The following is a 57,671-nucleotide window of genomic DNA, read 5'->3' as shown; positions in this document are numbered from 1 at the left end:
CAGTTCATGAAAAAGCATTTTATCACACCCGATTTCAAAATAGTATTTCAGCATACTCATATTCAGGTTTTTTCCAAAACGCCTGGGACGTGTGAAGAGATTTACATACGCCATATGCTCCAACAGGTCTTTTATCATTTTTGTTTTATCAATATAGTAAAATCCCTCTCTGCGGATTACAAACAGTCTAGTTTATTACATGGATAGAGCAACACGGCCGAATAAGGACTTTACACCTTAATCTTATTACACTCCCCCCACTTCCGTACTCTCCCCCTGCAAAAGCACCGGAAGGGTAGTATAGCTTTGCACCTGCAGGGAAGGATTTTCCAATTTGTGCAGCATTACCTGCCCTGCCTGAACCCCCATATCGTACATATTGATGTCAATAATTGTGGGTTTAGGCTCAATTACACCGGAGTAAGGATAGGTGTCAAATGTAAGGAAAGCAATATCTTTGGGGACAGATTTCCCCGTTTTTTCAATGCCTTTTGAAACCCCCAGGGCGATTTGGCTGTTTTCACAGACAATGGCCCTGGGGGGATTTTTTTTGGACAGCAGTGTTAAGGCAGCGGCGGCAGCCTCCCTCACAGAGGAATCCGTGTGTATCACGTGGGATTGGGGCACGCCGTAGCCGTATTTGCCCATAAGCCCTAAAAAACCCCGTTCTCTCTGGACTGAGATAAAGTCAGACTTTCTCCCTCCCACAAAGGCAGCATTTGTGTAATTGCAGGAAATCATGTGCTCTGCGGCAAATTCCCCGGCCAAGGCATGGTTTGTGTCAATCCAGCACAGCTGGCTGGAAAAATTGGGGTGTCCGATAATGATGTGGGGAAATTGGCGTTTTACAAGAAGATTGCCCACGGTTTCATTGACGGCGGAACCGTGTACCACAATACCATCAGCAGATTTCTGGGAAATAATTTTTTCCGCCGTCTCTCCGGGATAACTTTCCCTGGAAGAGTCGATTAATGTCAGGGAATAATTTTCTTTCCCAAGTTCGTTGTGTACACCGCACATGATATCAAACATGTGGGGATTTTTGTACGCCTCATTCCGGGTGATTGCAGTTAAAAAGGCAATATTTTTGGTGGACTGTCTGGCAAAGCTCACCGCCCTGGCATTTGGGGTGTAGTCCAGCTTCCGAATTGCCTCATGAACCCTCTCTGCCGTTGCCGGGGAAATGGTTGACCAGTTGTTTAAAACTTTAGATACAGTGGAGGGGGAAACCCCTGCAAGTCTTGCCACATCATTTATGGTAACTGCCATAAGAACCTCCTTGAAAAGTGACTGAATATAGAATTATAGTATAGCGCTTTCCTGACAAAGTCAAGTATATTTATGGGGATTTCATTGACTTTATAAGAAAAAAAGTGGAAAATAAGATTAGAAGTTGACGTTAAACTTGAAAAATATGGAAAGCGTTTTCCTATATTTGGAATGGAGGAAAAGGATGAAGAGAGAGATTTGTAAAATTTTATGCGGATGTATGATTGCAGGATTAATGGCGGGCTGCGGGGAAGAGCCAAAGGAGAAGCAGACAGATTCTTCCGTGAAAAAAGAGGCCTCTGAGGTAAAGACAGCGGACAAAAAGGAAAGTGCAGGGGAAACCAATATTAAAATCTGGCACGACGGGGATGAGTCCATTATGGATACCATGGAAAAAGACGTGAATGAGATGTTGGAAGAAGAGGGCATTAGGGTTTCTTTTGAAAAGAAAGCCGCCCTGACAGACCAGCTGAAACTTTACGGAACGGATGAGGTAAATGGCCCGGATATGTATTTTTATGCCCACGATTCCCTGGGGATGCTGGCTGAGATGGGAATTTTGGCACCCCTGTCGGATATTTTAGATACGGCTTCCCTGAACGGGGACTTAAATGAGATGACGCTGGAGGCCGTCACATACAAGGATACCCAGTATATGGTTCCGGTTTATTTTGAGACACTGTTGTTTTTGTATAACAAAGGTTTATGGGAGGGGGATGTGCCGGATTCCACCGATGAACTCTACGCCTATATGGAAACCCATACAGATACGGAGGCAGGAACCTATGGGGTGCTCAACCAGCATTCCACAGCCTATAATGTGGCGCCTTTTATTAACGGGTTTGGGGGATGTATTATTGACAAAGAGGGAAATCCCGGACTTAATCTGCCGGAAACCATAGAGGCTGTGGCCTACAATCAGAAATTTGCAGCCCTTCAGGCGGACGGGGATTACAATACAGTGACTACATTGTTTAATGAGGGAAAAGCTTCGGCCATTATCGGAGGGCCCTGGCTCTTATCTGGAATTAAGGATGCAGGCATTGATTTGGGAATGAAGTCGCTCTCCGAATTTACCCTGCCAAACGGTAAGGCTTTGGCCCCTTATTCCGGCGTCCAGGGAGTGGGTGTTTTAAAACACAGTGCAGGGGCAAAAAAAGATGCGGTGGAAAAGGTGTTATCTGCCCTGGCTTCCGAAAAAGTGGGAGTGGATTTGGTGGTAAATAATAACTGTGCTTCAGCTAATGAAAAAGTTTACCATAACAGTGACGTTGCTGCCAATGAAATGGTCCTGACTATGAAAAAGACGGCGGATACGGCAGAGCCTATGCCAAATATTCCCCAGATGAGCGTTATGTGGGGGCCGGCGGAAGGATTTTTGGCGGCGGTGAATAAGTCAAATGAGGATGTATCACAGGCGGCAGAGGATTTCCAAAAAGAGGCAGTTACCGCAATTTCTGATATTCAGTAAAAGAGCGAAGGAGCAAACCATGAAAAACAGGAAAAAGGCCACTCCATGGCTGTACTCATTGCCGGCATTTCTACTAATAGGGATTGTCATTGTGTTTCCAATTCTCTATACGGCATATATTTCTTTGACAAACATGAATCTGTACCATTGGAATGATTTTCATCTTATCGGCCTGGAAAATTATAAGCGGGCGCTTTTAAAGGCGGATTCGGGATTTCTCTCCGCCATTGGCACAACCCTTTTGTGGACAGCTGTAAATATGGGCGTGCAGCTTTTTTTAGCCTATTTTATTGCCCTTGGATTAAATGCGGAGGGGCTAAAGTTAAAGCGTGTGTATAAAACACTTCTTATGTTTCCCTGGGCTATGCCCGCATATGTTTCCATTCTTTTGTGGAAGGTTTGTATGTTTAACTCAGAATTTGGTCTTTTAAACAAAGTGGTAACAGCCCTTGGAGGCACAAAACTGAATTATCTGTCTGAGAACGTACCTGCATTTCTGGCATGTACGGTTTTAAATCTCTGGATGGCCCTGCCTTTTATGATTATGATGATTGACGGCGCATTGCAGAGCATAGATGCCAGTCTGTATGAAAGCGCTATGATGGAGGGAGCCGGTTTCTGGCAGAAAAGTATTTTTATCACCCTGCCCTGCATCCGCCCCATCATTGCTCCTTCCGCAATTATGACTGCCTTTACCACTTTTAAGCAGTTTGATATTATCTATCTTTTGACAAAACAGAAAGGCTCCTTAACCGGGGCCTCCATACAGACAATTATCACATATGCCCACGAAAATGCATTTGTTTCCAATAATTACGGACTGTCCTCGGCGGTTTCTATTCTAATATTTGGAATTATTATCCTGTTTTCTGTGTTTACAAACCGAGGGCTAAAGGAGGAAAATTCATGAGAAAACGAAAAATCAGGCAGGCACTTTCGCTTATTAGCTTAAATACAGTTTTTTTAGCTCTCTGTTTTATCACCCTGGTTCCGGTGCTGTATGCTTTTTTGCTCTCTGTCAGTGATGGCAGCAGTGCATTTGCAGGAGGGGGCGGCCCCAGGAGTTTTACTTTGGAAAATTACAGGAGAATTATAACGGAAGAGCCCTTTTTGCTGTGGCTTAAAAATTCAGTGGTATTAAGCCTGGGTACTATGGTACTTGCCATGGGGTTTGCCACCACGGCTTCCTACGCTTTTTCCAGATACCGTTTTAAGGGAAGGATGAAGATTTTGTTTCTCCTGGTGCTGTTAAATGCCTTCCCCCAGATTTTGTCCATGTTTGCAATTTTCCGTCTCTTTAAGACTTTTGGGCTTTTAGATTCCAATGCAGGGCTGATGATTGTGTATGCGGGGTCTATGTGCATTTTCAGTATCTGGAATTTAAAGGGGTACTTTGACACAATTCCGATGGAAATAGAAGAGGCTTCTAAAATTGACGGGGCCTCGGATTTTACAATGCTGGTGAAAATTGTCCTGCCTCTTGCCCGGCCTGCGATTATCGTGACGGGGGTGATGGTGCTGATTTTTGTGTGGAACGAATATCTTTTTGCCACTACTTTCCTTTTAAACGGAGACAAATATACGCTTGCCGGGGGGCTTTACCAGCTTCAGGCCAATGATTACAGCAGAAGCTGGTCATTGTTTACGGCGGCGGCAGTGCTTGTAAGCATTCCTATTTTGATTATTTTCTTTTGTATTCAAAAGTATATGGTTTCCGGCTTGACGGCCGGTGGCGTGAAAGGCTGATTTTTTGAGAGAATGGAGATGAAACAATGCAGTTAGAAGGAGTTTTGCATATACCCTTGTCCTGTTATGCCTATGCCCTGGGGGAGCATACCCTGGTGATACGCTTAAGGGCCGGGAAAAATCAGATAAAGGAGAGCCGTTTGTTTTACGGTGACAGAGTCTGCGTAAATGACCCGGTGGATGTGACAGAAGTGGAGATGGAGCGCATTGCGGAGGATGGCTTGTTTGAATATTATGAGGCTAAAATCAGGGACAGCTATACCAGAGTGTGCTATTATTTTTCCCTGGATGACGGAAACAACAGAATTTATTATGGGGAATACGGATTTTCTGGGGAGATTCCGACAAACAGGACACATTTTTTTCAATTCCCCTATATCCGCAGGGAGGATATCCCGGCCATTCCCCCCTGGGCCAAGGAAATGGTGATGTACCACATTTTTCCGGACAGTTTTGCAAGCGGAAAGCGTTTTTTAAGGGATGAAAAAAAATGTATTACAGAAAATGGAAAGGTATATAAAAGCACCCATGGGGGGACCCTTCGGGGAATTATTGAAAATGTGGACTATCTAAAGGATCTGGGTGTCAACTGTGTGTATTTAAACCCTGTGTTTGCCGCAGAGTCCTGCCACAAGTATGATACCATAAATTATTTTGAGGTTGACCCCTGTTTTGGGACGAAAGAGGAGCTTCGAGAGCTTTCCGGTGAACTTCACAAAAATGGGATACGTCTGATATTAGATGGGGTTTTTAACCACTGCGGCGCCCAGTTTGACGGTTTTGTGGACGTGCGGGAAAAGGAAGAAAAATCAGGGTATAAAAACTGGTTTTATGAGATGCCTTTTCCTGTTTCCTATGAGACGCCTCCCAATTATGAGGCATTTGCCTATGTAAAAGAGATGCCCAAGTTAAATACAGGGGCTTTGGAGGTGGCAGACTATTTTGCAAAGGTGGGTGTATTTTGGATTCAGTATGCGGATATTGACGGCTGGCGTCTGGATGTGGCAAATGAGATTAACCACGAATTTTGGCGGAAGTTCCGCAGAGAGGTAAGGAAGGTAAAAGAAGATGCGCTCCTGATTGGGGAAATCTGGGAGAATGCGCAAATTTGGCTTTTAGGCGACCAGTTCGATTCCACCATGAATTACACTTTTATGTCCCTCTGCCAGGAATTTTTCGGAGAGAAGAGGATTTCCGTGGAGGAGTTTGACAGAAAAGTAAATGCCATGCTTCTCCGCTATCCCTACCCTGTGTCCCTGGCTCAGATGAATTTTTTGGACACCCATGATGTGCCAAGGTTTTTCTCCTGCTGTAACAAAGATAAGGCTTCCTTTCAGGCTGCGGTGTTTTTCTTAATGACCTGTCCCGGGGCGCCTTCGGTTTTTTATGGAGATGAGGCCCTGATTCCGGGAAAAGAGGAGGAGGAATACCGGGCTCCCATGCCCTGGGGAGAAAGGGTGCCTTCCATGGAAGAATATTTTAAGAAGTGTATTAAAATGCGGAGAAGCCTTCCGGCCCTTACCCGGGGAAATTTTCGAAGCGTCATTGTGGACAATGAAAAAATGGTTTACGGTTTTACCAGGAAATGCCCAGAGCAGGAAGTGCTGGTTCTGCTTCAATTATCCCAAGAAAAGCAAAAGGTTGTTTTGCCAGAACGTTTTAAGGACAGGCTTTGTGACTGGGAGAAAGGGGAGAAGGTGACAGGGAGGGAAGTGGAACTTTCGGCTATGGAAGGGAAGGTTTTTGTATTGGTAAATCCATAGAAGATAAAAAAGGTGTAAAATCCGATATAGGGTTTTACACCTTTTAAGAGCCCTTTATTCACTAATTAAAGGCGGTTTCTGATATAATTTTCGATTAATCTGTTTTCGTTCAAGTTCAATTTGTTTTAATGCTTTTTCATCATCTGTTACGGCCTCAATTCGTTCCAGGATAGAGAGTTGGTCAAATAAATAGTTATTAATTTCTTTTTCAGTTGGCATATGATCACCTGCTTTCCTATAGGCACATGAATGGTTCTATTCATATTGTACCATAAAATTGGAATTAAATCCAGGTAGCCCCGTCCACAGACAGGATTTCCCCTGAAACATAACTTGATAAATCACTGGCCAGATACAAAAATGCGTCGGCCACTTCCTCAGGCTCCCCCGGCCTTCCCATAGGAATCTGCATGGAAATTCTCTTTACCACTTCATCGGGAAGAGCGGCAACCATATCTGTTTTAGTCACTCCCGGTGCAACGGCATTTACTCTGATGTGGTCTTTTCCTAATTCTCTTGCAAGGGAGATGGTTAATCCGTTTACTGCAAATTTGCTGGTGGGATAGCCCACGCCGCTGGACTGGCCGGTTAAGCTCACCATGGAACTGGTGTTTATAATACAGCCGCCCCCCTGCTCTTTCATGATTTTTACTGTGGGAAGAATGGTGTAAAACAGAGCATTTACATTTAAATTTATAATATTGTTAAATTCTTCCGGGGTATAGTCACATAAAGGCGTGCTCTGGGAAATTCCTGCATTGTTTACAAGAATGTCGATTTTACCGTATTTATCTTTTATCTGTTTAATAGCAGCCTCAACTTCTTTTGGGTTTGTCAGGGCAGGATACATCCCTTCCACTTCCCAGCCTGCATTTTCTGCTTTTAAGCTGTCAAGGGCTTTGTCTACGGTTTCTTTTCTGGAGCCAAAGAGAATCACTTTTGCGCCGTTTTCCAGATATTTTTTTACGATACAGTATCCGATTCCTCTTGTGCCTCCTGTTACCACTGCTACTTTTCCTTTTAACATAAGCGAAAACCTCCTTTTCTATTTCTATATTGTACCAATAATGTGAAAAATTAGCCAGTTATTTTTCATTGACAGAGCCCTTTAGATTTTTATTTCACCACCACAGTCCCGCTGTCGCTTATGACAGACAGGGAAGTTTCCCCACTGCCAACGATTCCCTGCTTTTTTTGTTCCGTATCGGAAGCCGGGTTGAGATTTTCCAGTTTTAAGGTGATGTCTCCCGAACCGCTGGAAACGTCATAGGTCAGGCTTTCCGGGGTGTTTTTATGGGACAGGGAGATATCTCCCGATCCTGTTTTTATGGACAGGCTGTTATAGCCGCTGATATTGTTGATTCCCACTTCCCCGGACTCTGTTGAAAATGCAGCTTCCCTTGTTTCACTGTTTTTTAAAGTGACATAGGCGGATTTCGTGGACATGTGGGTTTTTGTGCAGGAACTGTCCGTTAATTTTATGTCTCCGGAATCGGAGAACATTTCTGCGCTAAGAGCTGTCAGGTTTGAAATCGTCAGGGCGCCGGAATCATTTTCTACATTAAAATCGGAGAGCTGAATATTCTGTACTGTCATATTTCCGGAGCCGTTATGAATATTCAGGGAAATATCCGTATTTTCCGGAAGGGAAAGGGTAAACTTTCCGGATTTCCCAAAAGAGAATTGGTCAGAAAGCCCTTTGGAGGAGCTGTCGTTTTGGCAAATGGTAAGCTCTGTTCCATCTAATGAAAGCTGAATGTCCTTTTCCTCTTTTATTTTGTCGCTGCTTATATGAACTTCGCCGTCATCTGAGGCGGAAATGTCAAAATCCCAGGAATCACTGTCCACGGTGATTTTGGAGATGTTTTTATAGGCAAAGTCTTCGCTGGGGGTAGTTTTTTGTTCTGATGTACAACCTGCCAGGAAGAGAGCTGCGGCAAAAATTCCTGCAGATAATAAATTTTTATTTATTTTGTTAAATTTCATACGATACCTCCTTATAATAAGTCCTTGCGTTCCGCATTATAAATGGACAAAAAGGCAAACAGGAAGGATAATGCGGTTAAAACGACGGGGAAAAGGGCATTGCCTGCCATAGAGAAATCCCCCACATTTGCCTGGGTGAGGAAGATGAGCAAAAATGAAGTGACAATAGTGGTTTTTGAAGATTTTTTTATCATCCCTATAAATAATGCAATGAAGCTCATGCTTACGATTACCCCTGACTTTAATATTAACTGGAGATAAAAGGACAGGTCTCCAATATTAAAATCAATGAAAAAAGAAGAGGGCATACACTTTGAACCTGCAAATATGCAAAGATAGACTGCCAGTTTGGTGAGTACTAACGCTGCAAAATTAAAAAGCCACACGGCAAGCATCTGGGAAGCCAATATTTTCTGCCGTTTGATAGGGTAGGAAAACATCAGGTTCATGGTCTTATTTTTGTATGCGCTGACAATAAATGAGGATAACATTACGCTGGTAAAAATAAGAAATGACATGCTGGTAAATAGTTCTATGGGGGCGGAAATTGCATTCATTCCCTCTGCGGCGTCTAAAGTGCCGTCGGGGTCGTTTGCGATTCCAAGAAATGCCAGGGCAAAGATGAACAGGCACAGGCAGCCAGCCAGAATCAGGGCATTTCGTATGTATTTTCCAATGTTATTTTTCTTCCATTCTAATTTTATCAGTTTTAACATGATTCTCCCTCCTGTGTCAGTTTTAAGAAGTAATCCTCCAGGCTTTCCTGTTTTTTCCCGATGGACTGGATAGTTATCTTATATGAAGTAAATGCTTTTGAGATATCATTGGGGTTTACGTTCTTGTCATAAATGCGGATATGGTGTTCATCAAATATTTTAAAATTTGTCAGTTCCAGTTTGTCGGAGAGGACATAGGCCGCTCTCTTTGCGTTTTCCACTGCGGCTTCTACGTAAGCTGTATTCATTTCCGAAATTTTCTCCATGGAAATTTCTTTCATCATTTGTCCTTTGTGGATAATCCCTATGGTGTCTGCAATGCTTTCCACTTCTGAGAGAATATGGCTGGATATGAAAATGGTAATGCCGTATTCCTGGCAGAGCATCCGAAACAAATCCCGGAGTTGTTTCATTCCGGCGGGGTCAAGGCCGTTGGTGGGCTCGTCTAAAATTAAAAGCTCCGGCATACAGAGGATGGCCCGGGCAATTCCCAGGCGCTGCCGCATCCCCAGGGAGTAGCTTTTTGCCGGTTTTTCGGCGTCATTCCACAAACCCAGCAGCTCTAAGGATTTTTTCGGGCTGTCCGGGGTGTGGTATCCCATGTATTCGCAGTGGAGTTTTAAATTGTCCAATCCGCTGAGATGGTCGTAAAAACAGGGAAATTCGATAATGCTTCCCATTCGCTTTAACACCTCATAGGAGGTGGGGGTAAGGGTTTCCCCGAAGAGTTCCACCCTGCCCTGGGTTGGTTTCCAGAGATTTGTAATCATTTTCATAACAGTGGTCTTTCCGGCTCCGTTTGGCCCTAAAAATCCGTAGATTTCTCCTTTTTTTACATGGAGATTTACGTTTTTCACCAAATCTTTGCCGTCAATGGTTTTTGTCAATTGGTTTGTCTGTAATATATTTGGCATATGGTTACCTCCTTTTCTTAAAAACCATTGTAGAGACTTTGTTTTTCAAAACTCTTGCCCAATTCTTACAAATTTCTTTCGCAGGTTTACAGGGAATACTTTTTATGAAAACACTCTCTTCAGAATTTCTTTAATCTAAGGGTAAAAATTGTTTTCACCCAGGGTTCGCTGGTTAAAAGCAAATCGCCTCCCAGCTTTAGCGCCAGGTTTTTTGCAATGGTGAGTCCCAGACCATTTCCCTGTATGTCCCGGTTTCTGGAGTCTTCCATCGTATAGAGACGGTCAAAAACATTTGAGGCAAATTCGTTGGGGATGCCTTTTCCTTTGTCCATTACGTCAATAGATACACTGTTTTCATCCTGGCGCAGGGCAATTCCCAGATATTTTCCGTCTATTCCATAGCGTATCACATTGGACAGGAGATTTTGAAGGATGCGGGAAATGGAATCCTTTTCTCCCTGTACAAAAATAGCCGTTTCCGGTATGGAAATGTCAACGGTAAAGTCCTTTTGGAGGAGAATATCGTAAAACCCCAGTACAGTTTCTTTGCATGTTTCCGTAATATTAATTTTCGTAAGGATAATATTTGTATCGCCGGATTCCAGTTTTGCCAGAGTAAAAAACTGGTTGATCAGATTCATTACCTCTTTTGCCTTGGATTGCGCCTTTTTTAGCATTTCATCTTCCGGGCGGTTCAGTCCCATAATTTCCAGGTATCCAAGGATTACAGTTAAAGGCGTTTTGATATCGTGGGATATATTTGACAACATTTTTTTGGAGGAAATTTCTTCTCTTTTAAAGTCAGCCTTAACTTTCTGGTGCTTTAAAAGCAGAAGATTTATCTGCCCGTCTAAATCCTTTAGCACTTTATTTTCCGTAAATACCATTATTTTCTCATCGCTGTCTTTTTCCATGATTTCCCGGAGTTTTTCGGTGATTTTTATTAATTCTGACTGTATTCCCCTGGTAAAGACAAAACGCTGGTATATGAGGATAAGAGTGAGGAATATGACAGTAAGTGCCAAAAAGAATATGAGGATTGTATTGTCCATTTTAGAAATCTCCCAATTTATAGCCGATTCCCCACACAGTAATCACGTATTTAGGGTTTCTGGGAGAATCTTCGATTTTATTTCTCAATCTGCTGATATGCACATTTACGGCGTTTTCATCCCCGAAATAGGCGTCCTTCCAGACAAGGGAATAGAGCTGCTCTTTTGTATACACTTTTTTGGGATTTTCCATAAGAAGCCTTAAGATTTCAAATTCCTTTGCCGTAAGTTCCAGGGATTTGCCGTCTTTTGTGACGGTGTAATTTTCTAAGTTCATAACAAGACTGCCTTTTTTCAGAGTTGTCCGGGGATTTTGGGGGGAGGGGGCATATTGGGTGTTTCTTCTGATATTTGCCTTAATCCGGGCAAGCACTTCTGTGACGGAAAAAGGTTTTGTGATATAGTCGTCGGCTCCTAAGCCAAGGCCAAAGGTTTTATCGGAATCCGTGTCTTTGGCGGAGAGAATAATGATGGGCACAGTATGGCTTTCCCTGATTTTGCCCATAACTTCTATGCCGTTCATTTTCGGTATCATTAAATCCAGAAGCACCAGGCTGAAATTGTCGGCAAAAAACTTTTCGCATGCGTTTTCCCCGTCGTATGCCGTGACAACTTCAAAGTTTTCTGTGGTGAGGAAGTTTTTTAGCATGGTGCTGATTTCTATGTCGTCTTCTATCAGTAAGATTTTGTCCATTTGAGTGTCCTTTCTGTGTAAATTTTTTACAAATGTCATTATAGTGTGTTGGAAAAGTTATTACAAGAAGATTTTTACTCAGAATTTTATTTCATGAACAAAAAAACTTCCGAGATTTATACTGACAAAATAGGGTTGTCTGTGCTAGAATTAAAGAAACTTAAGTATGCGGATAAAAAGAAACAGGAGATGAAAGAGAGTGTGTGGAAGTAGATGGATATAGATAAATTCTGGAAAGATGTTTTAGAACAAAAAGCGGATGCTATCAGGGAGTATTTTGACAGGAATGCATATATAAACTGGCATTGCACAAATGAGCATTTTACTGTGGATGAGTTTATTATTGCAAATTGTGAATATCCAGGCAGTTGGAATGGTGAAGTAGAAAGAGTTGAGAAAACAGGCGATTTATTTGTGACAGTTACTCATGTGTATTCTCTAAATAGGGAATTGTCATTTCATGTGACATCTTTCATAAAAGTTGTTGATGGTAAAATCACAGCAATAGACGAATACTGGGCGGATGATGGATCTGCACCTGAATGGAGATTGGATAAACATATTGGAAAGGAAATTAGTTAATGAGTTATATTCTTTTTTCACTGATTTATTTTGTTGTATCCAATTTTCTTGTTTTCCAAAAATGTTCGGGCCTGTTTTTGATATTTCTCCCATTCTATATTGCGGGGAATTTCTGCCCGGTATTTTCCCTGCCCTGCACAAAGCGTCTGAAAAATTGTGCCAAAGGCAATGCCCTGCTTATAGAATTTCTCGGTTCCGCCGCATTGTCCATTGCACTGTTTATCCTGAGTTTTACAACCCTTTTGCCCCTGGACAACATATTTAAGGATCCGAAACTTTGGATTATCAATACACTGATTGCCATTGTCCTTGAAGCTGTTGTTTTCTGGAATGGCATGCTCCGCATATTTTTTTCGTCGGAGCAGCTTGGAATCAAGATGCGGGTAATTGCGGTTATCTGTGGTATGATACCCATTGTGCATCTGGTTGTCCTTGGCCGGATGATTCAAATTGTATCAGATGAGATTGTAATGGAAAACCGGAAAATAGTGTTGGGCAAGCAGCGCTGGGAACAGCAGATTTGCGCCACAAAATATCCTGTTCTCATGGTTCATGGCGTATTTTTCCGGGATTTCAGGTATTTTAATTACTGGGGACGTATTCCAAAGGCGCTTGAAGCAAACGGCGCCCGTATATTCTATGGGAACCATCAGTCGGCGGCATCCGTTGAAGACAGTGTCCTTGAGCTTGCGGCAAGAATCAGGGAAATCATAGAGGAGACAGGCTGTGAAAAGGTTAATATCATTGCACATTCCAAGGGAGGTCTTGACTGCCGTCATGCACTGAGTCTGCCGGGTATGAAAGAGCATGTGGCAACCCTCACTACCATAAACACACCCCACAGGGGATGCGAATTTGCCGATTACCTGCTCACGAAAATCCCCCGGGCAGAGCAGGAAGCTGTGGCAAAAACATATAATGCCGTACTAAAAAAATTGGGTGATCCTAATCCGGATTTTCTCGCAGCAGTAAATAATTTAACTGCGTCTTTTTGCAGTGAATTTAATAATAAGTTTCCGGATGTGCCTGGTATCATGTATCAGAGCATCGGGTCAAAACTCAACAAATCTGTCGGCGGGCGATTTCCCTTAAACTTTACCTATCATCTCGCCAAATACTTCGATGGGGTAAATGACGGGCTTGTGGGGGAAGCCTCCTTCCCATGGGGCAGTTCCTACAAAATGCTCACCGTAAAGGGGAAGCGGGGTATTTCCCATGGGGATATGATTGACTTAAACCGTGAAAATATTTCTGAATTTGATGTGCGGGAATTTTATGTACAGCTGGTGGCGGACTTAAAACAGTGGGGATATTAATATTTATACTAATTTTTCAGAAGCAAACCGAAAAAATTTATTTGCAGATTATATTTAAGGTTTCCTGACATGATATAATGGAACAGAATAGAAATGAAGGGAAGTATAATTGCAGATATGAAAAAAGCAGTAAAGCTATTTTTTGCAGAAATGAGTTTGATTGCAGTAATTTTTTGCACTGCAGGATGCGGCTGGGGAAAAAACAGGACTTATACTTTTGTCTGGATGACAGATACGCAGTACTACTGTGAGAGCGCTCCGGATATATATATGACTATGACAAGATGGATTTCGGAGCACATTGAGGACAGGAATATAAACTTTGTATTCCATACCGGGGATGTGGTGAACCAGACGGGGGATGCCTTACAATGGCAGCGGGCAGATGAGGCGATGACGTATCTGGACAGGACGGTTCCCTATAGTATTCTTGCGGGCAATCATGACCTGACGAATTCAGGGAATCCATATGAGAATTTTTTAACGTATTTTGGAAAGAACCGCATGGATGCAAAGGGTATAAAAGGTAATACTGTCTGGTATTACCATGACGGGGAGGCAAGTGCGCAGATTATAGATGCCGGCAGGCAGGATTACCTTGTCCTGGCTTTAGGGGTTTGGCCGGATACGGATATGATAACCTGGGCGGATACGATATTGAAGGAACATACGGAAATACCAGCCATCCTGACAACCCACGACTATATGAGTGTGGATGGAATGCGCAGCGATACGGGAGATAAACTGTTTGAAGAAATTGTCAGGAAAAATCCTAATGTCCATCTTGTTTTATGCGGACATAATCATGATGCACAGTGTCGTCAGGATGATTTAGATGATAATAATGACGGAATAAAAGACCGAACAGTATATCAGCTCATGGCGGATTATCAGGCAACGGCCAGCGGCGGCAATGGTTTTATGCGACTGCTGACTATTGACGAACGTAATAAGAAGCTTACGGTAACCACCTATTCTCCTTTTCTGAACCAGTATAATTGTTATAGCGCAAAATATCCGGGAAAAGACCATTTTGATATTGATATCAGCGATTGGTTTTAGGGAATGAGGCATCAGGGAGGTTGAGAGAATGACCCATATAAGGAGAATTTGATGAAAAAGGTATTAGTTACTGGTGGAACAACCTTTGTCAGCAAATATGCATCAAAATATTTTGTTGAGCATGAATATGAAGTTTATGTACTTAACAGAAATACAAAGCCTCAAATTGAAGGAGTTATATTAATTGAGGGTGATCGACATCATTTAGGTGATAAACTCAAAAAGATGTATTTTGATATTGTGCTTGACATAACTGCTTATGATGCTGAGGATGTTATTGATTTATATAATGCACTTGGATCGTTTGAACAATACATTTTGATTAGCTCAAGTGCCGTGTATCCAGAATATGGAGTGCAGCCTTTTCTTGAAGAGGCAGAACTTGCTGCCAATAAATTTTGGGGGAAATACGGTACAGACAAGATTAATGCAGAAAAAAATTATTAGAAAGAGTTCCGGATGCATATATTTTAAGGCCACCTTATTTGTATGGCCCTATGAATAATATATATAGAGAGAAGCATTTGTATTTGATTGTGCAAAAGCAGATAGGAAGTTCTATTTGCCAAAAGACGGCGGGATGAAAATGCAATTTTTTTATGTGGGAGATTTATGCAAATTAATCGAAGAGATTATTAAGACCAGTCCATCCGCTCATATTATGAATGTAGGAAATGTTTATACAATATCGATAAAGGACTGGGTTACTAAATGCTATTCATGCCTGGGTAAGATTCCGGTATTTGAATATGTTTATGAGGATATAGAGCAGAGAAATTATTTTAGTTTTTATAATTATGAATACTATTTAGATGTCCAGCGTCAACAAAATGTATATTCAGAGACAATTTCCTTAGAGGAAGGATTAAAGGAATCTTCAAAATGGTATTTTGCAAATGAAAATGATGTGAAAAAGAAGCCATATATTGATTATATTAATAAATATATAATGTGATATGAATTAGAGAGGAAAACCAGTAAACATGGGAACGGGGATAAATATAGCTATATGCGACGATGAGGAATCCTTTCGGGAGAGCATGAAAGTAATGTGCAGGAGTTGTTTTGCTTGTATTTAACGTATATGGAAAGGATTACTATCTGAATCAAAGCCAGGTAAGGGGAGAACAAATGAGGCCCTTAAGCACCTTAAGGTGATTTTGCACTGAAATGCAGAAACTTTTCATTTTCAAAATTTTTTGCATTTTACAGCAATCACAATGCATCTTTTCATTATCTTCAAAACATGATATAATAATTCACATGATAACGAAAGTTTATAAAATAAACAGAGATAATATAGATACAGACAAACTGAAAGAGGCCGCAGCTATCCTTCAAACAGGCGGCCTTGTGGCATTTCCCACTGAGACGGTGTACGGCCTTGGGGCGGACGCCATGAACCCGGATGCCTCCAGGAAAATATACGCTGCCAAAGGAAGGCCAAGCGATAATCCCCTTATTGTGCATATCAGCAAATGGGAAGATTTAGAAAAAATTGCCAGAGATATTTCCGGCAAGGCAAAAAAATTAGCCGATGCATTTTGGCCGGGGCCCTTGACTATGATATTAAATAAGAAAGATCAGGTTCCAAAAGAGACTACAGGGGGGCTTAATACAGTGGCAGTGCGCATGCCAAAGGATGAGATTGCCCTTAGGCTGATTGAAGAGAGCGGCTGCCTTATCGCAGCTCCAAGCGCCAATACATCAGGCAGGCCAAGCCCTACTTTGGCGGAGCATGTACTTAAGGACTTAAATGGCAGGATTCCCCTGATATTGGATGGGGGAGAAGTGGGAATTGGCATTGAGTCCACTATCATTGACCTTACGGAAGAGATTCCTGTGATTTTGCGGCCGGGAAGAATTACAAATGAAATGTTAAATAAGGTTATCGGGGAGGTAACGATTGATCCGGGGCTTATTTCGGAAGATTCCGGGGTGAAACCGAAAGCTCCGGGGATGAAATACCGCCATTATGCGCCGAAAGCAGGTCTGGTGCTGGTGGAGGGGGAAGAGGAAAATGTCATTGCAAAAATAAATGCTCTGACGGAAGAATTGCAAAAACATGAGAAAAAGGTAGGTATAATTGGAACGGATGAGACAGTTTCCCGGTATCTTGGAGATTATGTGATAAGTATCGGGGCGAGGAAAGACGAAGAAGGGATTGCCAGACATTTGTACCGAATTTTAAGGGATTTTGATGAACTGGGCGTTGAGATGATTTATTCGGAGAGCTTTTCTTCTCAAGGCATAGGGCAGGCAATTATGAACCGGCTCTTAAAGGCAGCAGGTCATCAGATACTTGAGGTATAGAATATGAAACTTTATGATAAGGTAATTTTTGTAGATGAAAACGGGACCTGCAGGGCTCCCATGGCAGCAGAGATTTTTAAGGATATGGCAGCAGGCAGCGGGATAGAGGCGTGCCCCAGGGGGCTGGTGGTGCTGTTCCCCGAACCTTTAAATCAGAAAGCGGAAGCAGTGATGGCCAGCAACGGGTTTAGTGCACAGGAATATATGTCTGCACCTTTTGTTTTGGGGGATGTGGGAAAAAACACCCTCGTAGTTACCATGGAGTCGGCCCAGCGCCTGAAAATACTGGAAATGTTTGAGAGCATTGAGGAAAGGCAGGTGCGGGTCTTAACGGAGCTTGTGGGAGAGGAGCTGGAAATTGTAAATCCCTACGGGGGAGCGCTTCAGGTATATGGATTGTGTTATGAAACTTTGTATACTTCTGTAAAAAAGCTGGTGGATTTAATTACTTAGAGGATACCCTGGATTTTTTCGAGGTCTTTAAAGCAAAAGGGATAAAAAGCAGGAGGTTTTGGTATGAGCGATAAGAGACAAGATTATATTAGCTGGGATGAATATTTTATGGGGGTGGCAATGCTTTCTGCCATGCGTTCTAAAGACCCAAATACCCAGGTAGGGGCGTGTATTGTCAGCAGTGACAATAAAATTCTCTCCATGGGTTATAACGGATTTCCCTCCGGATGTTCCGATGACGCTTTTCCCTGGGCCAGGGAGGGGGAACCTTTGGACAACAAATATCTTTACACTACCCACAGTGAATTAAATGCCATCTTAAATTACAGGGGCGGCAGTTTGGAGGGGGCAAAGTTATATGTGTCTCTTTTCCCCTGCAATGAGTGTGCAAAGGCAATTATACAGGCGGGAATTAAAACGGTGGTATATGACTGTGACAAATATGAGCATACGCCTCCTGTGATTGCTTCAAAGAGGATGTTAGATGCGGCGGGAGTGCGCTACTACAAATATGAGCATACCAATAGAGATATTCAATTAAATGTATAACAAAATAAAAAGGGCAGACTTGCATAGCTAAGTCTGCTTTCTTTGTGCTTTTTTATTTAATAATTACCAAAATCTCTGGAAAATTGAGATTAATTAATAGACAATATAACAAAAAATGGTATAATAATAAAATAGAGTTTTCATTATAAAAGAGCCGGCATGTATTTTGACCGTCTTTTGGGAGGTATATATGAAATTTCAAAAAAATGTATACCAGTCTTTTGCCTTAGTCATGCAGTTTGGAATCAGCATGTTGGTCCCTATCGGATTATGCATGGGAATCGGATTGTACATTGGAGACAAGTTTGATATGGACTGGATTTTTATTCCTCTCTTTATCATGGGAGCTTTAGCAGGTTTTCGGAATATCTATATTATGGCAAAAAAGGTATTTGAACAGGAAAGTGACAGGGATACAAAACATGTTAAGAAGACTAAATAAAGTATTGCCGGAGCTTATATTGGGCATCATTTTATATGGAATAGTTTTACAACTCGCCGGTGTGTGGTTTGTGTCAGATAAGCTTCGCTATTCCAGTGGATTGTGGATTGGCATTGCCCTTGCATGTTTTATGGCTATTCATATGGCAGTGGTGATTCAGGATGCCGTAAGCATAGATTCCGGACAGGGAAAACTGATTGCCCAGAACATGATTCGCTATATTGCGGTGGTGGCAGTATTTTTCTGTATGATGTATTTTAAACTGGGAAACCTGTTTTCTGCGTTTTTAGGTGTTATGGGTTTGAAAGCGGCTGCATACGCACAGCCTTTCATTCATAAAATGATTTTCAAATTAAGAGGGAGGGAAGAGGATATATAAAAATGAGTTAGGATTGGAAACAAACAACTTAATAAGGAGGTGAAAATGTGAACAATGCAATTTTGATGTCCAGTTCATCGGATATTGACTTTATGATCCATGGGATATTTTCTTACGAAGTGTTTGGGCAGACCTGCTGGATTACTACAACCCATGTCTGTGCCCTTATTGTTATGGCTGTGTTGGTAATTTTTGCAGTGATAGCCAACCGTAAGATGAAAAATGCTACAGAGGTGCCGGACGGTTTCCAAAACGTGTTAGAGCTTATTGTGGAATCCTTAGATGGAGTGGTAGGGGGCGTTATGGGAAAAAATTCCCACAGATTCGTCAACTATATCAGTACAATCTTTATCTTTATTTTAATGAGCAATATTTCCGGTGTGTTTGGACTAAGGCCGCCCACCGCCGACTATGGCGTAACACTGGCAATGGGATTGATTACATTTGGCTTGATTCATGTAAACCAGTTCAGATACCACAGTTTAAAAACTATCTGGACGGATATGTGTTCTCCACTGCCGCCATGGCTGCCGATTTGGTTCCCCATTAACCTGATTAGTGAGATTGCAGTGCCGATTTCGCTGTCCCTGCGTTTGTTTGCAAACGTATTGTCAGGAACGGTTATGATGGCCCTTGTGTATGGGCTTCTCGGCTGGATTGCTACATTTTGGCCGGCGGTATTGCATGTGTATTTTGACTTGTTCTCCGGGGCAATTCAGACGTATGTATTCTGTATGTTGACTATGACATACATCAACCAGCAGCTTGAGACAGAGTAAGCTTAAGCGGGAAAAATCATGTATTTTTATGAAGGAGGAAATTCAATATGAATATTTCAGGAAATGATTTAATTTTAGCATGTTCAGCAATCGGTGCAGGTCTTGCGGTTATCGCAGGTATCGGACCTGGTATTGGACAGGGTATTGCAGCAGGTTATGCGGCAAATGCAGTAGGAAGAAACCCAGGAGCAAAATCTGACATTATGTCTACCATGTTATTGGGACAGGCGGTAGCAGAGACAACTGGTCTTTATGGTCTGTTGGTAGCTATGCTCTTACTTTTCGTAAAACCATTAGTAGGCTAATCGTAAACAATGGATTCATTACGGAAAGGAGGGGGAACTTCTAAGCTATGACAAGACTGTTTGATCTTGATATGCAGTTGCTTATGGATGTGCTGCAGGCAGCTATTTCTGTATTTGTGCTGTTTTTGCTGTTATCTTATCTGCTGTTTAACCCTGTGCGTAAGATGCTTAAGGACAGGCAGGCAACGATTAAGAGCAATATTGACATTGCTATTGCCGATAAGGCAAGTGCGGCAGAACTGAAGGAACTGTATGAAGGAAAACTGAAAGAAGTAGATAAAGAAGCAGAGCAGATCTTAAGCGAAGCGCGCCAGAAGGCAATGAAAAATGAGGCGAAAATGATTGACGAGGCCAAGGAAGAGGCGGCCCGGATTATCAAGAGAGCCAAGGAAGAAGCTGAGCTTGAGAAGAAACGTGCAATGGATGAGGTGAAACAGGAGATGATTACTGTTGCATCCATGATGGCAGCCAAAGTGGTTGCGGCTTCTATTGATACAACAATTCAGGATACGCTGGTAGAAGAAACATTAAAAGAAATGGGTGATTCGACATGGCAAAGTTAGTATCAAAAACATATGGTGATGCATTGTTTGAGATTGCAGAGGAAAGCGGAAGGATGGATACCTTTTTTGAGGAAGTAAAAGATGTCCTTGACGTTCTTTCTAAAAATGCAGATTTGGCCAAACTGATGAATCATCCAAAGGTAGTAAAAGAAGAGAAAATTCAGGTTATAGAAAACATTTTCAAAGGACGTATATCAGACGAAATCGTAGGCTTAATGCGTATGATTGTGGATAAGGGACATTTTGGTGAAATAGAGAATGTGCTGAATTATTTTATCGGGGAAGTGAAAGAGTCCAAAAATATTGGAACTGCCTATGTGACTACGGCGTCGGAGTTATCCGAGGCACAGCGGCAGCAGGTAGAAAAGAGATTGATTCAGACCACCAAGTATGTGGAATTTGAGATGCACTATGATGTGGATACCGCTTTAATCGGCGGAATGGTAATTCGGATTAAAGACAGAGTCGTTGACAGCAGCATAAAGACGAAGCTTTATGACCTGTCCAGAGAATTATCCAAAATACAGTTGAAAGTAGGTGAATGCGCTCCATGAATTTAAGACCAGAAGAAATCAGTTCTGTTATTAAAGAGCAGATTAAAAGATATGCGGCGCAGCTTGAGGTGGCAGATGTGGGAACCGTTATCCAGGTGGCAGACGGTATTGCCCGTATCCACGGCCTTGAGAATGCAATGCAGGGAGAGCTTCTTGAATTCCCTGGTGAAGTATACGGAATGGTGTTGAACTTAGAGGAAGATAATGTGGGTGCTGTTTTGTTAGGTGACAGCAGAAACATCAATGAGGGAGATACTGTAAAAACCACCGGGCGAGTTGTGGAAGTTCCAGTGGGCGATGCAATGTTAGGACGTGTAGTCAATGCATTGGGTCAGCCTATTGACGGAAAAGGACCGATTGAAACCAGTAAATTCCGTCAGATTGAGAGAGTAGCAAGCGGCGTTATCTCCAGAAAATCTGTAGATACACCCTTACAGACCGGTATTAAGGCTATCGACGCCATGATTCCTATCGGAAGAGGCCAGCGTGAGCTGATTATCGGTGACAAGCAGACAGGTAAGACAGCCATTGCCATTGACACTATCATTAACCAGAAGGGTAAAGGTGTGAAGTGTATTTATGTGGCAATCGGCCAGAAAGCTTCTACCGTTGCTTCCATTGTAAAAACTTTGGAAGAGTTCGGGGCAATGGCTTATACTACAGTAGTAGCTTCTACTGCCAGTGAGCTGGCTCCTTTGCAGTATATCGCTCCTTATTCCGGATGTGCCATCGGGGAAGAGTGGATGGAAAATGGGCAGGACGTTCTTGTTGTGTATGACGATTTGAGTAAACACGCAACGGCTTACCGTACACTTTCCCTGCTTCTTAAGAGGCCCCCAGGACGTGAGGCATATCCAGGTGATGTATTCTATCTGCACTCAAGGCTTTTAGAGCGTGCAGCCAGATTATCAGATAAATTGGGCGGAGGTTCTCTAACGGCTCTTCCAATCATCGAAACCCAGGCCGGAGATGTTTCCGCATATATTCCTACCAACGTAATTTCTATTACGGACGGTCAGATTTATCTGGAGACAGATATGTTTAACGCAGGTTTCCGCCCCGCGATCAATGCAGGTCTTTCCGTATCCCGTGTAGGTGGTGCGGCACAGATTAAGGCAATCAAAAAGATTGCGGCTCCCATCCGTGTGGAACTGGCACAGTACCGTGAGCTTGCAGCGTTCTCTCAGTTTGGATCCGAATTGGATGCAGACACAAAAGAGAAGCTGGCACAGGGTGAGAGAATCCGTGAGATTTTGAAACAGCCTCAGTATCAGCCTATGGCTGTGGAAAAACAGGTTTTGATTATTTATGCAGCGATTAAGAAATATCTCCTTGACATTCCGGTAGATGCGATTCTCCGTTTTGAGAAAGATCTCTTTGACTATGTGGAGACAAAGTATCCGGAAATTTTAAATTCTATCCGTGAGACGAAAGAGCTTAAGGAAGATATGGAGCAGAAACTGGTAAAAGCCATTGAAGAATGTAAGGCATCCTTTAAGTAGAAATTATTTTTGTGAAGGCGGTGAGAAGATATGGCCTCAATGAGGGACATAAAGCGAAGAAAAGGCAGCATACAGAGTACGCAGCAAATCACAAAAGCCATGAAACTGGTTTCTACTGTTAAACTGCAGAAAGCAAAAAACCGTGCAGAGGAAACAAATCCATATTTTAATTATATGTATCAGACGGTGTCTTCTATGTTAAGGCGTTCCGGAACCATACTGCATCCATATCTGAAGGCAAATGATTCTCAGAAAAAAGCAGTGGTCGTCATCACCTCCAATCGTGGTTTGGCGGGAGGCTATAACTCAAATGTTGTAAAATTGGTGACTGGAAGCGGATTCTCCAAAGAAGATGTGCAGGTTTATGCCATTGGACATAAAGGAAGAGAGGCATTGGAGCGCTACGGATACGAGATTAAATCGGATGATTCTGAGGTGGTTGAGGCGCCTACCTATGCAGATGCGGCTGAAATTTGCAGCCGTGTGTTAAAGGCTTATCAGAATGGAGAAATCGGCGAAATTTATCTGGCCTACACCCATTTTAAAAATACGGTGAGCCATGAGCCGAAGATGATGAAGCTCCTTCCTGTGGAGTTTGCAGAAGGGGAAGGCGAGGCAGAGGATACCAATGTTCTGATGAACTATGAGCCGGATGAGGAAGAGGCTTTGGATATGATTATTCCTAAATACATTACCAGCCTTTTCTACGGCGCACTGGTGGAGGCAGTTGCCAGTGAGAACGGAGCCAGAATGCAGGCAATGGATTCTGCAACCAGCAATGCAGAAGAGATGATTAGTGATTTGTCACTGAAGTATAATAGGGCACGTCAGAGTTCTATTACACAGGAATTAACAGAAATTATCGCAGGCGCTTCTGCGATATCATAAAAAAATAAGGAGTGATAGAGAAAGATGGCAGATAAGAATATTGGTAAAATCACTCAGATTATCGGTGCCGTCCTGGATATTAAGTTTTCCGAGGGACGTCTGCCGGAGATAAATGACGCTATTAATATTACTATGAATGATGGTAAGAAATTGGTAGTGGAAGTTTCTCAGCATCTGGGGGATGATACGGTGAGATGTATCGCCATGGGTCCCACTGACGGATTGGTTCGGGGAATGGATGCAGAAGCAACCGGAACATCCATTTCCGTTCCTGTTGGTGAGAATACCCTGGGACGTATCTTTAACGTATTAGGTGAGCCAATCGATGAGGTGGAAGCCCCGTCAAATGTAGAATACTGGCCAATCCACAGAAAAGCGCCTACTTTTGAGGAGCAGGCAACTTCCCAGGAGATGTTGGAGACAGGTATCAAAGTCGTTGACCTGCTCTGTCCATATCAGAAGGGCGGTAAAATCGGTCTGTTCGGCGGTGCCGGTGTAGGTAAAACCGTATTAATTCAGGAATTGATTCACAATATTGCAACAGAACACGGCGGATATTCCGTGTTTACCGGTGTAGGGGAGCGTACCCGTGAGGGTAACGACCTTTACTATGAAATGAAAGAGTCCGGGGTTATCGACAAGACCACCATGGTGTTCGGCCAGATGAATGAGCCCCCCGGAGCAAGAATGAGGGTAGGTCTTACAGGACTTACTATGGCAGAGTACTTCCGTGACAGAGGCGGAAAGGATGTGTTGTTGTTCATCGATAACATCTTCCGTTTTACCCAGGCAGGATCTGAGGTTTCCGCTTTGCTTGGACGTATGCCCTCCGCAGTAGGTTACCAGCCAACCCTGCAGACAGAGATGGGTGCATTGCAGGAGCGTATCACATCCACGAAGAGCGGATCCATTACCTCCGTTCAGGCTGTGTACGTGCCGGCGGACGACTTAACTGACCCGGCTCCCGCCACAACCTTTGCCCATTTGGATGCCACAACCGTATTGGAGCGTTCCATTGCAGAGCTTGGTATCTACCCGGCAGTGGATCCCCTTGGTTCCACATCACGTATTCTTGATCCACGTATTGTGGGACAGGAGCACTTTGAAGTTGCCCGAGGTGTGCAGGAGATTTTGCAGAAATATAAAGAACTTCAGGATATTATCGCAATCCTTGGTATGGATGAGCTTTCCGAGGATGACAAGCTTACTGTAAACCGTGCCAGAAAAGTACAGAGATTCCTGTCCCAGCCATTTAACGTGGCAACACAGTTTACCGGATTGGAAGGAAAATATGTTCCCATTACCGAGACGGTACGTGGATTCCGGGAAATTCTGGAAGGCAAGTTAGATGATGTTCCGGAGAGTTATTTCTTAAATGCAGGAACAATTGACGAAGTACGCGCCCGTATGAAGTAAGGGGTGATGGTATGGCGGATAATGAAAAAATGTTTCAGGTAAAGATTATCACACCGGACCGTATTTTCTATACGGGGGAAGCCGAGATGGTGGAGTTTAACACCACAGACGGCGCCATCGGTGTGTATAAGAACCACATTCCTGTAACCACCGTATTAGCTCCCGGAGCCCTGATTATCCATGAGGCGGAAGGTGAGAAGGTGGCGGCAATCCATGCGGGATTTGCGGAGATTTTAGGCAGCCAGGTAACTTTTTTGGCGGAGATTGCCGAGTGGCCAGAGGAAATTGACGTGGCCCGGGCAGAGAAAGCCAAAGAACGGGCAGAGGGACGCCTGGCGGGAAAAGCGGCAGATGTTGACCTTGCCAGAGCGGAGTTTGCACTGCGGAAAGCCCTGACCCGTATTAATGTAAAGAGTATGTAATGTTTTATATTAGGATAAGTGAAAGCGGCATCGTTTTTCGGTGCCGCTTTTTTCTCTGTTTTACAGCTAACAAGACAATAATCTATACAACTGTCTTGTCAGTCAGACAATAGTGTGTTATAATGCCTAAGACATGAAGTTTCACAGGAAAAAATATCCATGGAGGAGAGCATGAACAAAATCGAAGAAATAAAGGCGTGGAAGAAAGAAAAAGACATCGTTATCCTGGCACACTATTATGTGGAAGGGGATGTACAGGAGATTGCGGATTTTGTGGGAGATTCCTATGCTTTAGCTAAGAAGGCCACGGAAGTGAGCCAGCAGAATATATTATTCTGCGGCGTGCGTTTTATGGGAGAGAGCGCCAAGCTGTTAAACCCAGACAAGCATGTGTATATGGCTGACTTGGAAGCGGACTGTTTTATGGCCCGCATGGTGACTGCGGAGCAGGTAAAAAAGGTAAAAGCAGAGCATCCTTTAGCGGCAGTTGTCTGTTATGTTAATTCTACAGCGGAGGTGAAGGCGCTGTCGGATGTGTGCGTAACCTCTTCCAATGCCATACGGGTGGTGAAGAAAATGAAGGAGAAAGAGATTTTCTTTATTCCCGACAATCATCTGGCCCATTTTGTGGCGGATGCAGTGCCGGAAAAGACTTTTATTTTCCACAACGGATTCTGCCCGGTGCATCAGGATATTACAGTAAATGACATAAAAAGCACAAAAGCGCAGCATATCGGTGCCCCGGTGCTGGCTCACCCGGAATGCCCGGCGGAAATTTTAAAAGAGGCGGATTTTATCGGAAGCACTTCGGAAATCATTGATTTTGCAGGAAAAAGCGGGGAAAAAGAATTTATTATAGCGACGGAGACAGGGGTCTTCCACCAGCTTTTGAAAGAAAATCCGGACAAAAAGTTTTATCCTGCCATGGAAAAGCAGGTCTGCACAAATATGAAAAAAGTTACCCTGGATAAAGTCCATGAGGTATTAAGTGATTTGGACAGCCAGGAAGAAATTATTTTAAGGGATGATATGATGGAGGCGGCAAAAGAGCCTTTGGAAAAGATGTTAGCTCTGGCAAAATAGAATTTTACGGAGAATGTGATGAAAACAGATATATTGATTATCGGAAGCGGATGCGCCGGGCTTTACTGCGCGCTGAACCTTCCAGCGGAAAAAAAGGTTAAGATTATAACCAAAGATACGGTGGAGCACAGTGATTCTTTTCTGGCCCAGGGAGGCATGTGCATGTTAAAAGACGAGTCGGATTACGACAGCTATTTTGAGGACACCATGCATGCCGGTCATTATGAAAATAACCCGGAGTCTGTGGATATTATGATACGGAATTCCCAGGATACGGTGAAAGACCTGCTGTTTTACGGAGTGGAATTTCAGCGGGAGGAGGATGGCAGCTTAAGTTTTACAAAGGAGGGAGGCCATTCGGACAAGCGGATTCTGTTCCATGCGGATATTACAGGGAAAGAAATTACCGGCAAACTTTGGAATCAGGCCAGAAAACGGGAAAATATAGAGATTGTGGAACACTGCACCATGCTGGATTTACTGTGTCTTGACAATACCTGTTACGGCACCGTTGTGCGGGATTTAGAGGGTGAGATTCAGACAATTACAGCAAGCGAGACCATACTGGCCTGCGGCGGAATCGGAGGGCTTTACAGCCATACCACTAATTTTCCCCAGCTTACCGGGGACGGTATTGCGGTGGCCCTTGCCCACGGCATTGAGCTGGAGCACATTAATTATATCCAGATACATCCCACCACCTTGTATTCTAAGGCGAAAGAAGAGCGGAGATTTCTCATTTCGGAGTCTGTCCGGGGGGAGGGGGCCGTGCTTTACAACGCAAAAAAGGAGCGGTTTGTGGATGAACTTTTGCCCAGGGATGTTTTGACGGCGAAAATCAGGGAGCAGATGAAAAAGGATGATATGCCCTATGTGTGGCTTTCTATGGAGCATATTCCCAGGGAGGAGATTGAGAGCCATTTCCCCAATATTGTGGAGCACTGCCGTAAAATGGGCTATGACGTGTTCCATGAGTGTATTCCCGTGGTTCCCGCCCAGCATTATTTTATGGGAGGGATAAAAGTGGACATGAACAGCCATACTTCCATGCACCGTCTTTACGCCATCGGTGAGACAGCATGCAACGGGGTACACGGCAAGAACCGCCTGGCAAGCAACTCCCTTCTGGAAAGCCTGGTGTTCGCTAAGAGGGCGGCAAAGAGGATATGCCGGTCTTATGAAGAAATGAAAGCTCCGGAAGAACTATTAAATATAGACGTAAATAAGTACAAAGACGGGGAAGCCCTGGCAAAATGTTACAAAGACAATGTATTAAATGAGATAGAAAGGTTGAATGAAGCGTATGTATGATCCCATTACCATGAAGTTAAATGTAGATAAATTTATTTTAAGCGCCTTAGAAGAGGATATCAGCAGTGAGGACGTAACCACCAATGCGGTAATGCCAGATTCTGTGCCGGGAGAGGTGGATTTGGTGTGCAAGGAGGAGGGCATTATCTGCGGCCTGCAGGTTTTTGCCAGGGTGTTTGAGCTTTTGGATGAAAAGACGGAGACGGTTTTCTTTGTAAAGGACGGCGACAAGGTAAAAGCGGGTGATTTGATGGGGAAAGTCCGGGGAGATATCCGGGTTCTTCTCTCCGGGGAGCGCACTGCACTAAATTACCTTCAGCGCATGAGCGGAATTGCCACCTACACCAATTCCATAGCAAAACTTCTGAAAGGGACGGGCATCAAACTTTTGGACACCAGAAAAACAAGCCCCAACAACCGTATTTTTGAAAAATATGCCGTGCGGGCAGGGGGAGGCAATAACCACCGCTACAATTTGTCTGACGGGGTTTTGCTGAAAGATAACCATATCGGGGCGGCAGGAGGGGTAAAAGAAGCCATTGCCATGGCAAAAGCCTATGCGCCCTTTGTGCGGAAAATTGAAATTGAAGTGGAAAATTTGGATATGGTAAGGGAAGCTGTGGAAGCCGGGGCAGATATTATTATGCTTGATAATATGCAGCCGGAGGAAATGAAGGAAGCCATTCAGATCATAGATAAGAAAGCGGAGATTGAAATATCCGGAAATGTGACAAGAGAGAGCATTCAAAGATTGACAGGGCTTGGGGTAGATTATATTTCAAGCGGCGCATTAACCCACTCTGCACCCATTATGGATATTTCCATGAAAAATCTCCATCAGATTTAAAGGAAAGAGGCGAGATATGAGCGGAGAAAAGCGGCGGGAGGAGATGCTTACTGTGTTAAGGCAGTCGGCGAAACCGGTGTCGGGCGCTGCCCTTGCCAGAAATTTTGCCGTGAGCCGGCAGGTGGTTGTTCAGGATATTGCCCTTTTGCGGGCCCAGAAACAGGAGATTATATCTACGAACAAAGGCTATCTGTTAAAGGAGTCTTCACCCAATCATAGAATATTTAAAGTCCATCACACAGATGAGGAAATGGAGGAAGAATTAAACCTCATTGTGGATTACGGCGGAAAAATAGAGGACGAGTTTGTCTATCATAAAGTGTACAATGTTATCCGGGTAGAGATGGGGTTAAAATCAAGGCGGGAGATAAAGGAATATATGGAAAAACTGAAAAGCGGGAAGTCAAAATCTTTAAAAGATGTGACTTCTGATTACCATTACCATACCGTTACCGCCGAGTCAGAGGAAGTTTTAGACCAAATTCAGGAAGAGCTGCAAAAGCGAGGGTTTTTGGCAGAGTTAAGGGACTATGAACCTATTGATTTTTGGAAATAAATGCTCTTTCTAAAGAATAACAGCGGAAAACCATAACATTTCATATGGTTTTCCGCTGTTCTATATTATTCCACAGGGGAACCGTCACTGTTTAATAAAACCAGGTTTCCGTTGGAATTGTAGCAGATGATTTCCCCTTCATGGTAAATCTTGGGAATATTTCCAAGGTAGCTGATTTCTTTGTCTTTGGTATACCGGAAGAAATGAGTAAATTCTTTGTTTCCGTCGTAATTATCGTCGGTAATAGCAATTTCCACATATTCGTCTTCCGGGTCAATGTCCACAAGATAGTAAGCCCCGGTAAAGGGGTAGGCAATATGGAGTTTTTTCAACTCATCCGAAAAATCTTCACTATTAGCGGTTAAAGATAAAGTGTAATCATTTTCTTCGTTTTTTATGATAGAGTAACAGATTTCTTCCTCAATTCCGTCAGCGTTGATGTCAAAAGATGCAGAAATTCCGGGAAATAATTTGCGGATGTAATTTCCACTATAATTGTACTTTTCTTTTAGCCCTTTTAATTCACTGTAAGGAATGTTAAACTCAAAAGTGCCGGCGGCGTAGGAACCCAGCACATAGGGATTGCTGATAAATGTAATACCGCTGCTGTCTAAGTACCAGGCGGCAGAATCTTTTAAAAGGGCAGTTTCCACATCAGCGGCAAAATCGGAAAAAATATAATCCTGGTATGCCGGCAGCATTGCCTGATGGTTCAAATTTGTTAAAAGCAGATTATAAAAATCCGTATAATCGCTGCTTAAGGCTTCTAACTGGAGTCTGTCTCCTGTGGAGGCATCAAAGTTTACCCCGTATTTCCAGGGATTGCCATGGGCGCCTCCCGTGTAGTCATATTGGGAAAAAACGATGGATATTATTTGTTTGTCGCACCGTTTGACGGTATAAGAAAAAGAACCTGTATATGGTTCAAAGGTGTAATTTGTATCATCTGCCGCCATTTCGTAATCTTCCCTGGCGTAGGAAGCATTTTGCTTCTCAAAATTCCAGAAGGTATCCACTTCCGATTTAATCGCGGCATTAATTTTTTCCGACACTTCTGTCCGGTCGGGGATGGAAATGGTTGGATAAGATATGTCTACTTCAAGAACCGGAGTTTTGCCATCCTTTGCATAATAGGTGCCGTTGGAAGATATGTCTGTCACGGAAATATTATGCTGGTTTGTAATGGTACGGGGCTCTTCCTTTGTCTCAAAGTCCGCTGTGGTTTCTGCCGCTTCCGTATCTTCCGGGGAAATTTTTTCCGCAGCATTGGCGTTGATGGATGCGTTATTCTTAGGGCTGCACCCAGATAAGGCGAGCGTTATGATCGAAATCGGTATTAGCCAGTATGGTTTTCTCATATGAAACCTCCTAACAAGGGCCAGCGCAAGATAGCACTGTACTAGTTTTGACTGATTATACAGCAGGGATGGATAAAATACAATTAAGATATTCTTAAACTTTTGTGATTTTTATAAAAAGATATAGGACACATATGTCTAATCCCAGAAAATTAAGGAATTCCCGCAGGGTGTCCTGTTTTGGGGAAACAAAATAATCTATGATTGGTATCAAGGAGGTACACAGATGGAGCAAAAAAAAGCAGGTCTGTTTTTAAAGGAACTAAGAGATGTAGATATCAGGGAAATCATTGATGGCGAAAGGAAAAACGAGATGAACAAAGAAACCAAGGAAACATTAAACAAAGTAGCAGAATACGCAGAGCAGAAAAAAGAGCAGTTAAAGAAGAAAATGGCGGGAAATTGTGCCGCAGCGCTGATCTTACTTATATTTTGTACAGTGCTGGATGTAACGGAAGGGTTTGGCGGTTTTATTGCACAAAGGCCCTATAGCAGCATTATGGACTTTACAATGGGATTGACCATGGCAATTTTGTTTCTAAACATACTGTTTTTAACAGGAAGAATGGAAGGCATCCAAGAATGGAAAAAACGGGTATTCCATAAAAACTAAGGAAACCCCAAAAAAGGAATTGACATCTTTCTATCGGGAGATTATACTATTTTTAACTTAAAAAACAAATAAAATACTTACACCTAACCCCAAAGACTGCATCAGGCTTTTAAGCGGATTCATTGGCCTAAAGCCCAGCAGTCTAAGGGCGCAGGGGATAATTTTTTACAGGAAATTTTCATTCTTATGCGAGGAACAAGAATCCTTACTCCAAGCAGGTCTGGAAATGGCCTTATTTTGTTACCCAAAAAGAGGAGAAAACATGGATACCAGAGTGGCAATGATTTCCATAGTAGTGGAAAACCAGGGAGATATAGAAAAATTAAATCAAATTTTACATGAATACGGCAGTTATATTATCGGGCGGATGGGACTTCCCTATCCTAAGCGGAACATTTCACTAATCAGCGTGACGGTGGACGCTCCGGCAGATAAAATCAGTGCAATGACAGGGAAAATCGGCATGTTAAAGGGGATTACTTCAAAGGCCCTTTATGCAAAACTACAGGAGGGATGCAGTGAGGAAACTGATTGACAAACTTTCAGAAAAGCACAGGCTTTCCAGGGAAGAATGGTCGCTTCTCATAGAAAGCCAGGGGGAGAGGGAATATCTCTTTCGGCGGGCAAGGGAATTGAGCAGACAATATTATGGGAACAAGGTTTTTACTAGAGGGCTGATAGAATTTACAAATTACTGTAAAAACAACTGCTATTACTGCGGAATCCGCCGGGATAATAAAGAGGCGGTGCGTTACCGCCTCACTTTAGAAGAGATTATGGACTGCTGCAGCCAGGGGTATGAATTGGGATTTCGCACCTTTGTGCTCCAGGGAGGGGAAGACGGATTTTACACCGATGATAAAATTGTGGAGATAATTCAGGAGATTAAGGATAGATATCCTGACTGTGCCCTGACACTGTCCATGGGTGAGAGGGAAAATGACAGCTATTTACGCTTCTATAAGACAGGAGCGGACAGATATCTTCTCCGCCATGAAACGGCAGACAGCCGCCATTACGCCAAGCTCCATCCCCCGGAACTTTCCTTTAAACATCGCATGGATTGTCTCTGGAACTTAAAGGAGATTGGATACCAGGTGGGATGCGGATTTATGGTGGGCTCTCCCGGACAGACAAAGGAGACATTGGCGGAGGATATGCTGTTTATCACAGAATTACAGCCGGACATGGTGGGGATTGGACCTTTTATCCCCCACCATAGCACGCCCTTTGCAGAGGAAATTCAGGGAAGTCTGGAACAAACCTTGTATTTACTGGGATTACTCCGTTTATTAAAACCAAATTTACTGCTTCCGGCAACCACTGCCCTGGGTACTATTGACCCAAAGGGAAGAGAAAAAGGGATTCTGGCCGGGGCAAATGTGGTAATGCCAAATCTCTCCCCGGTGGGGGTTCGGAAAAAATATGAACTTTACGATAACAAAATCTGTACCGGGGATGAGGCTGCGGAATGCAGGCAATGCCTGGGCCGGCGTATGGAAGCCATCGGTTATGAGCTGGCAGTTGACAGAGGAGATCCTGTGAATTGCCCGAGAGAAGCAGTAAACAGGAAAATAGAATAAAAGTTATAAGAAAATTTAATATAATAAAAATATCATAATAGAATATCAAAAAACAGGAGGTTGTAGTAATGTACAATGTTATGTCACCAAAAGCGGAAGAATTTATCAGCAATGAAGAAATCTTAGAATGTCTGGAATATGGGGAAAAGAATAAGGCGAATCGTCCCCTGATAGAGGAAATTTTAGAAAAGGCCTCTAAGATGAAGGGGATTAGCCACAGGGAAGCCATTGTGCTCCTGGATTGTGAGTTAGAGGACTTAAATCAGAAAATATATGGTCTGGCAGAAAAAATTAAATTAGAATTTTACGGAAACCGTATTGTGATGTTTGCTCCCTTATATCTTTCAAACTACTGTATTAACGGATGTTTGTACTGCCCCTATCACGCAAAGAACAAACATATCGCAAGGAAAAAACTAAGCCAGGAAGAAATCGTAAAGGAGGTCACTGCCCTGCAGGATATGGGACACAAGCGTCTGGCCTTAGAAGCGGGGGAAGACCCGGTAAACAACCCCATTGAATACATCTTGGAAAGCATCGAGACAATTTATGGGATTAAGCATAAAAATGGTGCGATTCGCCGGGTCAACGTGAATATAGCGGCAACAAAGGAAGAAGATTATGTGAAGTTAAAAAATGCGGGTATTGGCACTTATATTCTTTTTCAGGAGACGTATAATAAAAAATCCTATGAGGAGCTTCACCCAACGGGGCCAAAGAGCAACTATGCATATCACACCGAGGCTATGGACAGAGCCAGAAAAGCCGGGATTGACGATATGGGTATCGGAGTATTGTTTGGCCTTAACAATTACCGCTATGATTTTACGGGAATCCTTATGCACGCAGAGCATATGGAGGCTTACGGCGGAGTAGGCCCCCACACCATCAGCGTCCCCAGGGTAAGGCGGGCGGATGATATTGACCCGGACACATTTGATAATGGAATTTCCGATGAAATGTTTGCAAAAATTGTGGCATGCATCCGCATTGCCGTTCCCTACACTGGCATGATTGTGTCCACCAGGGAGACGAAGGAGACAAGGGAAAAAGTGTTAAAGCTTGGAATTTCCCAGATAAGCGGAGGCTCCCGCACCAGTGTGGGAGGATATGCGAAGGAGGAGGCACCGGAGGATAACTCCGCTCAGTTTGACGTCAGTGACAACCGGACTTTAGATGAAGTGCTTCACTGGCTTATGACATTGGGGTATGTGCCCAGCTTTTGCACTGCCTGCTACAGGGAAGGCCGCACAGGAGACCGTTTTATGGAATTGCTAAAGAGCAGACAGATTATAAACTGCTGCCATCCCAACGCCCTTATGACCTTAAAAGAATATCTGGAAGATTATGCTTCCCCGGAGACAAAGGCTGTAGGGGAAGAACTGATTGCCCGGGAATTAAAAACAATACCAAATGAAAAAGTCAGGATAAAAGCCCAGGAATATATAGACAATATCCATCTGGGAAAAAGAGATTTCAGATTTTAACGTCAGGAGGCATAACATGGGCTTAAATGATACGCCAAAGGGAGAGCGCATACACATCGGCATTTTTGGAAGAAGAAATGCGGGAAAATCCAGTCTTTTAAATGCCATTACCGGGCAAAGCCTTGCCGTTGTGTCAGAGGTAAAGGGCACAACCACAGACCCGGTGAGCAAATCCATGGAACTGCTGCCTTTAGGCCCGGTGGTGTTTATTGACACCCCGGGCTTAGATGACAGCGGTACATTGGGGGAACTTCGGGTGAAAAAGAGCTTTCAGGTCCTCCATAAAACAAATATGGGGATACTGGTGGTGGACGGGAAAACGCTGCTAAGAGAGGGGAAGGAGAAGTATGAGGAAATAGAGAAACCTATTCTGGCCGAATTTGAGAAGAGGAAGATTCCCTATGTTATTGCGGTAAATAAGGAGGAGTTTCTCTCCTCCCAAGAAAAAGAACAGGCGGTTTTACTTATCGGCAAAAGGGATAAGGTTATGTTTGTCAGTGCAGAACAAATGACTAATATCCATGAATTAAAAGACAGGCTTGGGGCATTAAAGGAAAAAGAAAAAAAAGAAGGAAAACTTGTGGGGGATTTGTTAAAATTAGGAGATTTGGCAGTACTTGTGGTGCCTATTGACTCCGCAGCACCTAAGGGACGGCTGATTTTACCCCAGCAGCAGGTTATCAGGGACTGTTTAGAGGCAGGGGCGGTTCCTGTGATAACCCGGGAAACGGAGCTAAAAACAACTCTTGCCTCCCTGAGGAAAAGGCCCAGGCTGGTGATAACTGATAGTCAGGCCTTTAAGCAGGTGGAAAAAATAATTCCCGAAGACATGTTTCTCACGTCTTTTTCCATACTTCTTGCCAGGTATAAAGGAAATCTTAAAAGCCAGGCGAAAGGGGCTATGGCTCTGGACACCTTAAAAGAGGGGGATAAGGTCTTAATATCCGAGAGCTGCACCCACCACAGGCAGTGCGGAGATATTGGAACGGTAAAGCTTCCGGGTTGGATGAGGGAATACACGAAAAAGAATCTTGATCTAATTTTTTGCAGCGGGACAGAATTTCCACAGGATTTGGCAGACTATGCTCTGGTGATTCACTGCGGCGGCTGCATGATAAACGAGAGGGAGATGAAATATCGCCTGGAGTGTGCCAAAAAGGCAGGAGTGCCCATGACAAACTATGGGATGGCTATTGCCCATATCCATGGGATATTAGAACGAAGTCTGGAAATCTTTGATTGATAGGAAAAAATATAAATAAAGAATAAATATATAAAAACTTAAGAAAAAATCCTGTATTCTTCTCCATTCTTAAATGAATATATGTTATACTGCTTAATAATAGGGAAAAAATATATATGCATACGAGGAGAGATTTATGAGCGTACAGGACAAGTTGGAACGGACGCTGCGGGATATACATGTTATGATTTCCCGGGGGAGAGAAGTGCCAGGGTATGAAGAATACGTTTTGCTTTATAAAAAAGATATGATTAAGCTTTTAGATGTTTTAAAAGAAGCAATAAACGAAATGATGGATGAGTATGAGATTACGGAGCAGAGCAGGGCAAAGGGGGACAGGGAAGCGGAGAGGCGCCGGGAAGAAACGGTGCGGAACGCCAACCGGCAGGCGGAAGATATCTATGCTGCTTCGGTTTTGTACACGGATGACGCCCTTGGCAGGATACAGGACATTATAGAAACCGCAGAAAGTTCTATGAAAGAGATTATGGAAACTTTTGGAAAGGATTTAGAAAAGCAAAAAAGGAAAGTCAGAAGTAATCAGAGAGAATTAAAGAGTCAGCTGGAGGATTTAAAGGATACATCAAAGTATATAAAAATTATAGAAGAGAGGAACAAAGAGATTGCCAGGGAGAAGGCCATAATTGAAGGCCGGGATAAGCCGGAGAGGTATCAACGCAAGAAAAAACCTGAGCCGGATTTTGTTCCTTTGTCGGCGGAGATTAAAATTAATGAAGATTATTTTAAACGGGCCGGACTGACACCAGAGGGGATTCCTGTCCCAAGTGATGAGCCGGTTTATGAAAAGCCGGAGATAAAGATTAATGAGGACTATTTTAGGAGGGCCGGGATTCCCTTGGAGGGGGAGGAAAATGCAAATGCTCCCTCAGAGCTGGGGCAGTCAAGGGTAATCGGGAAAAAACAGACCATTGCAGAGGCATTGGCGGAGGTGAGAGGAGAGAAATTATCCAAGGAGCAGAAGGCCTCCAAAGAGCAGAAAAATTCCAAGGAGCAGAAGGCTTCCAAAGAGCAGAAAAATTCCAGGGAACAAGCCGTTTTGCCGGAGCAGCCTTTTTCTGTGGATCAGGAATTGACAAAAGAACAGGATGCAGCCATTGACGCAGAGATGGAAGCAATTTTAAAGGAGAGTTTAGACTCAGAATACTTTCAGTGGGTTGGAAAAGAGAAGCCTGAGGATAAACAGGAAAAGAAAGGACTTGCCAGATTTCTAAAAAATACTTAAGTGATACCGGGAGGGATAAGCCATGAATCGGATATTGGTATGTGACGACGACAAGGAAATTGTTGAGGCCATTGAAATTTATCTGCAGCAGGAAGGATATGAGATTTTAAAGGCATTTGACGGGGAAGAAGCTATAAAAATTTTAGAGCAGGAGGAAGTGGACCTTTTAATTATCGATGTGATGATGCCCCGTTTAGACGGAATACATGCGACGTTAAAGATTCGGGAAAAAAGCAGCATCCCTATTATCATGCTGTCCGCCAAGTCTGAGGATTCTGACAAAATACTGGGGCTTAATATAGGTGCGGACGACTATCTCACAAAACCTTTTAATCCCCTGGAATTGGTGGCAAGGGTGAAATCCCAGCTTCGCCGTTATACAAAGCTTGGGAATGCGGCGGAAAGCCCAGGCGTGCTCTATCAAAGCGGAGGGCTTTTGATAAATGACGATTTAAAAGAGGTGACGGTGGATGGAGAACTGGTAAAGCTTACCCCCATTGAGTACAATATTCTTCTTCTCTTAATGAAAAACCAGGGAAAAGTGTTTTCCATCAGTGAGATTTATCAGAAGATCTGGAATGCGGAGGCAATCGGAGCCGATAACACGGTGGCGGTACATATCCGCCATATTAGGGAAAAAATTGAGATTAACCCCAAAGAGCCCCGGTATATAAAAGTCGTGTGGGGTGTGGGGTACAAAATAGATAAAGTTTAGCGGAGGGTTGGCATGGGAAATACACATTATAGCAACGCATTTAAGACAGTGGCGGTTTTGCTGCAGATGGTTTTTTTAATTATTGTGATTGTAGTGTTCTCCCTGTTGGTGAATTTATTTGGAAGGAGTATGTTCACATTGAGCGATGTGGGAACCGACTCCTTTTTTGATTCCAGTTATTATACGAAAGTCCTCTCCGGCCAGTTGGTAGATTTGGGAAATTATCTTCAATTCCAGGGCAGCAGGGAGAAGTCGGAGAAAGATACCATAAAGTATAAACAGTATAAAATGCAGTTTGAAGGGGAGAATTCTAATCTCTATTATTGGTATGAAAACGGCGGGAATATCCGCACCAATATGGAGATAGAGGAAAAATATCAGAGGGAATATGTGCTTAAATATGCCAGGGAGCTGGGAAGTTATCTTTATTATGATGATTCCCGGATTTACTTTGAGGGAAATATAAAAGGCAAGAGTTACTATTTTCAGCGGAATATTTTACGGTTATTTCAAAACAGCGGGGAAAACGGAGGGCTGATTGTGGCTGTGGATATGCATCTGCCCAATGATGATGAGATAAAAGAGGCAGCTGATATCTATTATGCCTATTTTCCCTGGGTGGAAATCAGTGTGTTTTTGGGGATTTTATCTTCCATGTGTTTTGTGCTGTTTATTATATACCTTACGCTGGCCACGGGAAGAAATGACGAAGATGAGACAATAAGGCTTTACCGGATAGATTATCTTCCCATGGAGATTTTGCTGGCTGTGTTTCTCATATACATATCCTTTCTCTTTGCCTTTTGCGCTAAACTGGGGCAAAAGTCATGGGATATTGCCAGTTCCCTGATTTTGGCGGGAACCCTGGTGTTTATTTCCGATGGAGTCCTTTTAACCTTATACCTTAGCCTTGTGCGGAAAATTAAAGCGGATATTTTTGTTTCCACAAGCCTTTTGGGATGGTCAGTTCGGACGGTGAAAAAGAGGATGAGGCTGCAGCCTTACAAGAGAGGGACTGTAATCCGTATGGTGTTTCTTGTGGTTGTTGCTTTCTTTTTTGCAGAGGAGGCTTTTGGCAAAGGACGCTGGTGGGGGTATGTGGGACTTCTGGCTGAAATTGCCCTGGTGTTTACTTGTACTTTAAGCCAGGAAAACCAGAGGATGGAAATTTTAAGCGGAATTACGCAAATCACAGGCGGAAATATGGATTACAAATTTGTGGAGTCGGATTACACCGGAGAATGCAGGATTATGGCGGAAAGAATCAATAATATCGGCATGGGGCTTTCTAATGCGGTGGAGGAAAATTTAAAGAGCGAGCGGTTAAAAACAGAGCTAATTACAAATGTATCCCACGATATCAAAACACCTCTCACTTCTATTATTAATTATGTGAACCTAATTAAGATGGAAAATATTCAGAATGAGAAAATAGAAAACTATGTGGATATCCTGGAAAAAAAATCCATGCGGTTAAAACAGCTTACGGAGGATTTGATGGAAGTCTCTAAAATTTCCAGTGGAAATATTGAACTGGATATGCAGCAGATTAATATGGTAGAGTTAATCTATCAAACCGGGGGGGAGTTTAACGAGATTTTTGAAGAGAAAGGGCTTACCATTATCACCAGGCTTCCCAAAGAACCGGTAATGATTTTTGCAGACGGAAGCCGCCTCTGGAGGGTGGTGCAAAACCTCTATAACAATGCGGCAAAGTATGCTTTAAAAGACACACGGGTTTATGTAGAACTGAAAGTGGAGGAGGGATGGGCAGAATTTTCCATGAAGGATATCTCGGAGCAGGAGTTAGAGACAGCCCCGGATGATTTGAGTGAGCGGTTTGTGAGAGGAGACGAATCCCGGGGGACGGAAGGCAGCGGACTAGGGCTTTCCATTGCGAGAAGCCTTACCAATCTTATGGGTGGAACTTTTGAGATTCATTTAGACGGGGATTTATTCACCGTTTCCATTGTCTTTCCCTGCATCGGTTTTTCTGCGGGGACTTAAGCATTCCACCTAAATGTTGACTTTTGCGGGTGCTAGCTTTATAATTTAGGACAATTAGGTGTATCAGCGATTCGACCAGAATAGGAGAATATATATTATGAAACTTTATGAAAATGGCGTTTACTTAATTAATGGAAGGGATCTTGTGGAAGACGGAAAGGATGCGGCAGAGGCCGTTAAAAACAAAACCGGAAATTTCGTCACAAAAGAAGAGGCTGCGAAAAATACCATTGCCTACGGCATTTTATCCTCCCACAATACCTCCGGCAATATGGAAAAACTTCAGATTAAATTCGATAAATTGACTTCTCACGATATTACATTTGTGGGGATTATCCAGACTGCAAGAGCATCAGGGTTAGAGAAATTTCCCATTCCCTATGTGCTGACAAACTGCCACAACAGCCTTTGTGCCGTTGGGGGAACCATCAATGAGGATGACCATATGTTTGGACTTACCTGTGCGAAAAAGTACGGCGGGGTTTATGTGCCCCCTCACCAGGCGGTGATTCATCAGTTTGCCAGGGAAATGCTCTCTGGGGGAGGACGGATGATATTAGGTTCCGATTCCCATACCCGCTACGGGGCTCTTGGTACCATGGCAATGGGTGAGGGCGGCCCGGAACTTGTAAAACAGCTTTTAAACCAGACATATGATATTAACATGCCCGGGGTGGTGGGGGTTTACCTTACAGGAACCCCTGTAAAGGGCGTGGGGCCCCAGGATATTGCCCTTGCCATTATCGGGGAAGTTTTCGGAAACGGTTATGTGAAAAATAAAGTTATGGAGTTTGTGGGGCCGGGAGTTTCCAATTTAAGTGTGGATACCCGTATCGGCGTGGATGTTATGACCACAGAGACCACCTGCCTTTCCTCTATCTGGAGGACGGATGATAAGGTAAAAGAGTTTTATGATATTCACGGAAGAAGTGAGGATTACAAGGAATTAAATCCGGGAGACATTGCATATTACGACGGTATGATAGAAATTGATTTAAGTCTTATCCGCCCAATGATTGCCATGCCTTTTCATCCCAGCAATACTTATACCATAGAGGAATTAAACGCCAATCTTTTAGATATTTTAGATGACTGTGAGAAGCGCGCCCAGGTAAGTTTTGACGGTGCGGTGGACCTGGACTTAAAGAGCAAAGTGAGAAACGGAAAACTCTATGTGGACCAGGGAATCATCGCAGGCTGCGCCGGGGGCGGATTTGAGAACATCTGCGATGCGGCGGATATTTTAAAGGGCTCCAGCATCGGGCCGGATGAATTTACCTTAAGCGTATATCCTGCCAGCATGCCTATTTACATGGAACTTGTGAAAAACGGGGCGGCGGCAGCTTTAATGGAGACAGGCGCCGTAATGAAAACCGCATTCTGCGGGCCCTGTTTTGGAGCCGGGGACACCCCTGCAAACAATGCGTTTTCCATTCGTCATTCCACCAGGAACTTCCCTAACAGGGAAGGCTCTAAGGTGCAAAACGGCCAAGTGGCTTCCGTGGCTCTTATGGATGCCCGCTCCATTGCAGCAACGGCAGCAAATAAAGGGTATTTGACGGCAGCAACAGATGTAGATGTAAACTTTACAAAACCGAAATATTTCTTTGACAAAAATATATACGCAAACCGGGTATTTGACAGCAAGGGGAAGGCAGACCCCTCTGTGGAGATTCAATTTGGGCCAAACATTAAGGACTGGCCGAAAATGAGCCCCCTGCCGGAGCATATGCTTCTTCAGGTTGTGGCGGAAATCCATGACCCGGTTACTACCACGGATGAGCTGATTCCTTCCGGGGAGACATCTTCTTACCGCTCCAATCCTCTTGGACTGGCAGAATTTGCGCTGTCAAGAAAAGACCCCTCCTACGTTGGGAAGGCAAAAGAGATTCAGAAGGCACAAAAGGCCATTGAGGAGGATACCTGCCCCTGTGAGGCAGTTCCTGCTTTAAGGGAAGTGATGGATACGATTCATGCTAACTTTGAGGATGTGAAACGGGAAAACCTTGGAATCGGAAGTACGATTTTTGCGGTAAAACCCGGGGACGGCTCTGCCAGGGAGCAGGCGGCATCCTGTCAGAAAGTACTGGGAGGCTGGGCAAATATTGCCCATGAATACGCCACCAAGCGCTATCGTTCCAATCTGATTAACTGGGGTATGCTTCCGCTGTTGATTGAGGAAGGGGAACTTCCTTTCTCAAACGGAGATTATATTTTCCTCCCGGATATTAAGAAAGCAGTGGAGGAAAAATCCGGTGAGGTGAAGGCAGTCCTGGTAAAAGGCGGGAAATTAAAAGAGTTTCAAATGACATTGGGAGAAATGACCGACGATGAGCGGAGTATTATTTTAAAAGGCTGTTTAATTAATTACAACAGAGTATAGGAGGCAGGTTTTGGAAGAAACTGGTAAAACCAACGGGAAAAAGCAGAAACCGGACTGGGATTTGCAGAAATATTTGGTAATTGCACTGATTACTTTTGTTACTTTTTGCTGCTGCATTCTGTTTTTCTTTGTATTGTACCGCTATCACGGGTTCAGGGAAGGCTGGCAGAAATTAATGAAAGTCCTTCAGCCTATTATCATAGGATTTATTGTTGCATATCTGATGAACCCTGTTATGGTGTTTTTAGAGAGGAATATTCTGGCGTTTTTGGAGGAGCGGGTGAAAAGCCCCAGGAAGGCAAAAAAAATATCCCGCACGGCGGCAACTATAGGGGCTATCCTTTTTCTCTTGTTCATCATATTCCTTTTGTTGAATATGATGATTCCGGAATTAGTCTCAAGTATCCAGAATATGATGGAGAGCCTGCCGGAAGAAATTGATGCCATGACAGCATGGGTGGAAAAGATATTTAACGGGGACGACCAGCTTGCTTATACGTTAAATACCATTTTTGCCCAGTTAAGCAAAAACGTGGAGCATATGGTCCAGCAGCTTATCCCAGAGCTTAATATTTATGTTACTTCCATTACCACAGGTGTGGTTAGTTTTGTTAAAATAATTGTGAACTTTTTAATCGGCCTTGTGGTTGCCATTTATCTATTGATGAGCAAAGAGACATTTATCGGCCAGGGGAAAAAAGTTGTCTATGCGGTTTTCCCCTCAAAAATTGGGAATTATATCACAAGGACCCTGCGGGTGAGCAATGAGATATTCGGCGGCTTTATCAGCGGAAAAATATTGGATTCCGCCATTATCGGCGTGTTGTGCTATGTGGGGCTTTTAGCGTTAAAGATGCCCTATAGTATGCTGGTAGCTGTAATTGTAGGCGTGACCAATGTCATTCCCTTTTTTGGCCCGTATATCGGCGCAGTGCCAAGCTTTGTGCTGATTGCGCTGGCGGAGCCTGTAAAGGGGCTGTATTTTCTGGTGTTCATCCTTGTGCTGCAGCAGCTTGACGGCAACTTTATCGGGCCTAAGATTTTAGGGGATTCCACAGGGCTTTCCCCCTTCTGGGTTGTATTTGCCATTTTAGTGGGAGGCGGGCTTTTCGGATTTATGGGTATGCTCTTAGGGGTGCCCACCTTTGCGGTTATCTATTATTTAATCCGGGAGCTGGTGGCATATATCCTTCGGAAAAGAAAGCTTCCCGAGGCCACAGTGGATTATATTGAGATGAATGATGTGGACCTTAAGACAAGGGAGCTTCGCTACGGTTCTACCCAAAAAAGATAAGAAACAGGAAAAAAGTGAAACAGCGCTTTTTGAGGTGACACAAATTGGATAAATATGAGTACAAATTGAAATTGGATCAGATAAAAACCCTGGCGGCAGAAGGAAATTACCGCACTGCAGCAGAGCTTGCAGATTCCATTAACTGGCGAAAAGTGAAAAATGTGAATCTTCTGATTAAAGCAGGAGATATTTATTCCAAGACAGGACGTTATGATGAAGCGAGAGAAGTGTATTTAATGGCATATGACCGCTCGCCCATTGGCAGGATGATTATATACCGTTTGTCGGAACTGGCCGTTAAAATGCAGAATTTTGACGAGGCTGAGGAATATTACGAAGAGTTTGTGGAGATTGCACCTCATGATAATCTGAAATATATACTGCGGTATAAAATAAATAAGGCAAAAGGCGCGGATTACCAGACTTTGATAGGGATACTAGAGGAGTTAAAAGATGTGGAATATACGGAAGAGTGGGCCTATGAACTGGCTCACCTCTACCATCAGGCAGGGATGAGCGCCCAGTGTATTGAAGCCTGTGATGAACTTATTTTGTGGTTTGGGGACGGAATTTATGTGGAGCGTGCCCTGGAACTAAAAATGCTTTATCAGCCCCTGACAAAATCCCAGGAGGACAAATACCGCTCTTTCCAGCAGAGGAAAGAGGATGTGAAAGAGGTCTATCCCAGGGAAGAAGGGAGAACCCAGATAACCATCCCCGCAGTGGAAGAGCACACCGGCAGGTTCAGTACATCCAATCTCCAGGAGGAGCTGGCAAAGAGCATGCAGCAGATTATGGATGCCACAGAAAAAGAAACTGTGACAGATACCATGGATAATATTAAAAAGATGGTGGAGGAGATTCCATACCTGCAGATGCCTATTGAGACCAAAGAAGAAGTGCCGGAGGAAGTCACTACAGAGGAAGAGATTGACGCTTCTTTAAGAATTAATTTTAAGGAAATGCTTTCGGAGGACAACGATGGACAGATAAGCCTTATGGTGACAGAGCAGTCCAAGGAGCCTCAGATTAACGGTCAGATGAGTATTGAAGATGTATTAAGTGAGTGGGAGCGCACCAAACGGGCGGCGGAGGCAGCCCTTGAGATGGCGAAACAACAGAGGCTTGAGACTGCAAAGGCAAAGGCCCTTCAGGAGGCCGGAGATATTATGGAGCGTCTTTCCGATATGATTCCCAAACTGGATGCGGGTATGACGCCCTCAGAACTTTTGAGGGAAGAATATTTGGGAGAACTGGGGGCAGCCACTTTTGCCAAAGAAAAGCCGGATGAATCCCTTTCAGAGACAGAGCGGGCGGGAAGGATTATGGCAGGGATGAACCAGATTCTTCAGAGGCAGATTGATATGCTGAAGGAGGCAGGCCAGCAGGAAAAAGCAGAGGCGGATTCCGGCGAACCTGAGCTTATGCGGAAAATTAAAGAGGCAAAGCCCAGTTTTGATGAGCAGATTGGGCTTAAGCCCTATGTGCCGGATCAGCTTTCCAAGAAACAGCCGAAAATAGAAGAAATTTCTGAAAATGAAATAGAAAAAGATAAGGATTTTGCCAGTGAGGGCAAAGTGCAAGAGGAGGTAGCGCAAACACCAGAAAACGGTTTAGAAGAATCCCGGGAATACATACTTGAAAATGCAGAGGAAGAAGCTGTGGAATATGCTTCGGAGAACGGCACAGAGGGAACTGCGGGATTTGAGACGGAAGATACGCCAGAAGAAAGGGTGGAAAGTCCTTACCAGGGCAGTTTGGAAAACACCCAGGAATTTTTCCCGGAGGAAAGAAATCCTTTTGAAGCCCAGGATATACAGCAGGATGACGTAACGATTCTTGCCAGGAAGATGATTGAGGCGGAAAAAAAGGAAGAAGCAGGCGTGCCGGAGGAAGAGCAGGAAGAGTTTACGGAGGAAGAACTTGCCCTGGCGGCAAGGGAATTTGCAGAAGGGCCTAAAAAGGGAGATACCGCCCCCATTACCCCGGTAACAACAGACCTTCCTAAGATTCCCCTTCCGGAAGATGTTACAGATGATATTGTGAAACAAAATACAAAGGATATAAAGGCAGAAGATACCGCAAAAGTTTTGGAAAGCGCACAGGAAAAGAAAAAGGTGGAAATGCGGCCTGTGATATCCAAACTGAATCCAGAGCAGAAAGGGATATTTTCTTATTTTGTCCCTGTGGACGGTATGGAACAGCAGATTTGTAAAGCTTTATCCGGTGTAATGGCAAAATATATGGGAGAGCCTACTTCCACTACGGGTAACGTGTTGGTACAGGGGGGCTGTGGATGTGGAAAGACCGTATTGGCAACAGCCTTGATAAAAGCCCTTCAAAGGGAAGTGAAGCAGCCCAATGGAAAGATAGGAAAAATTGATGCGGAGGCTTTAAACAGAAAAGATATCCCCGATTTGCTGAAAAAAATAGCCGGGGGATGCCTGATAATTGAAAAGGCCGGGGAGTTAAACCGGGAGACAGCTGTGAAACTCTCCCTTTTATTGGAAAATGAGACCAGCGGGCTTTTGGTAATTATGGAGGATACCAGGGCCGGGTTAAACCAGGCACTCTCCAAAGACGAAGGGCTTTCCAAAAAATTTACGGAAAAAATTGTGATTCCTGTGTTTACCAGCGATGAGCTGGTGGCTTTTGGAAAGGCATATGCAAATGATTTAGATTATGAGATAGACGCGATGGGGATATTAGCCCTGTATAACAGAATCAGCAACATTCAAAGACTGGATCATGCAACCACATTGACAGAAGTAAAAGACATTATAGATCAGGCCATAGAGAGGGCAGAAAAAAAATCTTTAAAAAAAGCATTTTCTATTATAACCTCAAGGCGTTATAATGAAGATGATTATATAATCTTAAGGGAGAAAGATTTTGAAGAATAAAAAGGATGCCGTTGGTATTCCGGAAAGAAGGAAAGAGAATGGGAAATTTTACTGAGTTAGACATGTATCTGTTTGGACAGGCAACCCACTATGACATCTATAAAAAAATGGGTGCCCACCCGCAAACCCGGCGGAAAAAAGAGGGAATCTGTTTCACTTTGTATGCACCCCACGCAGCCCAGGTATTCGTTTTGGGAGAGTTTAACAACTGGGACGAGACATCCCATGAGATGGAGCGGTTAGAGCCAAAGGAGACAGGTATCTATGAGCTGTTTGTGCCTGGCCTTGGCTGTGGAAGTTTGTATAAGTATCTGATTGTTACACCGGATGGCAGAAAGCTTTATAAGGCAGACCCTTACGCTAATTTTGCGGAGGTAAGGCCGGGAACTGCCTCCAGAATTGTGGATATAGACAATTTTAAATGGACGGATGAAGTGTGGATGAAAAAGAGGGCTGCTGCAAAAACTATGGATGAACAGCCTATGAGTATCTATGAAGTGCATCCCGGTTCCTGGATGCGTCATCCGGGACACCAGGAGGATAATGGTTTTTATACTTACCGGGAGTTTGCGAAAGCCCTCTGCAGTTATGTAAAGAAGATGGGGTATACTCATGTGGAACTTATGGGGATTTCCGAATATCCCTTTGACGGTTCCTGGGGTTACCAGGTAACGGGGTATTATGCGCCCACTTCCAGGTACGGTACGCCGGAGGACTTTGCCTGGCTTGTAAATTATTTTCATAAGAACAATATCGGTGTGATTCTTGACTGGGTTCCGGCCCATTTCCCAAGGGATGCCCACGGATTGGCTGATTTTGACGGCCAGGCGCTGTATGAGTATGCAGACCCCAGAAAAGGGGAACATCCGGACTGGGGAACTAAAATTTTTGATTACGGTAATAACCAGGTAAAAAATTTCCTGATCGGAAGTGCACTCCTTTGGGTGGAGCACTATCACGTAGACGGCCTTCGGGTGGATGCGGTGGCTTCCATGTTGTATCTGGATTACGGCAAACAGGATGGACAATGGGTTGCCAATAAGTACGGGGACAATAAAAATCTGGAAGCCATTGAATTTTTTAAACATATCAATACCTTAATTACCGGGCGTAATCCCGGGGCGGTAATGATTGCGGAGGAGTCCACTGCATGGCCTAAGGTAACGGGAAGCGTGGAGGAGGAAGGATTAAACTTCTCCTTAAAGTGGAATATGGGCTGGATGCATGACTTTTTGGACTACATGAAACTTGACCCTTATTTTAGGAAAAATAACCACAATAAGATGACTTTTGCTATGTCCTACAACGAGAGCGAAAAATATATTTTGGTGCTTTCCCACGATGAAGTGGTGCATTTAAAATGTTCCATGATAAATAAAATGCCTGGAAATGAGGAGGACAAATTTGCCAACTTAAAAGCAGGATATGGTTTTATGATGGGACATCCCGGAAAGAAGCTTTTGTTTATGGGACAGGAATTTGCCCAGCTCCATGAGTGGACGGAAAAAACGGAACTTGAGTGGTATCTTTTGGACAATCCAAAGCACAGGCAGATGCAGGAGTATGTAAAAGAGTTGCTGCATCTTTACCGCAAATATCCATCTATGTATGAACTTGACCATAAATGGGACGGCTTTGAATGGGTAAATGCCAACGATGCGGACAGAAGTATTTTCAGCTTTATCAGAAAGAGCAAAAGCGGAAAAGACTGTATGCTCTTTGTATGTAATTTTACCCCTGTGGCCAGGGAAGATTACCGGGTAGGTGTTCCTGTGGGAAAAACATATAAGTTAATTTTAAACAGTGACGATGCCAAATTTGGGGGCAGCGGGGAGAAGCGCCCTGCAAGCTACAAGGCGAAGAAAGAAGAATGTGATGGAAGGGATTACTCTTTTGAATATTCACTTCCGCCATTTGGGGTTGCTGTGTTTAAGTTTTCGTATTAAAGTTAGTGAATGGAATTAGATGGAAAAGGGGCTGTCGCTTTAAGGAATGAAAATTCTTGAAACGGCAGCTTCATTTTTGCTGTTTTTCTATGTGATTTCAGGAAAGAGTCCCATATTATTCTGTTATTCTATAAAAGGAACGCATTTAAACAAGCCATTCCCCATGGTTTGAAAGTTTGCTTTAAGATGTTAAAAATTAAGCGTTTTTCTCAGGAAACAAATGCGTTCCGGTTCTGCCTTTTTGAATCTTATTTAAGTAGAATATAAGTCAGTCAAATCCATTGCCTCCACAAACTGACTGTGTAACCGCACTGAATCATCTTCCGGAATGATTGTTTCAATATATTTCACATAAATCTCTGAAATAGTATCTTCCACACCATTGATTTGCAATCTTACATGGATTTTTCCATTTTCAAAATCATTCAGCGGATATTCAAGCGGTTCGGACAGATTTGTCACATCAACGGATTTCACAACCTCGCCCTGTACTAACCACAAAACAAGTGTTGCGCCCTCAGGCACCGTTTCACAAGAGATGTCTGCATAAAGCATTTGTGCGCCTGCGTCCTCTATCATTATGTTCTGTTCTTCCACAAAACCATCGCTTGCACATCTAAAATCCAACTTCCAGACACCATTCAGATAGGTGTTAGAGTTCATGCTAATTACACCCAAATTCCAAACACGGTCGTTAGAAGCAACATTTGTATTCACACCATTTCCGGTAGCAGCACTGACGATAAAGCCAGTCAAGCACATCAGCATAAGCACCATACTGACAATACCCGCAGCAATAAATTTCAAATGATGAGTTCCCTGTTTTACCATAACACCATTACCCTCCCTATTTTCAATATGTGTTCCACATTCCTCACAATATTTTGCTTTCAATGAAATTCGATGCCCGCAGGCAGGACACGTTGCTTTTATCTCTGAACGGCGCAGAAAGTAAATCAGCAAGCCAATAAAAGGGGTTGCGATAAAAACTACAATCGCCCATAACACCGGATCATCGCCCCGCTTTTTGCAATCTTGATATACCCACGCCGCAAAGAAAGCAGCAGTACACAAGGCAAAAAGGATAAAGAGAAGAAGAAGAATGGGAAGCAGCATAGAAAGACCGCTAAAGCCATCACTTTTTAGAAAATACAGGCCAAACCGCAGGAAAATCAACAGCAAGATAACTGGAATACCAATATAAAGCGGAAGTCTGTTCTTTTTTGTATTATTCACGCCAATGCACCTCTTTTCTCAACACGGATTGTTATATCCTCTTTCATATTTGTTCTTTTTACACCAACTATGGTAAGCAAAACGCCAGCCAGACCAATGTAGAAACAGATACCAGCAGCAAAGTAAGACAAATAAATGTTGCTGATTACTATTAGTGCTACACCTGCCAGCATAATAAATGTAACTAAGTTCAAAATCATCGGCAAATACCAAAGAGAAAAACCGCATGTGGCGGGTTGCTTTCGCATTGCCGCTTCTTTTTGATACAATGTCGCTTTCAGTTTGTTGTTCAACTCCGGGGCTGGTTCGTCAGCCATTTTCATAGAAGCCCGGATGATTTCATCAATTTCTGTATTGAAAAGGTCATTTTTCATATCCTGCTTCCTCCAATCTTTTCTTAATCAAACTTCTTCCCTTAAATAATCGGCTTTTTACTGTTCCGGGTGGTTTCTTAATGATTGTTGATATTTGCTCTACGGAACAATTAGAAAGATAAAACAGGGTCAACGGTATTCGGATTTTTTCTGGTAGTGCTTCAATAATCCGATTAACTTCTGAAATCAACTCTTCCTGCAAATAGCTTTCTTCAATACTTTCTTCGGAATGTAAGACTGCTTCTGCTTCATCATCCAAATTACTACATGGAGCAATCATATTTCGGCGGGCCTGCTTTCGTCTATTGCTTTTCCAAAGATTGTGCGTCAAGGAAAAAAACAGTGCTTTAGGATTTTGCTCCCAGTCAAGCGTCCATTCCATTTCTAACGCTTTTAGAAAAGTCTGTTGATATAAGTCCTCTGCTTCTGATTTGTCCATACAGAGTTTCAGGCAAAATCTATATATATCTGTACCGAACTCGTCAATACATTTCTCGATTTCTCTTGCGTCCAATGTTTCACCTCCTCTGCCCGTTCACCCTATATTCGCCATGACTTTGTATGCGGTTCACTTTTTTTAAAAATCTTTACAGGTAAAATGCCGGGGTGAAGTAGTTAATTTCACTCCCGGCATTAAAAGACAACTTTTCCTATGGTGTTTTGCGAAAGATAGCAATAGCTATTTTTTATTATCATTTTCTAACTCGATTACATCCAAAATACCACAATTCAGGGCTTTGCAGATACGAACCGGCGTTTCTATTGTCTGCCCATGCTCTGGCTCGTCAAAGCGTATCTTCTCCACCACAATGTCATAGGGAACCGGGCATTTACCGCAAGCGACCAACCGAAAAGGAACGTCAGTTAGCGAGAAAAGCCCCACGCCGGGAGGAAGAAAAGAAGCATTGTGGAAATGTGCATAACAGGCTATGGAATCCCACTCATTATTTCTGTATAATTGAAAAATCTATATAAACACAGTATAATAATATCCATAGAATACCACGAAGTAAAAGGAAATGAGGAAAAAACAATGAGCGGCAAAATATTGTTAGTAGACGATGAACAAGAAATTGCTGATTTGATTGAGGTATTTTTGCAAAATGAACAATTTCAATGTTTTAAATATTACACGTTTCAAGACGCATTTTCAGTGATAGACAGTGAATGTTTTGACTTGGCAATAATAGATATAATGCTGCCAGACGGAAATGGCTTTACTTTATGCAGAGAAATACGGAAGAAATATACCTATCCCATTATATTGCTTACATCTAAAACAGAGGGAACAGATAAAGTTACAGGTTTATCTTTGGGGGCAGACGACTATGTTACAAAACCATTTCTTCCGATTGAACTTGTAGCAAGAGTTAAGGCGCATCTACGGAGGGTACATGATTATGACGGTAAAAAAATTAGCTCAAATGAAATGGTTACAATAGCTGGACTTCTGTTAAATAAAACTTCGCATGAATGTAGATTAAACGGGGAACAGATTAAACTAACCCCCACAGAATTTTCAATATTATGGCTTTTATGTAAAAACAGGGGAAAGGTATATAGTGCTGATGAACTATTTCAGATTATATGGGGAGAAAAGTATTTTAAGAACAGCAGAAATACGGTAATGGTTCAAATCAGACATATACGAGAAAAATTGAATGATATTGGTGAAAAGCCGAAATTCATAAAAACAATATGGGGAGTAGGATATATTGTTGAGTAACAAATTTTCAAAGAAATATAGAAAGCTATTATTGCTTAGGCATTTTATAGGTGCATTTATTGTGTTCTTTGTCCTTTTGGCTGTTTGTTTAGTAATTGAAAGTGTAGGCAACAACAATTTTTATGTTTTCGTAGAAAAAGTAGCAGGATACGATTTTGCGTGTTTTGTACATGATTATGAGCCTTCAATTATTGTATTTGGTTTTCTCATATTAGAGTTACTTATGTGGATTGCAATAGAAAGAAGTTCATCAAGGAAGATATTAAAAGTATTGGATTCCTTGGAGTATGTTGTTGACAATTCAGCGGATAACATAGAACTCCCTTTAGAATTTTCCGATTTGCAAAATTGGCTTAATCTTATAAAAATGCAGAACCGTGAGCAACAGCATTTACTGGAAATTGAAGCGCAGAAAAAATCAGATACGCTTACTTACCTTGCGCATGACATTAGAACCCCGCTTGCTTCCGTGGTAGGTTATTTAAGCCTATTGTGTGAAGCGCCGGATATGCCAGCCATACAACGGGAAAAATATACAAAAGTTGCTTTCCGCAAGGCTATACAGTTTGAAAAACTGATAGATGATTTTTTTGATATAACAAGATATAGTTTATCAGACAAAACTTTGGTGAAACGGGAAATAGACATATGTTTTTTAATAGAACAGTTAGCAGATGAATTTTACCCGTTGCTTAAACCCAAAGAGCTGCACATTGATTTAAAGTTGGGGGAAGGACTGTTTATAATAGGGGATTCAGAAAAGATTGCAAGAGTATTCCATAATCTTCTGAAAAATGCTATAAATTACAGTTATCCGAAAAGTTCGATTGAAATTTATGCCAGCCAAACTTTATCTTATATAACTGTTTCCATTAAGAATTACGGCAAAACAATACCTGCTGATGAATTGGGGCATATTTTTGATAAGTTTTACCGTTCCAAAGAATATGGGGAATCAGAAGAAAGCGGAACAGGGCTTGGCTTGGCAATCGCAAAGGAAATTGTAAGAATACACAATGGAAGCATATATGCTATGAGTGATGATGAAATAACAGTGTTTGAAGTCAAGCTGCCTGTTGCGGAAAAGCAGCGATAAGAAAAAAATAAGAAATCAAAAAGAAATAAAGAATCAAAAACTCACTTCAACAGGGTATAATAATCCCCCAGTAGAATGAGTTTTTTTCTTGGAGGAATTGCTATGGATAATCAAAATAAAAACTATGAAAAAATTTTGCGTGGCTGTCAGTGGGTATTTTTTATTATATATGTTATCTTTCTGATTCGCATAACCTTTTTCAAACAAGTAACATTAAATAACTTATTTTCTGCCATAGGTGCAAGTGAAAGGACAATCAGTGTCATTCCCTTTAAATCAATTTATGATATGGCTGTTTCAAATACTTCTATAGGACGAATCATTGAAAATGTAGTAGGAAATATCGTTTTATTTATTCCGTTTGGAATACTTTTTCCAATTATCTCTAACAAAAAACGTAAAGGGGTTTTATGTGCCGCTATCATATTCAGCCTGTTAATTGAAATTACGCAACTCCTTTTTGCGCTTGGGAGTACAGATGTTGATGATTTGATATTTAATGTATTAGGTGCATATATTGGATATTTTGTATCAGATAAAATAAGAAAACTATTCAAGTCATATACGCATTTTCTTATTGCTATGACGCTTATAACGGCTATTTTAGGAGCAAGTGTATTTGGATATTTGCTTGTTTACCAAACAGATTTATTTGTACTTAGCAAATATGATATAGATATTGAGAACTCAGAACTTGTAGAAACATTTATTGATACGCCAGCTACTACTACAGGTAGATATATTGAGTTAGATAATTGCGTATTAGAAGTGGAAAAAAGTGTTAAAAGCGCAAATGATATAAGGGAAATAGAGGCGTTCAAGATTACAGAAGACTGCGAAATATTTATTTGCTTCGATAGAATGGAATATTTTTTCAGTGCAATTACAGGTGAGTATCAAAAATATGAAAAGATTGATTATAATGATTTTATTTCACAAACAAAGTACAAATTTGATAGAAATAATAATGTGAGAATTTGGAGTGATGATGAAAAAAATATAAAGTTTATAGTGATTACTGAATGGATTGAATGATTTGGAAATATAACGAATAAGTTTGGCAGTTATATCATGTACGGATAGTCAAAGGGCGTGTTGACATGGACAGCTTCATTAATAATTTAGAGCCATTAAAGAAGGTTGATATGCATACTTATACAGGAATACATATGGGCCTTGATATATTTGGATGTAATTACAAACAACTCGAAGATCAAGCATATTTGATTCGGGTTTTGGAAGAATTTAGTGGAATTAAAGTTTCCAGTTATACTGTAATAGAAGTGGTCTTCTAAAAATTAGATATCCCATTCCCTCTTTAGTTTCCGTTCCAAATAACCGAAATAAAATACAGATTGTATCACAGGCATGGAAATGTAGAGGCTATGCATATCGGAGGAACAGAATATGAAGATAGACAATAGTGTATTTGACCCAAATATACAAAAAGAACAGCCTTTTGCCAAGGCAAACTATGGGGCATCTTTTGCAGAAGTGGCAAAGGCAAAGGTGGATGCTTTCGATAAGGCCCAGAAGGTGGGCCAGAGCGGTTATGACAAAGAGGAAGTTACCGGAAAAAGTGCAATAGAGGAACTGCAGCAAAAGATGGAAAATGAAAGCATGTCTGCTGGTGAAAGAAAAAATCAGATGGCAGTTTTATCTAACACTTTGTCTCCGGAAGATTACAGAAAACTCCAGGAGGAAGGTTTTTCTATTCACGAGACAGATGGAAAGACCATTGTGACAGTCACGGATAAGATAAAAGCACAGCTTGCAAAAGCCGGAGTGGATGTCTCCGCTATGGGAGATTCCCTTACCAGGGAGCAATTGGAGGCAATTGGAGGCAGTGTGGCGGCGGCCAATCAGTTGGAAAGGGAATTTGCCCAGGCAGACCTGCCGGATTCCCAGGAGAATATGGCAGAAGGGCTTGAGGCTTTAAACCAGGCAAAAGAGCTGACAAAGCCTTCTGACGGTGCCATAAAATATATGTTAGATAATAGGCTTGCCCCAAGCATAGCAAATCTTTTTCTCGCAGAGTTTTCCGGAAGTGCAGGCTATACGCCTCCGGAGGACGGGGAGATTGATTTTGATTCTTTAACTGAGCGGATAGAGCAGGTGATTACCCAGGCGGGGGAAAAGGTAAATGACCAAACCATAGAGGACAGTAAGTGGATGATAAAAAGCCAGATTCCCTTTACGGCAGAAAATTTTTCCTATGTGGAAAAATTGAGGGGATTAGAGCTGCCAATGGAGGAATCCCAGGTGATTTCAGCAGTGGCGCTTGCCGTGTCGGAGGGCGGACGGCCGGAAGATGCCATGCTTTTGCCGGAGTACACCCTGAAAGCCCAGGCAGAACACGCCATGGAAGTGGTTATGGAGGCTTCCGATGAAGATTTGGCATATCTTACTGCCAACAATATGGAAATTACCATAGAGAGTTTAGAGCAGACGGCGGAGCTTAGAAAACAGGGAAAACTGAATCAGACAAACAGCAGCCCTGTGCTTGCTGAAGCGAAAGGAGCAGCTGAAGGGGAGGAGATTTCCCATGAGGCATTAATGTTCCTGAAAGCAAAGCGTGTTTTGGAGGAAACCCGTCTGGCTATGACTACTGAGGCCAACCGTGCCCTTTTAAAACAGGGGATTTCCATAGATACTAAGCCGTTGGAGGAATTGGTGGAAAGCTTAAAGCAACAGGAGAATAATTATTATGAAGCTCTCTTGGGAGAGAAGACAGGGGTGAACCATACAGAGAGCATGACCCAGCTTTTTGCAGAGACCGCTCAGAAGGTTTCAGATTTAAAGCAGATGCCCGCTTACCTTTTAGGCATACAAGGACGTGATTTAGATACCGTAAACGGGCTCCACGAGGCGGGAACCGTATTAAAGGACACATTAGATAAGGCCAATGAGAGTTATGAGACGCTGATGACAGCCCCCAGAGCAGATTTAGGTGATTCCATTAAGAAGGCTTTTGCCAATGTGGATGATATTTTAAAGGATTTAGGACTTGAGGCAAACGATGCCAACGAAAGGGCAGTGCGGATTTTAGCTTACAACAGCCTGGAGATTAATGAAGGGTCCATACTTGCCATGAAGGCGGCAGATGAGCGGGTGCAGAGAACCTTTGCAAATCTGACCCCGGCAACTGTCAGAGAGATGATTCATCAGGGAATCAATCCCCTAGACACAGATTTGGATACCTTAAATAAACAGGCGGAGGCAATTCGGCTAGAAAGCCCGGAGGCAGACAATGAGCGATTCAGCGAGTATCTCTGGAAATTGGAGCACAACAATGAGATTTCCCCGGAGGAGAGAGAGTCTTACATAGGAATTTACCGCCTGATGAACCAGGTGGAGAAGACGGATGGGGCGGCTATCGGAGCTCTTATAGCCCAGGGCGGTGAACTGACCATGAGAAATCTTCTGACGGCTGTGCGCAGTTCTAAGAAAAGCGGCATGGACTATACAGTGGATGACGAATTTTCCGGTGTGGATGGCACTGTGGGCAAATCAATTACAGATCAGATTGAGACAGCATATCAGTCTGATTGCATGAGAGATGTTTTAGAGACCCTAACTCCGGTAAAAATGCAGAAGCTGATGGAGAGTCCGGGATGGGAGGATTACACTCCGGAGCAGTTAAAACAGGCTCTAATGCAGATGTCTCAGGAGACGGAGGCAGAGGAGGCAAAAGCAGATCAGGAGTATTACAAAGCCCAGGCACAGGAAGTGCGCCAGGCCGCAGTAACGGAGGAGCAGGTTTACAGCCTTTTATCTAAACTTGATCTTCCCAATACTGTGGATAATGTCCTTGCTGCAAATCGGTTGATGAATAAGCGGAATCAGGTGTTTAACCAGCTATTTAATAAAGATGAGGTATTTTCCGGTGAGGAGGTGGATTTCCAAGGCATTAAGGAGGAAATCCTTGAAAGATTTGCCAACGCTATGAAAACACCCAAAGAGATGGCTGCAGCCCAGGAAGTTTTAGCGGAGACAGCGGAAAACGTTATGAAGACCATGATTGCCGACAAGGAGCACATTACCAGCATGGATATCCGGGAGTTAAAGCTTATGAATGCACAGCTTTCCATTGCGGGAAAAATGGCGGAGGAAGAGAATTATACCATTCCTGTGCTGGTGGGAAATGAAGTTACCAATATGTCGTTAAAGATTGTCCGGGGCACGAAGAAAAAAGGCATTGTGGAAATTATGTTTGAGACGGAGAAAGCAGGCAGGATTGCGGCAAATATCCGGGCGGAGGAAAAGGGAATTTCAGGTTTTGTTGCCGCTGACAGGAAAGAGACCAGAGATAGGATAGAGGCCCATGCAGAAAGTATTACGGGCAGATGGCCCGTGGAGGGAGAAAATATCTTAAAGGCAGCTTATGTGGATGAATTGGATTTCAATAGGTTTTCCCATTCAGCCATGGGAGAGGTTCCGGAAAAGGACAGTGAATCATATGAAATTCAGACGGCAAGGTTATACGAAATTGCAAAGAGCTTTATGGAAAGCATTAAGGAACTGGAATTTTAGTCCGATATAGATTGCAGAACAAAGAGATTTACAGGGATGTACCAAAACGGCATGGATGCGGAACAGTAGAAAAAACAGGAAGGTAAAATTATATGAAAATTAATCACAACATGTCAGCAGTTATTACAAACGCACATTTGCACCACTCAGAAAACGGACTTGCGCAGTCAATGGAACGCTTATCTTCAGGACTGAAAATTAACCATGCCAAAGATGACCCGGCAGGAATGGCAATCAGCGACAAAATGAAGGCTCAGATTGACGGTTTGGCACAGGCATCCCAGAATGCATCTAACGGAATCAGCGTATTGCAGATTGCAGATACGGCTGTGGGAGAGATTACCAGTATGCTCCAGAGAATTCGTGAGCTGTCTGTTCAGGCGGCAAATGATACCAATATGGTTGCTGACAGGCAGGCAATGCAGGAAGAAATTGGAGAGCTTAGGAAAGAAGTAGACCGAATTGCCAGGGATACGGAATATAATACAAAGAAGTTATTAGATGGAAGTTCCGATACAAGAGTTTACGCATCTTCTGATCCGGCAAACCCCATTGATGTAACCCGGATGGCAGTGTCAGATGAAGTGGAGCCGGGACATTACAAAATGACTGTCAATGCGGCGGCCACCCAGTCTACAGCCCTTACCGCTACCACAGGGACTGTTCCGGAGGGAAAAGTTTCTATCAACGGGTATGAAATTGGTTTTACAGGTAAGGAGACAGCGGATGAGTTTTACCAGAAACTGAGAGACGGTGCAGCAAAGGGGAATGTGAATGTATTTCCTTCCGATGGAACCAATAATTTACAGCAGTTCCCGGAAACAGGGGGATATACACCCACGGGAACACCTTACCAGTACGGTGACCAGCTTGCATTTGTGTGCAATAAATTTGGAGTGGAATCACAGGTTGAAATTAAATGCAGTACACCGGAAATGGAAGCATTTTTAGGAGTACCGGGCACAGCTATAGCAGGATTGAATATTGACATTTCAGCA

General features: G+C 43.0%; 56 protein-coding genes and 1 pseudogene (2 of these 57 cut by a window edge). 43 read left to right on the top strand and 14 right to left on the bottom strand.

Going from position 1 to position 57,671, the window contains the following annotated elements:
* Positions 1-186: pseudogene (locus D7Y06_RS28530) on the bottom strand (AAA family ATPase) (its annotated part extends 588 nt beyond the left edge of the window); the annotation flags it as partial.
* Between the two features lie 60 nt (positions 187-246).
* A complete protein-coding gene (locus tag D7Y06_RS06280; RefSeq protein ID WP_120406970.1) occupies positions 247-1,269 on the bottom strand; it encodes a LacI family DNA-binding transcriptional regulator in 1,023 nt (340 codons plus the stop codon).
* A 184-nt stretch (positions 1,270-1,453) separates the two neighbouring features.
* Between D7Y06_RS06280 and D7Y06_RS06275 the strand changes: the two genes are divergently transcribed.
* From D7Y06_RS06275 to D7Y06_RS06260, 4 genes are read left to right on the top strand one after another with little or no spacing between them, the layout of a single operon-like run.
* Positions 1,454-2,740 carry an extracellular solute-binding protein gene (locus D7Y06_RS06275; protein WP_120406969.1) on the top strand — a complete coding sequence of 429 codons (1,287 nt, stop codon included), beginning with the start codon at positions 1,454-1,456 and terminating at the stop codon, positions 2,738-2,740.
* Positions 2,741-2,759: 19 nt separating this feature from the next.
* Positions 2,760-3,650, top strand: a complete 891-nt coding sequence (locus D7Y06_RS06270) for a carbohydrate ABC transporter permease (RefSeq protein WP_120406968.1) — start codon at positions 2,760-2,762, stop codon at positions 3,648-3,650.
* Complete coding sequence (locus tag D7Y06_RS06265) at positions 3,647-4,486, top strand: sugar ABC transporter permease (RefSeq protein ID WP_120406967.1); 840 nt, start codon at positions 3,647-3,649, stop codon at positions 4,484-4,486. Before D7Y06_RS06270 ends, D7Y06_RS06265 begins: the two co-directional genes overlap by 4 nt.
* A 26-nt stretch (positions 4,487-4,512) precedes the next feature.
* Positions 4,513-6,249: a glycoside hydrolase family 13 protein gene (locus D7Y06_RS06260; RefSeq protein ID WP_120406966.1), complete on the top strand. Its 1,737-nt coding sequence runs from the start codon at positions 4,513-4,515 to the stop codon at positions 6,247-6,249.
* Between the two features lie 54 nt (positions 6,250-6,303).
* On the opposite strand, the gene D7Y06_RS26460 is transcribed toward D7Y06_RS06260, so the two are convergent.
* The 7 genes from D7Y06_RS26460 to D7Y06_RS06230 form a co-directional block, all read right to left on the bottom strand.
* The gene (locus D7Y06_RS26460) at positions 6,304-6,468 is read right to left on the bottom strand and encodes a hypothetical protein (protein WP_199714644.1); all 165 of its coding nucleotides are present in this window, start codon (positions 6,466-6,468) and stop codon (positions 6,304-6,306) included.
* Positions 6,469-6,532: 64 nt separating this feature from the next.
* The gene (locus tag D7Y06_RS06255) at positions 6,533-7,276 is read right to left on the bottom strand and encodes an SDR family NAD(P)-dependent oxidoreductase (RefSeq protein ID WP_120406965.1); all 744 of its coding nucleotides are present in this window, start codon (positions 7,274-7,276) and stop codon (positions 6,533-6,535) included.
* Positions 7,277-7,365: 89 nt separating this feature from the next.
* The gene (locus D7Y06_RS06250) at positions 7,366-8,235 is read right to left on the bottom strand and encodes a DUF4097 family beta strand repeat-containing protein (RefSeq protein WP_120406964.1); all 870 of its coding nucleotides are present in this window, start codon (positions 8,233-8,235) and stop codon (positions 7,366-7,368) included.
* An 11-nt stretch (positions 8,236-8,246) separates the two neighbouring features.
* A complete protein-coding gene (locus D7Y06_RS06245; protein ID WP_120406963.1) occupies positions 8,247-8,951 on the bottom strand; it encodes an ABC transporter permease in 705 nt (234 codons plus the stop codon).
* Complete coding sequence (locus D7Y06_RS06240) at positions 8,945-9,865, bottom strand: ABC transporter ATP-binding protein (RefSeq protein ID WP_120406962.1); 921 nt, start codon at positions 9,863-9,865, stop codon at positions 8,945-8,947. Before D7Y06_RS06240 ends, D7Y06_RS06245 begins: the two co-directional genes overlap by 7 nt.
* A 119-nt stretch (positions 9,866-9,984) precedes the next feature.
* Positions 9,985-10,917 (bottom strand): sensor histidine kinase, encoded by a 933-nt coding sequence (locus D7Y06_RS06235; protein ID WP_120406961.1) that lies wholly within the window; start codon positions 10,915-10,917, stop codon positions 9,985-9,987.
* A 1-nt stretch (position 10,918) separates the two neighbouring features.
* A complete protein-coding gene (locus D7Y06_RS06230) occupies positions 10,919-11,611 on the bottom strand; it encodes a response regulator transcription factor (RefSeq protein WP_120406960.1) in 693 nt (230 codons plus the stop codon).
* Positions 11,612-11,824: 213 nt separating this feature from the next.
* Here D7Y06_RS06230 and D7Y06_RS06225 point away from each other — a divergent pair, with 213 nt between their 5' ends.
* From D7Y06_RS06225 to D7Y06_RS06120, 22 genes are all read left to right on the top strand, one after another.
* Positions 11,825-12,193: a nuclear transport factor 2 family protein gene (locus D7Y06_RS06225; protein WP_120406959.1), complete on the top strand. Its 369-nt coding sequence runs from the start codon at positions 11,825-11,827 to the stop codon at positions 12,191-12,193.
* Positions 12,193-13,509: an esterase/lipase family protein gene (locus tag D7Y06_RS06220; RefSeq protein ID WP_120406958.1), complete on the top strand. Its 1,317-nt coding sequence runs from the start codon at positions 12,193-12,195 to the stop codon at positions 13,507-13,509. The genes D7Y06_RS06225 and D7Y06_RS06220 overlap by 1 nt, the downstream gene beginning before the upstream one ends.
* A 117-nt stretch (positions 13,510-13,626) precedes the next feature.
* Positions 13,627-14,571, top strand: coding sequence for a metallophosphoesterase (locus tag D7Y06_RS06215; RefSeq protein WP_158591272.1), 945 nt, complete (start codon positions 13,627-13,629; stop codon positions 14,569-14,571).
* Between the two features lie 51 nt (positions 14,572-14,622).
* The gene (locus D7Y06_RS27895) at positions 14,623-15,018 is read left to right on the top strand and encodes a dTDP-glucose 4,6-dehydratase (protein ID WP_120406956.1); all 396 of its coding nucleotides are present in this window, start codon (positions 14,623-14,625) and stop codon (positions 15,016-15,018) included.
* Between the two features lie 115 nt (positions 15,019-15,133).
* A complete protein-coding gene (locus tag D7Y06_RS27890) occupies positions 15,134-15,526 on the top strand; it encodes an NAD(P)-dependent oxidoreductase (RefSeq protein WP_120406955.1) in 393 nt (130 codons plus the stop codon).
* Between the two features lie 308 nt (positions 15,527-15,834).
* Entirely contained in the window at positions 15,835-16,884 is a 1,050-nt protein-coding gene (locus tag D7Y06_RS06200; RefSeq protein ID WP_120406979.1) for an L-threonylcarbamoyladenylate synthase, read from the top strand.
* A gap of 3 nt (positions 16,885-16,887) precedes the next feature.
* Positions 16,888-17,337, top strand: coding sequence for an arsenate reductase/protein-tyrosine-phosphatase family protein (locus tag D7Y06_RS06195; RefSeq protein WP_120406954.1), 450 nt, complete (start codon positions 16,888-16,890; stop codon positions 17,335-17,337).
* 63 nt (positions 17,338-17,400) lie between these two features.
* A complete protein-coding gene (locus D7Y06_RS06190; RefSeq protein ID WP_120406953.1) occupies positions 17,401-17,886 on the top strand; it encodes a deoxycytidylate deaminase in 486 nt (161 codons plus the stop codon).
* 190 nt (positions 17,887-18,076) lie between these two features.
* The gene (locus tag D7Y06_RS06185; RefSeq protein ID WP_120406952.1) at positions 18,077-18,328 is read left to right on the top strand and encodes an AtpZ/AtpI family protein; all 252 of its coding nucleotides are present in this window, start codon (positions 18,077-18,079) and stop codon (positions 18,326-18,328) included.
* On the top strand, positions 18,309-18,707 hold the full coding sequence (locus D7Y06_RS06180) for a hypothetical protein (protein ID WP_120406951.1): 399 nt from the start codon (positions 18,309-18,311) through the stop codon (positions 18,705-18,707). Before D7Y06_RS06185 ends, D7Y06_RS06180 begins: the two co-directional genes overlap by 20 nt.
* Before the next feature lie 65 nt (positions 18,708-18,772).
* Complete coding sequence (gene atpB, locus D7Y06_RS06175) at positions 18,773-19,486, top strand: F0F1 ATP synthase subunit A (RefSeq protein ID WP_120406978.1); 714 nt, start codon at positions 18,773-18,775, stop codon at positions 19,484-19,486.
* Between the two features lie 47 nt (positions 19,487-19,533).
* On the top strand, positions 19,534-19,791 hold the full coding sequence (atpE, locus tag D7Y06_RS06170; protein WP_120406950.1) for an ATP synthase F0 subunit C: 258 nt from the start codon (positions 19,534-19,536) through the stop codon (positions 19,789-19,791).
* A gap of 47 nt (positions 19,792-19,838) precedes the next feature.
* Positions 19,839-20,354 (top strand): F0F1 ATP synthase subunit B, encoded by a 516-nt coding sequence (gene atpF / locus D7Y06_RS06165; protein ID WP_120406949.1) that lies wholly within the window; start codon positions 19,839-19,841, stop codon positions 20,352-20,354.
* Positions 20,342-20,908: an ATP synthase F1 subunit delta gene (gene atpH / locus D7Y06_RS06160; protein WP_120406948.1), complete on the top strand. Its 567-nt coding sequence runs from the start codon at positions 20,342-20,344 to the stop codon at positions 20,906-20,908. The genes atpF and atpH overlap by 13 nt, the downstream gene beginning before the upstream one ends.
* Positions 20,905-22,410 (top strand): F0F1 ATP synthase subunit alpha, encoded by a 1,506-nt coding sequence (atpA, locus tag D7Y06_RS06155; RefSeq protein WP_120406947.1) that lies wholly within the window; start codon positions 20,905-20,907, stop codon positions 22,408-22,410. Before atpH ends, atpA begins: the two co-directional genes overlap by 4 nt.
* Before the next feature lie 30 nt (positions 22,411-22,440).
* Positions 22,441-23,298, top strand: a complete 858-nt coding sequence (gene atpG / locus D7Y06_RS06150) for an ATP synthase F1 subunit gamma (protein ID WP_120406946.1) — start codon at positions 22,441-22,443, stop codon at positions 23,296-23,298.
* A 24-nt stretch (positions 23,299-23,322) separates the two neighbouring features.
* On the top strand, positions 23,323-24,714 hold the full coding sequence (gene atpD, locus D7Y06_RS06145) for a F0F1 ATP synthase subunit beta (RefSeq protein WP_120406945.1): 1,392 nt from the start codon (positions 23,323-23,325) through the stop codon (positions 24,712-24,714).
* A gap of 11 nt (positions 24,715-24,725) precedes the next feature.
* Positions 24,726-25,136: an ATP synthase F1 subunit epsilon gene (gene atpC / locus D7Y06_RS06140; RefSeq protein ID WP_120406944.1), complete on the top strand. Its 411-nt coding sequence runs from the start codon at positions 24,726-24,728 to the stop codon at positions 25,134-25,136.
* Positions 25,137-25,307: 171 nt separating this feature from the next.
* Positions 25,308-26,219 (top strand): quinolinate synthase NadA, encoded by a 912-nt coding sequence (gene nadA, locus D7Y06_RS06135; protein ID WP_120406977.1) that lies wholly within the window; start codon positions 25,308-25,310, stop codon positions 26,217-26,219.
* Between the two features lie 18 nt (positions 26,220-26,237).
* A complete protein-coding gene (locus tag D7Y06_RS06130) occupies positions 26,238-27,530 on the top strand; it encodes an L-aspartate oxidase (RefSeq protein WP_120406943.1) in 1,293 nt (430 codons plus the stop codon).
* Positions 27,523-28,377: a carboxylating nicotinate-nucleotide diphosphorylase gene (gene nadC / locus D7Y06_RS06125; protein ID WP_120406976.1), complete on the top strand. Its 855-nt coding sequence runs from the start codon at positions 27,523-27,525 to the stop codon at positions 28,375-28,377. Before D7Y06_RS06130 ends, nadC begins: the two co-directional genes overlap by 8 nt.
* A gap of 16 nt (positions 28,378-28,393) precedes the next feature.
* A complete protein-coding gene (locus tag D7Y06_RS06120) occupies positions 28,394-28,933 on the top strand; it encodes a transcription repressor NadR (protein ID WP_120406942.1) in 540 nt (179 codons plus the stop codon).
* A 65-nt stretch (positions 28,934-28,998) separates the two neighbouring features.
* Here D7Y06_RS06120 and D7Y06_RS06115 read toward each other — a convergent pair whose 3' ends face one another.
* Positions 28,999-30,291, bottom strand: coding sequence for a DUF3298 and DUF4163 domain-containing protein (locus tag D7Y06_RS06115; RefSeq protein WP_120406941.1), 1,293 nt, complete (start codon positions 30,289-30,291; stop codon positions 28,999-29,001).
* 226 nt (positions 30,292-30,517) lie between these two features.
* Between D7Y06_RS06115 and D7Y06_RS06110 the strand changes: the two genes are divergently transcribed.
* The 12 genes from D7Y06_RS06110 (at position 30,518) to glgB (ending at position 47,708) form a co-directional block, all read left to right on the top strand.
* The gene (locus D7Y06_RS06110; protein WP_120406940.1) at positions 30,518-30,904 is read left to right on the top strand and encodes a hypothetical protein; all 387 of its coding nucleotides are present in this window, start codon (positions 30,518-30,520) and stop codon (positions 30,902-30,904) included.
* A gap of 262 nt (positions 30,905-31,166) precedes the next feature.
* A complete protein-coding gene (locus tag D7Y06_RS06105; protein WP_120406975.1) occupies positions 31,167-31,439 on the top strand; it encodes a TM1266 family iron-only hydrogenase system putative regulator in 273 nt (90 codons plus the stop codon).
* Complete coding sequence (gene hydE, locus D7Y06_RS06100) at positions 31,399-32,487, top strand: [FeFe] hydrogenase H-cluster radical SAM maturase HydE (protein WP_120406939.1); 1,089 nt, start codon at positions 31,399-31,401, stop codon at positions 32,485-32,487. The genes D7Y06_RS06105 and hydE overlap by 41 nt, the downstream gene beginning before the upstream one ends.
* 68 nt (positions 32,488-32,555) lie before the next feature.
* Positions 32,556-33,974 (top strand): [FeFe] hydrogenase H-cluster radical SAM maturase HydG, encoded by a 1,419-nt coding sequence (gene hydG / locus D7Y06_RS06095; protein ID WP_120406938.1) that lies wholly within the window; start codon positions 32,556-32,558, stop codon positions 33,972-33,974.
* A gap of 16 nt (positions 33,975-33,990) precedes the next feature.
* On the top strand, positions 33,991-35,217 hold the full coding sequence (hydF, locus tag D7Y06_RS06090) for a [FeFe] hydrogenase H-cluster maturation GTPase HydF (RefSeq protein ID WP_120406937.1): 1,227 nt from the start codon (positions 33,991-33,993) through the stop codon (positions 35,215-35,217).
* A 136-nt stretch (positions 35,218-35,353) separates the two neighbouring features.
* Entirely contained in the window at positions 35,354-36,460 is a 1,107-nt protein-coding gene (locus tag D7Y06_RS06085; RefSeq protein WP_120406936.1) for a hypothetical protein, read from the top strand.
* Between the two features lie 22 nt (positions 36,461-36,482).
* Entirely contained in the window at positions 36,483-37,175 is a 693-nt protein-coding gene (locus tag D7Y06_RS06080) for a response regulator transcription factor (RefSeq protein ID WP_120406935.1), read from the top strand.
* Positions 37,176-37,187: 12 nt separating this feature from the next.
* Entirely contained in the window at positions 37,188-39,182 is a 1,995-nt protein-coding gene (locus tag D7Y06_RS06075) for a sensor histidine kinase (protein WP_120406934.1), read from the top strand.
* A 97-nt stretch (positions 39,183-39,279) separates the two neighbouring features.
* On the top strand, positions 39,280-41,565 hold the full coding sequence (locus tag D7Y06_RS06070) for a hydratase (protein WP_120406933.1): 2,286 nt from the start codon (positions 39,280-39,282) through the stop codon (positions 41,563-41,565).
* Positions 41,566-41,575: 10 nt separating this feature from the next.
* A complete protein-coding gene (locus D7Y06_RS06065; RefSeq protein WP_120406932.1) occupies positions 41,576-42,859 on the top strand; it encodes an AI-2E family transporter in 1,284 nt (427 codons plus the stop codon).
* Positions 42,860-42,903: 44 nt separating this feature from the next.
* Positions 42,904-45,762 (top strand): hypothetical protein, encoded by a 2,859-nt coding sequence (locus tag D7Y06_RS06060; RefSeq protein WP_120406931.1) that lies wholly within the window; start codon positions 42,904-42,906, stop codon positions 45,760-45,762.
* 38 nt (positions 45,763-45,800) lie between these two features.
* A complete protein-coding gene (gene glgB / locus D7Y06_RS06055) occupies positions 45,801-47,708 on the top strand; it encodes a 1,4-alpha-glucan branching protein GlgB (protein ID WP_120406974.1) in 1,908 nt (635 codons plus the stop codon).
* Positions 47,709-47,960: 252 nt separating this feature from the next.
* On the opposite strand, the gene D7Y06_RS06050 is transcribed toward glgB, so the two are convergent.
* The 4 genes from D7Y06_RS06050 to D7Y06_RS26905 all read right to left on the bottom strand — a co-directional run bounded on the left by D7Y06_RS06050 (position 47,961) and on the right by D7Y06_RS26905 (position 50,165).
* The gene (locus D7Y06_RS06050; protein ID WP_120406930.1) at positions 47,961-48,944 is read right to left on the bottom strand and encodes a zinc ribbon domain-containing protein; all 984 of its coding nucleotides are present in this window, start codon (positions 48,942-48,944) and stop codon (positions 47,961-47,963) included.
* Positions 48,941-49,318, bottom strand: coding sequence for a hypothetical protein (locus D7Y06_RS06045; RefSeq protein ID WP_120406929.1), 378 nt, complete (start codon positions 49,316-49,318; stop codon positions 48,941-48,943). Before D7Y06_RS06045 ends, D7Y06_RS06050 begins: the two co-directional genes overlap by 4 nt.
* A complete protein-coding gene (locus D7Y06_RS06040; protein ID WP_120406928.1) occupies positions 49,308-49,832 on the bottom strand; it encodes an RNA polymerase sigma factor in 525 nt (174 codons plus the stop codon). The genes D7Y06_RS06045 and D7Y06_RS06040 overlap by 11 nt, the downstream gene beginning before the upstream one ends.
* A gap of 165 nt (positions 49,833-49,997) precedes the next feature.
* On the bottom strand, positions 49,998-50,165 hold the full coding sequence (locus D7Y06_RS26905) for a hypothetical protein (RefSeq protein WP_243119126.1): 168 nt from the start codon (positions 50,163-50,165) through the stop codon (positions 49,998-50,000).
* Positions 50,166-50,351: 186 nt separating this feature from the next.
* Here D7Y06_RS26905 and D7Y06_RS06030 point away from each other — a divergent pair, with 186 nt between their 5' ends.
* From D7Y06_RS06030 to D7Y06_RS06005, 5 genes are all read left to right on the top strand, one after another.
* Positions 50,352-51,044, top strand: a complete 693-nt coding sequence (locus D7Y06_RS06030; protein ID WP_120406927.1) for a response regulator transcription factor — start codon at positions 50,352-50,354, stop codon at positions 51,042-51,044.
* The gene (locus D7Y06_RS06025; RefSeq protein ID WP_120406926.1) at positions 51,034-52,140 is read left to right on the top strand and encodes a sensor histidine kinase; all 1,107 of its coding nucleotides are present in this window, start codon (positions 51,034-51,036) and stop codon (positions 52,138-52,140) included. The genes D7Y06_RS06030 and D7Y06_RS06025 overlap by 11 nt, the downstream gene beginning before the upstream one ends.
* Before the next feature lie 102 nt (positions 52,141-52,242).
* The gene (locus tag D7Y06_RS06020; protein WP_158591270.1) at positions 52,243-53,175 is read left to right on the top strand and encodes a VanZ family protein; all 933 of its coding nucleotides are present in this window, start codon (positions 52,243-52,245) and stop codon (positions 53,173-53,175) included.
* Positions 53,176-53,547: 372 nt separating this feature from the next.
* Positions 53,548-56,673 (top strand): DUF6240 domain-containing protein, encoded by a 3,126-nt coding sequence (locus D7Y06_RS06010; protein WP_120406923.1) that lies wholly within the window; start codon positions 53,548-53,550, stop codon positions 56,671-56,673.
* Between the two features lie 92 nt (positions 56,674-56,765).
* Positions 56,766-57,671 carry the 5' portion of a flagellin N-terminal helical domain-containing protein gene (locus D7Y06_RS06005; protein WP_120406922.1) on the top strand. The gene runs 537 nt beyond the window's last position, so 906 of the gene's 1,443 nt are visible here — the first part of the coding sequence; its start codon is at positions 56,766-56,768; the stop codon falls past the right edge of the window.

This window comes from Roseburia sp. 1XD42-69, from assembly GCF_003612565.1.
Classification (GTDB): domain Bacteria; phylum Bacillota; class Clostridia; order Lachnospirales; family Lachnospiraceae; genus Roseburia_B.
The sequence above is the reverse complement of the archived record's forward strand: the minus strand, read 5'-3'. Positions and strand labels throughout refer to the sequence as shown.

Bases quoted from the DNA above. Each gene is read 5' to 3' on its own strand.
- D7Y06_RS06030 (WP_120406927.1), top strand. From the start codon at position 50,352: ATGAGCGGCAAAATATTGTTAGTAGACGATGAACAAGAAATTGCTGAT.
- D7Y06_RS06275 (WP_120406969.1), top strand. From the start codon at position 1,454: ATGAAGAGAGAGATTTGTAAAATTTTATGCGGATGTATGATTGCAGGA.
- D7Y06_RS06180 (WP_120406951.1), top strand. From the start codon at position 18,309: ATGTTAAGAAGACTAAATAAAGTATTGCCGGAGCTTATATTGGGCATC.
- D7Y06_RS06245 (WP_120406963.1), bottom strand. From the start codon at position 8,951: ATGTTAAAACTGATAAAATTAGAATGGAAGAAAAATAACATTGGAAAA.
- D7Y06_RS06250 (WP_120406964.1), bottom strand. From the start codon at position 8,235: ATGAAATTTAACAAAATAAATAAAAATTTATTATCTGCAGGAATTTTT.
- atpG (WP_120406946.1), top strand. From the start codon at position 22,441: ATGGCCTCAATGAGGGACATAAAGCGAAGAAAAGGCAGCATACAGAGT.
- D7Y06_RS06215 (WP_158591272.1), top strand. From the start codon at position 13,627: ATGAAAAAAGCAGTAAAGCTATTTTTTGCAGAAATGAGTTTGATTGCA.
- glgB (WP_120406974.1), top strand. From the start codon at position 45,801: ATGGGAAATTTTACTGAGTTAGACATGTATCTGTTTGGACAGGCAACC.
- D7Y06_RS06070 (WP_120406933.1), top strand. From the start codon at position 39,280: ATGAAACTTTATGAAAATGGCGTTTACTTAATTAATGGAAGGGATCTT.
- D7Y06_RS06110 (WP_120406940.1), top strand. From the start codon at position 30,518: ATGGAGCAAAAAAAAGCAGGTCTGTTTTTAAAGGAACTAAGAGATGTA.
- D7Y06_RS06045 (WP_120406929.1), bottom strand. From the start codon at position 49,318: ATGAAAAATGACCTTTTCAATACAGAAATTGATGAAATCATCCGGGCT.
- hydE (WP_120406939.1), top strand. From the start codon at position 31,399: ATGCAAAACTACAGGAGGGATGCAGTGAGGAAACTGATTGACAAACTT.
- D7Y06_RS06185 (WP_120406952.1), top strand. From the start codon at position 18,077: ATGAAATTTCAAAAAAATGTATACCAGTCTTTTGCCTTAGTCATGCAG.
- atpE (WP_120406950.1), top strand. From the start codon at position 19,534: ATGAATATTTCAGGAAATGATTTAATTTTAGCATGTTCAGCAATCGGT.
- D7Y06_RS06080 (WP_120406935.1), top strand. From the start codon at position 36,483: ATGAATCGGATATTGGTATGTGACGACGACAAGGAAATTGTTGAGGCC.
- D7Y06_RS06075 (WP_120406934.1), top strand. From the start codon at position 37,188: ATGGGAAATACACATTATAGCAACGCATTTAAGACAGTGGCGGTTTTG.
- D7Y06_RS06020 (WP_158591270.1), top strand. From the start codon at position 52,243: ATGGATAATCAAAATAAAAACTATGAAAAAATTTTGCGTGGCTGTCAG.
- hydG (WP_120406938.1), top strand. From the start codon at position 32,556: ATGTACAATGTTATGTCACCAAAAGCGGAAGAATTTATCAGCAATGAA.
- nadC (WP_120406976.1), top strand. From the start codon at position 27,523: ATGTATGATCCCATTACCATGAAGTTAAATGTAGATAAATTTATTTTA.
- D7Y06_RS06195 (WP_120406954.1), top strand. From the start codon at position 16,888: ATGAAACTTTATGATAAGGTAATTTTTGTAGATGAAAACGGGACCTGC.
- nadA (WP_120406977.1), top strand. From the start codon at position 25,308: ATGAACAAAATCGAAGAAATAAAGGCGTGGAAGAAAGAAAAAGACATC.
- atpD (WP_120406945.1), top strand. From the start codon at position 23,323: ATGGCAGATAAGAATATTGGTAAAATCACTCAGATTATCGGTGCCGTC.
- D7Y06_RS06085 (WP_120406936.1), top strand. From the start codon at position 35,354: ATGAGCGTACAGGACAAGTTGGAACGGACGCTGCGGGATATACATGTT.
- D7Y06_RS06220 (WP_120406958.1), top strand. From the start codon at position 12,193: ATGAGTTATATTCTTTTTTCACTGATTTATTTTGTTGTATCCAATTTT.
- D7Y06_RS06200 (WP_120406979.1), top strand. From the start codon at position 15,835: ATGATAACGAAAGTTTATAAAATAAACAGAGATAATATAGATACAGAC.
- hydF (WP_120406937.1), top strand. From the start codon at position 33,991: ATGGGCTTAAATGATACGCCAAAGGGAGAGCGCATACACATCGGCATT.
- atpB (WP_120406978.1), top strand. From the start codon at position 18,773: ATGTCCAGTTCATCGGATATTGACTTTATGATCCATGGGATATTTTCT.
- D7Y06_RS06240 (WP_120406962.1), bottom strand. From the start codon at position 9,865: ATGCCAAATATATTACAGACAAACCAATTGACAAAAACCATTGACGGC.
- D7Y06_RS06260 (WP_120406966.1), top strand. From the start codon at position 4,513: ATGCAGTTAGAAGGAGTTTTGCATATACCCTTGTCCTGTTATGCCTAT.
- D7Y06_RS06120 (WP_120406942.1), top strand. From the start codon at position 28,394: ATGAGCGGAGAAAAGCGGCGGGAGGAGATGCTTACTGTGTTAAGGCAG.
- D7Y06_RS06265 (WP_120406967.1), top strand. From the start codon at position 3,647: ATGAGAAAACGAAAAATCAGGCAGGCACTTTCGCTTATTAGCTTAAAT.
- D7Y06_RS06105 (WP_120406975.1), top strand. From the start codon at position 31,167: ATGGATACCAGAGTGGCAATGATTTCCATAGTAGTGGAAAACCAGGGA.
- D7Y06_RS06130 (WP_120406943.1), top strand. From the start codon at position 26,238: ATGAAAACAGATATATTGATTATCGGAAGCGGATGCGCCGGGCTTTAC.
- D7Y06_RS06280 (WP_120406970.1), bottom strand. From the start codon at position 1,269: ATGGCAGTTACCATAAATGATGTGGCAAGACTTGCAGGGGTTTCCCCC.
- D7Y06_RS06010 (WP_120406923.1), top strand. From the start codon at position 53,548: ATGAAGATAGACAATAGTGTATTTGACCCAAATATACAAAAAGAACAG.
- atpA (WP_120406947.1), top strand. From the start codon at position 20,905: ATGAATTTAAGACCAGAAGAAATCAGTTCTGTTATTAAAGAGCAGATT.
- D7Y06_RS26460 (WP_199714644.1), bottom strand. From the start codon at position 6,468: ATGCCAACTGAAAAAGAAATTAATAACTATTTATTTGACCAACTCTCT.
- atpH (WP_120406948.1), top strand. From the start codon at position 20,342: ATGGCAAAGTTAGTATCAAAAACATATGGTGATGCATTGTTTGAGATT.
- atpC (WP_120406944.1), top strand. From the start codon at position 24,726: ATGGCGGATAATGAAAAAATGTTTCAGGTAAAGATTATCACACCGGAC.
- D7Y06_RS06190 (WP_120406953.1), top strand. From the start codon at position 17,401: ATGAGCGATAAGAGACAAGATTATATTAGCTGGGATGAATATTTTATG.
- D7Y06_RS06255 (WP_120406965.1), bottom strand. From the start codon at position 7,276: ATGTTAAAAGGAAAAGTAGCAGTGGTAACAGGAGGCACAAGAGGAATC.
- atpF (WP_120406949.1), top strand. From the start codon at position 19,839: ATGACAAGACTGTTTGATCTTGATATGCAGTTGCTTATGGATGTGCTG.
- D7Y06_RS06225 (WP_120406959.1), top strand. From the start codon at position 11,825: ATGGATATAGATAAATTCTGGAAAGATGTTTTAGAACAAAAAGCGGAT.
- D7Y06_RS06235 (WP_120406961.1), bottom strand. From the start codon at position 10,917: ATGGACAATACAATCCTCATATTCTTTTTGGCACTTACTGTCATATTC.
- D7Y06_RS06230 (WP_120406960.1), bottom strand. From the start codon at position 11,611: ATGGACAAAATCTTACTGATAGAAGACGACATAGAAATCAGCACCATG.
- D7Y06_RS27895 (WP_120406956.1), top strand. From the start codon at position 14,623: ATGAAAAAGGTATTAGTTACTGGTGGAACAACCTTTGTCAGCAAATAT.
- D7Y06_RS06115 (WP_120406941.1), bottom strand. From the start codon at position 30,291: ATGAGAAAACCATACTGGCTAATACCGATTTCGATCATAACGCTCGCC.
- D7Y06_RS06270 (WP_120406968.1), top strand. From the start codon at position 2,760: ATGAAAAACAGGAAAAAGGCCACTCCATGGCTGTACTCATTGCCGGCA.